Annotated in this window: 55 protein-coding genes and 1 tRNA gene (2 of these 56 only partly in view); 32 read left to right on the top strand and 24 right to left on the bottom strand. The window is 68.1% G+C overall.

Going from position 1 to position 56,838, the window contains the following annotated elements; genetic code table 11:
• Positions 1-292, top strand: partial view of an ABC transporter permease gene (locus tag BCM27_RS08050; protein WP_004022637.1) — the 3' portion only. Its footprint begins 473 nt before the window's first position; the window shows 292 of its 765 coding nt (coding positions 474-765); its start codon lies beyond the left edge, outside the window; the stop codon is at positions 290-292.
• On the opposite strand, the gene BCM27_RS08055 is transcribed toward BCM27_RS08050, so the two are convergent.
• From BCM27_RS08055 to BCM27_RS08065, 3 genes are all read right to left on the bottom strand, one after another.
• On the bottom strand, positions 289-1,314 hold the full coding sequence (locus tag BCM27_RS08055) for a beta-ketoacyl-ACP synthase 3 (RefSeq protein ID WP_051987138.1): 1,026 nt from the start codon (positions 1,312-1,314) through the stop codon (positions 289-291). The genes BCM27_RS08050 and BCM27_RS08055 overlap by 4 nt on opposite strands.
• 111 nt (positions 1,315-1,425) lie before the next feature.
• Positions 1,426-1,992, bottom strand: a complete 567-nt coding sequence (pth, locus tag BCM27_RS08060; RefSeq protein ID WP_004022639.1) for an aminoacyl-tRNA hydrolase — start codon at positions 1,990-1,992, stop codon at positions 1,426-1,428.
• A 37-nt stretch (positions 1,993-2,029) separates the two neighbouring features.
• Entirely contained in the window at positions 2,030-2,665 is a 636-nt protein-coding gene (locus BCM27_RS08065; RefSeq protein ID WP_033203784.1) for a 50S ribosomal protein L25/general stress protein Ctc, read from the bottom strand.
• Positions 2,666-2,900: 235 nt separating this feature from the next.
• Here BCM27_RS08065 and BCM27_RS08070 point away from each other — a divergent pair, with 235 nt between their 5' ends.
• Positions 2,901-3,362 (top strand): limonene-1,2-epoxide hydrolase family protein, encoded by a 462-nt coding sequence (locus tag BCM27_RS08070; protein WP_033203655.1) that lies wholly within the window; start codon positions 2,901-2,903, stop codon positions 3,360-3,362.
• Between the two features lie 18 nt (positions 3,363-3,380).
• Here the strand turns inward: BCM27_RS08070 and arsC are convergent, their stop codons facing one another.
• The 3 genes from arsC to glmU all read right to left on the bottom strand — a co-directional run bounded on the left by arsC (position 3,381) and on the right by glmU (position 6,498).
• Complete coding sequence (arsC, locus tag BCM27_RS08075) at positions 3,381-3,722, bottom strand: arsenate reductase (glutaredoxin) (protein ID WP_033203654.1); 342 nt, start codon at positions 3,720-3,722, stop codon at positions 3,381-3,383.
• A gap of 280 nt (positions 3,723-4,002) precedes the next feature.
• The gene (locus BCM27_RS08080; protein WP_004022643.1) at positions 4,003-4,980 is read right to left on the bottom strand and encodes a ribose-phosphate diphosphokinase; all 978 of its coding nucleotides are present in this window, start codon (positions 4,978-4,980) and stop codon (positions 4,003-4,005) included.
• A 57-nt stretch (positions 4,981-5,037) separates the two neighbouring features.
• Positions 5,038-6,498 (bottom strand): bifunctional UDP-N-acetylglucosamine diphosphorylase/glucosamine-1-phosphate N-acetyltransferase GlmU, encoded by a 1,461-nt coding sequence (glmU, locus tag BCM27_RS08085; RefSeq protein WP_033203653.1) that lies wholly within the window; start codon positions 6,496-6,498, stop codon positions 5,038-5,040.
• 328 nt (positions 6,499-6,826) lie between these two features.
• On the opposite strand from glmU, the gene fabG reads away from it, so the two are divergent.
• Both fabG and BCM27_RS08095 read left to right on the top strand, forming a co-directional pair.
• Entirely contained in the window at positions 6,827-7,582 is a 756-nt protein-coding gene (fabG, locus tag BCM27_RS08090) for a 3-oxoacyl-ACP reductase FabG (RefSeq protein WP_004022645.1), read from the top strand.
• A gap of 112 nt (positions 7,583-7,694) precedes the next feature.
• Positions 7,695-7,766 (top strand) — tRNA-Gln (locus tag BCM27_RS08095).
• Between the two features lie 66 nt (positions 7,767-7,832).
• On the opposite strand, the gene BCM27_RS08100 is transcribed toward BCM27_RS08095, so the two are convergent.
• Positions 7,833-9,173 carry an NtaA/DmoA family FMN-dependent monooxygenase gene (locus BCM27_RS08100; RefSeq protein ID WP_004022646.1) on the bottom strand — a complete coding sequence of 447 codons (1,341 nt, stop codon included), beginning with the start codon at positions 9,171-9,173 and terminating at the stop codon, positions 7,833-7,835.
• Positions 9,170-10,342: an LLM class flavin-dependent oxidoreductase gene (locus BCM27_RS08105; RefSeq protein WP_004022647.1), complete on the bottom strand. Its 1,173-nt coding sequence runs from the start codon at positions 10,340-10,342 to the stop codon at positions 9,170-9,172. The genes BCM27_RS08100 and BCM27_RS08105 overlap by 4 nt, the downstream gene beginning before the upstream one ends.
• A 185-nt stretch (positions 10,343-10,527) precedes the next feature.
• On the opposite strand from BCM27_RS08105, the gene BCM27_RS08110 reads away from it, so the two are divergent.
• From BCM27_RS08110 to BCM27_RS08120, 3 genes are all read left to right on the top strand, one after another.
• Entirely contained in the window at positions 10,528-11,661 is a 1,134-nt protein-coding gene (locus tag BCM27_RS08110) for an LLM class flavin-dependent oxidoreductase (protein ID WP_004022648.1), read from the top strand.
• A 10-nt stretch (positions 11,662-11,671) separates the two neighbouring features.
• Positions 11,672-11,866, top strand: a complete 195-nt coding sequence (locus BCM27_RS08115; protein WP_033203652.1) for a hypothetical protein — start codon at positions 11,672-11,674, stop codon at positions 11,864-11,866.
• 76 nt (positions 11,867-11,942) lie between these two features.
• Entirely contained in the window at positions 11,943-12,452 is a 510-nt protein-coding gene (locus tag BCM27_RS08120) for a pyridoxamine 5'-phosphate oxidase family protein (RefSeq protein ID WP_004022649.1), read from the top strand.
• 99 nt (positions 12,453-12,551) lie between these two features.
• Here the strand turns inward: BCM27_RS08120 and BCM27_RS08125 are convergent, their stop codons facing one another.
• The 4 genes from BCM27_RS08125 to BCM27_RS08140 all read right to left on the bottom strand — a co-directional run bounded on the left by BCM27_RS08125 (position 12,552) and on the right by BCM27_RS08140 (position 16,340).
• On the bottom strand, positions 12,552-13,487 hold the full coding sequence (locus BCM27_RS08125) for a glycine betaine ABC transporter substrate-binding protein (protein WP_373278302.1): 936 nt from the start codon (positions 13,485-13,487) through the stop codon (positions 12,552-12,554).
• Positions 13,488-13,552: 65 nt separating this feature from the next.
• Positions 13,553-14,371 carry an ABC transporter permease gene (locus BCM27_RS08130; RefSeq protein WP_004022651.1) on the bottom strand — a complete coding sequence of 273 codons (819 nt, stop codon included), beginning with the start codon at positions 14,369-14,371 and terminating at the stop codon, positions 13,553-13,555.
• Entirely contained in the window at positions 14,368-15,699 is a 1,332-nt protein-coding gene (locus BCM27_RS08135) for an ATP-binding cassette domain-containing protein (RefSeq protein ID WP_004022652.1), read from the bottom strand. Before BCM27_RS08135 ends, BCM27_RS08130 begins: the two co-directional genes overlap by 4 nt.
• On the bottom strand, positions 15,696-16,340 hold the full coding sequence (locus BCM27_RS08140; RefSeq protein ID WP_004022653.1) for an ABC transporter permease: 645 nt from the start codon (positions 16,338-16,340) through the stop codon (positions 15,696-15,698). Before BCM27_RS08140 ends, BCM27_RS08135 begins: the two co-directional genes overlap by 4 nt.
• A 135-nt stretch (positions 16,341-16,475) precedes the next feature.
• Here BCM27_RS08140 and BCM27_RS08145 point away from each other — a divergent pair, with 135 nt between their 5' ends.
• The 3 genes from BCM27_RS08145 (at position 16,476) to BCM27_RS08155 (ending at position 19,543) form a co-directional block, all read left to right on the top strand.
• The gene (locus BCM27_RS08145; protein ID WP_004022654.1) at positions 16,476-17,126 is read left to right on the top strand and encodes a vitamin K epoxide reductase family protein; all 651 of its coding nucleotides are present in this window, start codon (positions 16,476-16,478) and stop codon (positions 17,124-17,126) included.
• Positions 17,127-17,145: 19 nt separating this feature from the next.
• Positions 17,146-17,847: a TetR/AcrR family transcriptional regulator gene (locus BCM27_RS08150; RefSeq protein WP_033203643.1), complete on the top strand. Its 702-nt coding sequence runs from the start codon at positions 17,146-17,148 to the stop codon at positions 17,845-17,847.
• Between the two features lie 112 nt (positions 17,848-17,959).
• Entirely contained in the window at positions 17,960-19,543 is a 1,584-nt protein-coding gene (locus BCM27_RS08155) for a cation:proton antiporter family protein (RefSeq protein WP_004022656.1), read from the top strand.
• Positions 19,544-19,580: 37 nt separating this feature from the next.
• On the opposite strand, the gene BCM27_RS08160 is transcribed toward BCM27_RS08155, so the two are convergent.
• On the bottom strand, positions 19,581-20,153 hold the full coding sequence (locus BCM27_RS08160; RefSeq protein ID WP_004022657.1) for a GNAT family N-acetyltransferase: 573 nt from the start codon (positions 20,151-20,153) through the stop codon (positions 19,581-19,583).
• 90 nt (positions 20,154-20,243) lie between these two features.
• Between BCM27_RS08160 and mfd the strand changes: the two genes are divergently transcribed.
• Both mfd and BCM27_RS08170 read left to right on the top strand, forming a co-directional pair.
• The gene (gene mfd / locus BCM27_RS08165; protein ID WP_004022658.1) at positions 20,244-23,825 is read left to right on the top strand and encodes a transcription-repair coupling factor; all 3,582 of its coding nucleotides are present in this window, start codon (positions 20,244-20,246) and stop codon (positions 23,823-23,825) included.
• Positions 23,822-24,730 (top strand): nucleoside triphosphate pyrophosphohydrolase, encoded by a 909-nt coding sequence (locus tag BCM27_RS08170; RefSeq protein WP_004022659.1) that lies wholly within the window; start codon positions 23,822-23,824, stop codon positions 24,728-24,730. The genes mfd and BCM27_RS08170 overlap by 4 nt, the downstream gene beginning before the upstream one ends.
• 108 nt (positions 24,731-24,838) lie before the next feature.
• Here BCM27_RS08170 and BCM27_RS08175 read toward each other — a convergent pair whose 3' ends face one another.
• From BCM27_RS08175 to BCM27_RS08185, 3 genes are read right to left on the bottom strand one after another with little or no spacing between them, the layout of a single operon-like run.
• On the bottom strand, positions 24,839-26,170 hold the full coding sequence (locus BCM27_RS08175) for an amidohydrolase family protein (protein ID WP_004022660.1): 1,332 nt from the start codon (positions 26,168-26,170) through the stop codon (positions 24,839-24,841).
• Positions 26,170-27,174 carry an isopenicillin N synthase family dioxygenase gene (locus tag BCM27_RS08180; RefSeq protein ID WP_004022661.1) on the bottom strand — a complete coding sequence of 335 codons (1,005 nt, stop codon included), beginning with the start codon at positions 27,172-27,174 and terminating at the stop codon, positions 26,170-26,172. The genes BCM27_RS08175 and BCM27_RS08180 overlap by 1 nt, the downstream gene beginning before the upstream one ends.
• Before the next feature lie 46 nt (positions 27,175-27,220).
• Positions 27,221-28,399 carry a hypothetical protein gene (locus tag BCM27_RS08185; protein WP_004022662.1) on the bottom strand — a complete coding sequence of 393 codons (1,179 nt, stop codon included), beginning with the start codon at positions 28,397-28,399 and terminating at the stop codon, positions 27,221-27,223.
• 295 nt (positions 28,400-28,694) lie between these two features.
• Here BCM27_RS08185 and BCM27_RS08190 point away from each other — a divergent pair, with 295 nt between their 5' ends.
• The 4 genes from BCM27_RS08190 (at position 28,695) to BCM27_RS08205 (ending at position 32,145) form a co-directional block, all read left to right on the top strand.
• On the top strand, positions 28,695-29,474 hold the full coding sequence (locus BCM27_RS08190) for an ABC transporter ATP-binding protein (RefSeq protein ID WP_004022663.1): 780 nt from the start codon (positions 28,695-28,697) through the stop codon (positions 29,472-29,474).
• Positions 29,471-30,349 carry an ABC transporter permease gene (locus tag BCM27_RS08195; protein ID WP_004022664.1) on the top strand — a complete coding sequence of 293 codons (879 nt, stop codon included), beginning with the start codon at positions 29,471-29,473 and terminating at the stop codon, positions 30,347-30,349. Before BCM27_RS08190 ends, BCM27_RS08195 begins: the two co-directional genes overlap by 4 nt.
• A 61-nt stretch (positions 30,350-30,410) precedes the next feature.
• Positions 30,411-31,442: an isopenicillin N synthase family dioxygenase gene (locus BCM27_RS08200; RefSeq protein WP_004022665.1), complete on the top strand. Its 1,032-nt coding sequence runs from the start codon at positions 30,411-30,413 to the stop codon at positions 31,440-31,442.
• 52 nt (positions 31,443-31,494) lie between these two features.
• Entirely contained in the window at positions 31,495-32,145 is a 651-nt protein-coding gene (locus BCM27_RS08205; RefSeq protein ID WP_004022666.1) for a GntR family transcriptional regulator, read from the top strand.
• 22 nt (positions 32,146-32,167) lie between these two features.
• Here the strand turns inward: BCM27_RS08205 and efeB are convergent, their stop codons facing one another.
• The 3 genes from efeB to efeU are packed head-to-tail and all read right to left on the bottom strand — an operon-like array spanning position 32,168 to position 35,591.
• Positions 32,168-33,493 (bottom strand): iron uptake transporter deferrochelatase/peroxidase subunit, encoded by a 1,326-nt coding sequence (efeB, locus tag BCM27_RS08210; protein WP_004022667.1) that lies wholly within the window; start codon positions 33,491-33,493, stop codon positions 32,168-32,170.
• The gene (gene efeO / locus BCM27_RS08215) at positions 33,490-34,698 is read right to left on the bottom strand and encodes an iron uptake system protein EfeO (RefSeq protein WP_004022668.1); all 1,209 of its coding nucleotides are present in this window, start codon (positions 34,696-34,698) and stop codon (positions 33,490-33,492) included. Before efeO ends, efeB begins: the two co-directional genes overlap by 4 nt.
• Entirely contained in the window at positions 34,695-35,591 is an 897-nt protein-coding gene (efeU, locus tag BCM27_RS08220; protein ID WP_051987139.1) for an iron uptake transporter permease EfeU, read from the bottom strand. The genes efeO and efeU overlap by 4 nt, the downstream gene beginning before the upstream one ends.
• Positions 35,592-35,911: 320 nt before the next feature.
• Between efeU and BCM27_RS08225 the strand changes: the two genes are divergently transcribed.
• The 11 genes from BCM27_RS08225 (at position 35,912) to BCM27_RS25865 (ending at position 46,895) form a co-directional block, all read left to right on the top strand.
• On the top strand, positions 35,912-37,318 hold the full coding sequence (locus BCM27_RS08225) for a sulfatase family protein (protein ID WP_004022670.1): 1,407 nt from the start codon (positions 35,912-35,914) through the stop codon (positions 37,316-37,318).
• Positions 37,319-37,459: 141 nt separating this feature from the next.
• Positions 37,460-38,269, top strand: coding sequence for a trehalose 2-sulfotransferase (stf0, locus tag BCM27_RS08230; protein WP_033203641.1), 810 nt, complete (start codon positions 37,460-37,462; stop codon positions 38,267-38,269).
• Positions 38,266-39,249 (top strand): sulfate adenylyltransferase subunit CysD, encoded by a 984-nt coding sequence (cysD, locus tag BCM27_RS08235; RefSeq protein WP_004022672.1) that lies wholly within the window; start codon positions 38,266-38,268, stop codon positions 39,247-39,249. The genes stf0 and cysD overlap by 4 nt, the downstream gene beginning before the upstream one ends.
• On the top strand, positions 39,249-41,171 hold the full coding sequence (gene cysC / locus BCM27_RS08240; protein ID WP_004022673.1) for an adenylyl-sulfate kinase: 1,923 nt from the start codon (positions 39,249-39,251) through the stop codon (positions 41,169-41,171). Before cysD ends, cysC begins: the two co-directional genes overlap by 1 nt.
• On the top strand, positions 41,168-42,127 hold the full coding sequence (locus BCM27_RS08245) for a formylglycine-generating enzyme family protein (RefSeq protein WP_004022674.1): 960 nt from the start codon (positions 41,168-41,170) through the stop codon (positions 42,125-42,127). Before cysC ends, BCM27_RS08245 begins: the two co-directional genes overlap by 4 nt.
• A 112-nt stretch (positions 42,128-42,239) precedes the next feature.
• Entirely contained in the window at positions 42,240-43,028 is a 789-nt protein-coding gene (locus BCM27_RS08250; RefSeq protein ID WP_004022675.1) for a lytic transglycosylase domain-containing protein, read from the top strand.
• A gap of 183 nt (positions 43,029-43,211) precedes the next feature.
• Positions 43,212-44,495 (top strand): phosphopyruvate hydratase, encoded by a 1,284-nt coding sequence (gene eno, locus BCM27_RS08255; protein WP_004022676.1) that lies wholly within the window; start codon positions 43,212-43,214, stop codon positions 44,493-44,495.
• A 12-nt stretch (positions 44,496-44,507) separates the two neighbouring features.
• Positions 44,508-45,197, top strand: a complete 690-nt coding sequence (locus BCM27_RS08260) for a septum formation initiator family protein (protein WP_033203640.1) — start codon at positions 44,508-44,510, stop codon at positions 45,195-45,197.
• 10 nt (positions 45,198-45,207) lie between these two features.
• Positions 45,208-45,744: a DUF501 domain-containing protein gene (locus BCM27_RS08265; RefSeq protein ID WP_004022678.1), complete on the top strand. Its 537-nt coding sequence runs from the start codon at positions 45,208-45,210 to the stop codon at positions 45,742-45,744.
• Entirely contained in the window at positions 45,741-46,688 is a 948-nt protein-coding gene (locus tag BCM27_RS08270) for a Ppx/GppA phosphatase family protein (protein ID WP_004022679.1), read from the top strand. The genes BCM27_RS08265 and BCM27_RS08270 overlap by 4 nt, the downstream gene beginning before the upstream one ends.
• Before the next feature lie 30 nt (positions 46,689-46,718).
• On the top strand, positions 46,719-46,895 hold the full coding sequence (locus tag BCM27_RS25865; RefSeq protein WP_167550895.1) for a hypothetical protein: 177 nt from the start codon (positions 46,719-46,721) through the stop codon (positions 46,893-46,895).
• Between the two features lie 78 nt (positions 46,896-46,973).
• On the opposite strand, the gene BCM27_RS08275 is transcribed toward BCM27_RS25865, so the two are convergent.
• The 4 genes from BCM27_RS08275 to BCM27_RS08290 all read right to left on the bottom strand — a co-directional run bounded on the left by BCM27_RS08275 (position 46,974) and on the right by BCM27_RS08290 (position 50,565).
• Positions 46,974-47,471 carry a DUF4395 domain-containing protein gene (locus BCM27_RS08275; protein WP_004022681.1) on the bottom strand — a complete coding sequence of 166 codons (498 nt, stop codon included), beginning with the start codon at positions 47,469-47,471 and terminating at the stop codon, positions 46,974-46,976.
• 102 nt (positions 47,472-47,573) lie between these two features.
• Positions 47,574-48,062, bottom strand: coding sequence for a hypothetical protein (locus BCM27_RS08280; protein WP_004022682.1), 489 nt, complete (start codon positions 48,060-48,062; stop codon positions 47,574-47,576).
• Positions 48,063-48,156: 94 nt separating this feature from the next.
• Positions 48,157-49,371: a fatty acid desaturase family protein gene (locus tag BCM27_RS08285; RefSeq protein ID WP_004022683.1), complete on the bottom strand. Its 1,215-nt coding sequence runs from the start codon at positions 49,369-49,371 to the stop codon at positions 48,157-48,159.
• A 72-nt stretch (positions 49,372-49,443) separates the two neighbouring features.
• Positions 49,444-50,565: a ferredoxin reductase gene (locus tag BCM27_RS08290; protein ID WP_004022684.1), complete on the bottom strand. Its 1,122-nt coding sequence runs from the start codon at positions 50,563-50,565 to the stop codon at positions 49,444-49,446.
• A 160-nt stretch (positions 50,566-50,725) separates the two neighbouring features.
• Between BCM27_RS08290 and BCM27_RS08295 the strand changes: the two genes are divergently transcribed.
• The 4 genes from BCM27_RS08295 to BCM27_RS08310 all read left to right on the top strand — a co-directional run bounded on the left by BCM27_RS08295 (position 50,726) and on the right by BCM27_RS08310 (position 55,203).
• Positions 50,726-51,388 (top strand): TetR family transcriptional regulator, encoded by a 663-nt coding sequence (locus BCM27_RS08295; RefSeq protein ID WP_004022685.1) that lies wholly within the window; start codon positions 50,726-50,728, stop codon positions 51,386-51,388.
• Between the two features lie 193 nt (positions 51,389-51,581).
• On the top strand, positions 51,582-52,760 hold the full coding sequence (locus tag BCM27_RS08300; protein WP_004022686.1) for an LLM class flavin-dependent oxidoreductase: 1,179 nt from the start codon (positions 51,582-51,584) through the stop codon (positions 52,758-52,760).
• A 53-nt stretch (positions 52,761-52,813) separates the two neighbouring features.
• Positions 52,814-53,941 carry a dimethylsulfone monooxygenase SfnG gene (gene sfnG, locus BCM27_RS08305; protein ID WP_033203639.1) on the top strand — a complete coding sequence of 376 codons (1,128 nt, stop codon included), beginning with the start codon at positions 52,814-52,816 and terminating at the stop codon, positions 53,939-53,941.
• Positions 53,938-55,203: an SfnB family sulfur acquisition oxidoreductase gene (locus BCM27_RS08310; RefSeq protein WP_004020263.1), complete on the top strand. Its 1,266-nt coding sequence runs from the start codon at positions 53,938-53,940 to the stop codon at positions 55,201-55,203. Before sfnG ends, BCM27_RS08310 begins: the two co-directional genes overlap by 4 nt.
• Before the next feature lie 10 nt (positions 55,204-55,213).
• Here BCM27_RS08310 and BCM27_RS08315 read toward each other — a convergent pair whose 3' ends face one another.
• On the bottom strand, positions 55,214-56,434 hold the full coding sequence (locus BCM27_RS08315; protein ID WP_004020264.1) for a TerD family protein: 1,221 nt from the start codon (positions 56,432-56,434) through the stop codon (positions 55,214-55,216).
• Positions 56,435-56,666: 232 nt separating this feature from the next.
• Between BCM27_RS08315 and BCM27_RS08320 the strand changes: the two genes are divergently transcribed.
• A protein-coding gene (locus tag BCM27_RS08320; RefSeq protein ID WP_033203778.1) for a serine/threonine-protein kinase crosses the window boundary here: on the top strand, positions 56,667-56,838 show its 5' end (the start). It continues 1,472 nt past the right edge of the window; the window shows 172 of its 1,644 coding nt (coding positions 1-172); its start codon is at positions 56,667-56,669; its stop codon lies off the right edge, out of view.

The following is a 56,838-nucleotide window of genomic DNA, read 5'->3' on the forward strand; positions in this document are numbered from 1 at the left end:
TGCCCTGGCGCTGACCACCAAGAGCGAGGATGTGATGGCGCCCCTCATCAACATGGTGATGATGCCGGTCCTGTTGCTGTCGGGCATCCTGCTCCCGATGACCCTCGGGCCGTCGTGGCTGCAGAGCCTGAGCGACTTCATGCCGTTCCGGTGGATCGTCGACGCGGTGCGCGACACCTTCTCCGGCGACCTCGCCAGTGCTCAGGTCCTGTGGGGCGTCCTCGCGTCGCTAGTCCTCGCCGGACTCGGAACCCTGTGGGGCACTTCGGTGTTCCGTAAGGAAAACGCCTAGCGCCCGTCGAAACTGGTGATCGCCGGGGCCGGGGGCAGGGTCACGACCGCGCCCGCGTAGCTGAGGCCTGCGCCGAAGCCGAGGAGCAGCGCGGTCTGCCCGCCCCTGGCCTTGCCGGTCGCGAGCATCTCCTCCATGGCGAGGGGGATCGAGGCCGCCGAGGTGTTCCCGGTGTTCTCGATGTCGTTCGCCATCGGCAGGTCGTCGGGGAAGCCGAGGTTCTTCTTCATCAGGTCGTTGATGCGGGCATTGGCCTGGTGGGGCACGAAGACCTCGATGTCCTCGACACCGACTCCGGAGGTCTCCAGCACGGTGGCGAGGGCCCTGGGCAGGGTGATGGCTGCCCAGCGGAACACCTTGGGTCCGGCCATCGTCACCACCATGCGACCGACCGGGTCGGTCCCGGGGTCTTTGTCCTGATAGGCCTGCGCGCGGTCCATGTACTCGGGGATGTCCCAGTTCTGCCCGATCGCCTCGGCGTTCTCGCCGTCGCTGCCCCAGACGGTCGGGGAGATCCCGTTGTCCTCGCTCGGCCCGACGACGACCGCCCCGGCGCCGTCGCCGAAGATGAACGCGGTGTTGCGGTCGGTGGGGTCCATGACCACCGACATGGTCTCGACGCCGACGAGGAGGACGTACTCGGCGCTGCCGGCACGGATGGTGTCGGCGGCGACCCCGAGTCCGTAGCCGAAGCCGCCGCACCCGGCGGCGACGTCGTAGGCGGGGATCCCGTTCAGCCCGATGTCGGAGGCCACGATCGGCCCGCCGTGCGGGATCTTGGTCTTCCAGCTGTTGGTGGCGAGGATCAGCGCACCGATCTTCTCCTTCGCGATGCCGGAGTTCGCGATGGCCCGCTCGGCGGCCGCGGCGGCCATGGACCGCGCCGACTCGTCGCCGCTGATCCACCGGCGGTTGCGGATGCCGCTGCGCTCGAAGATCCACTCGTCGGAGGAGTCGAGGACCTCGCACACCTCGTCGTTGCTGACCAGGCGTCGCGGACGGTAGGCGCCGATGCCGAGCATCGAGACGTTCTGATGTCCGGTCTTCACCGAGAGGTTGACCACTGTTGCCGATCCCTTCGCATTGCCCGCCGCAGCGATTCTACGGCCGCGCGGCCGCCCGGTTGGCCGTCCTCACCAGGCGTGCACGGTGTTCTGCGCGGACTCCAGATCCTGTCCGAGCAGCAGTTCGACGGCGTCACAACCGTTCGCGATCAGGAGTTCGACCTCGTTGCGAGCCGAGGAGGGGAACGGCTTCAGCACGAAATCGGCGGGATCCTGACGGCCGGGCGGCCGGCCGATGCCGATGCGCACGCGCAGATAGTCGCGCGTGCCGAGTACCTGGCTGATCGACCGCAACCCGTTGTGGCCGCCCTCGCCGCCGCCCCGCTTCAGGCGGACGGCGCCGAAGTCGATGTCGAGTTCGTCGTGGACGACGATCAGATCGTCGACGGTCACGGAGTAGAACTTCGCGAGCGGGCCGATCTGGCGGCCGGACTCGTTCATATAGGTGCGAGGCTTGGCGACGAGAACCGACTGGCCGCCGAGGCGCACCTCGGCGACCTCGGCGCCGGACTTCTTGTGCACCTTCCAGCGCTCACCGGCCGAGGCGACGAGGCCGTCGGCGACCATCGCGCCGACGTTGTGCCTCGTCTTCTCGTACTTGGACCCGGGATTACCGAGTCCGACAATGATTTTCACTACTGCACTTCTCGAACCGAGTGGTCGAGGGTCGGGATCACTCCGACTCCGCGGCGGCTTCCTCGGTGGCCTCGGCTTCGCCCTCGGCGTCGGCCGAGCCGTCGGCCTCGGACTCGGTGGCGGCGAGCTGCGCCTCGGTGACCGACACGATGAGGGTCTCCGGATCGGCGGTGAGGGTCACGCCCTCCGGCAGGTCCAGATCGGCGGCGTGCACGGACAGGCCGACCTCGGCGTCCTCCACGCTGACGACGATCTGCTCGGGGATCGACAGGGCGTCGGCCTCGACCTCGACGACGCTCGCGTCCTGGACGACCAGGGTACCCGGAGCGGCATCGCCCTCGACGATGATCGCGATCTCGACGGTGACCTTCTCGCCGCGGCGGACGATCAGCAGGTCGGCGTGCTCGATGTAGTTGCGGATCGGGTGGACGTCGACCTGCTTGGTCAGCGCGAGCTGGCTGCTGCCCTCGATGTCGAGATCGATGACGGCGTTGAGGCCGCTGTTACGCAGGATCGCGGCGAACTCGCGAGCCGGGAGGTGCAGGTGCTGGGGATCGGTGCCGTGGCCGTACAGCACGGCGGGGACCTTGCCCTCGCGACGGGCGCGACGCGCCGCGCCCTTGCCCTTCTCGGTGCGGGTGCTGACGGACAGCTTGCTGGTCTGGGTGGCCATGATGGTCTCCTCGCGATCGGTGGGTGTGTTCGGTCGGCGTCGCGACGAGCGACACCGGGCACGAGGACCGACGCGGGCATCCATCCGCCCGTAGGGCGTGCAGAGTGCTGCGATGGCCGCGCCGATCACGGTGACTGGGTCACCCTCGCCGAGACAACGGCGACCAGAGTAGCCGATGACCAACCGGGATGTCACATCCCCCGCTGCCGACGCTGAGCTCGGGGATACTGCTGACATGACCTCACAGACGCCGATCGAGATCGTGACGACCCTGCTGACCGAGTTCGCGCGGGGCGACGTGCCCGCCGCACTGGAGACCATCGACGACGACATCGCCTACACGAACGTCTCGTTGCCGACGATCCGCGGGAAGCGGAAGGTGGCCGGCGTCCTGGGCGGGGTGGCGCGCAAGGACTCGGTGGGATTCAACTACCGGATGATCAACGTGAGTGCCGACGACACCGGTGTGGTGCTGACCGAGCGGGTCGACGAACTCCGATTCGGTCGGCTGCACCTGCAGTTCTGGGTGTGCGGTCGCTTCGAGGTGCGGGAGGGCCGGATCACGGTGTGGCGGGACTACTTCGACTACTTCGACATGACCAAGGCACTGGTGCGCGGGGTCGCGGCTCTGGCCGTGCCCACGGTGCAGCGTCCACTGCCCGTGCCGGCGGTCTCGGCCCGACCCGCACCCGCCTGACCCGGCCGCTGCCGGCGGTCAGAGGATCTCGTCGAGTTTGTCGATGGGCCGCGGGATGCGAGTGCCCTTGTCGGTCACGACGATCGGGCGTTCGACGAGGATGGGGTGCTCGACCATCGCGTCGAGGATCTGATCGTCGGTGGCCGAGGCGAGATCGAGTTCCTTGTAGAGCGCCTCGCGTGTCCGGACGGCCTGCTTGGGTGTGATCCCGGCGTCGGCGAACAGCTCGACGAGTTGCTCGCGGCTGTACGGCTCGTCGAGGTATTTGACGATGGTCGGCTCGATGCCGGCGTCGCGGAGCGCCTGGAGCGCCTTCCGCGAGGTCGAACACTTCGGGTTGTGATAGATCGTCGCGTCCACGGGTGACACGGTACCCGGCGGATCTCCGCCTGCTCCCCGAGGAGCGCCGATCCCTCTGCTCCCTGAGGTGCACCGATCCCTCTGCTCCCTGGGGAGCGCCGATCCCTCTGCTCCCTGAGGTGCACCAATCCCTCTGCTCCCTGAGGTGCGAGGAGCGCAAGCGACGAGCCTCGAAGGGCTGGCAACTCGTGCTACGGAGCCCTTCGAGGCTCGCTTCGCTCGCACCTCAGGGAGCGGGGAGGCTCGCTTCGCTCGCACCTCAAAGAGCGGGGGAGGGGGCTCAGGCGATGCCGTCGAACAGGCTTGTGACAGAGCCGTTCTCGAAGACCTCGCGGATCGTCTGCGCGAGCAGGGGAGCGATCGAGAGGACGGTGAGGTTCTCGAACCGCTTCTCCGCCGGGATCGGCAGGGTGTCGGTGGCGATGACTTCCTTGGCACCGCAGCTCGCGAGACGCTCGGCCGCGGGGTCGGAGAACACGCCGTGTGTGGTGGCGATGATGACGTCGCCGGCACCGGCGTCCTTGAGGACGCGCACCGCGCCGGCGATGGTGCCGCCGGTGTCGATCATGTCGTCGATCAGGATGCAGGTCCGGCCCTCCACCTCGCCGACGACGCGGTTCGACTTGACCTGGTTCGGTACGAGCGGATCACGGGTCTTGTGGATGAACGCGAGCGGGGCGCCACCGAGGGTGTCGGCCCACTTCTCGGCGACCCGCACGCGACCGGAGTCGGGGGACACCACGGCGATGTTGTCGGTGCCGTACTTGCCCCGGATGTACTCGGCGAGCTGGCCCTGCGCGTGCATGTGGTCGACGGGGCCGTCGAAGAATCCCTGGATCTGATCGGTGTGCAGGTCGACCGTGATGATCCGGTCGGCGCCCGCGGTCTTGAGCAGGTCGGCGATGAGGCGGGCCGAGATGGGCTCGCGACCGCGGTGCTTCTTGTCCTGGCGGGCGTACGGGTAGAAGGGGAGGATGACGCTGATGCGCTTCGCCGAACCGCGCTTGAGGGCGTCGATCATGATGAGCGCCTCCATGACCCACTGATTCAGCGGGTACGGGCAGCTCTGCAGGACGAACGCGTCCGAGCCGCGCACGGAGTCCTCGAAACGGACGAACAGCTCACCGTTGGCGAAGTCGCGGGCGGTCTGCGGCGTGACCTTGATGCCCAGTTCGTCGGCGACGGCTTCGGCGAGTTCGGGATGGGCACGACCAGAGAACAGCATCAGGTTCTTCTGGTTGTCAGTGGTCCAGGTCATGAAAACTCTTCTGTTCGTGTCGTTTCGGATCTGCAGGGTCGAGCACGGGTCGGGGTGTCAGGCCGTCCCGGAGTCGTTCTCGCGTGCGTCGAGGGCCGCCCGCGCCGCCGCGGTGTCGGGCCGCTTGCGCACGACCCAGTCCTCGATGACGCGTTGTTCTCCCGCCGAGACCGCGAGGGCCCCCGGCGGTACATCTTGCCGCACGACGGTTCCGGCGCCGGTGTACGCCCCGTCGCCGACGGTGACCGGGGCGACGAACATGTTGTCCGAGCCCGTGCGGCAGTGGTCGCCGATCACCGTGCGGTGCTTGGCGACTCCGTCGTAGTTGACGAAGACGCTCGACGCACCGATGTTGGAGTGCTCGCCGATGGTGGCGTCGCCGACGTAGGTGAGGTGCGGGATCTTCGATCCGTCGCCGATGGTCGCGTTCTTGGTCTCGACGAACGTGCCGATCTTGCCCGCGACCCCGAGAGCCGTCCCGGGACGAAGGTAGGCGAACGGACCGACGGTGGCGTCGGCACCGATGACCGCGTCGCTGCCGTGCGTCCGGATCACCTGCGCACCCGCTCCGACGGTGACGTCGGTGAGAGTCGTGTCGGGTCCGATCACGGTGTCGGCGGAGAGGTGTGTACGACCGTGCAGCTGTGTGCCGGGCCGGATCTGCGCATCGGGCTCGATGGTGACGTCGATGTCGATCCACGTGGTCGCCGGGTCGACCACGGTCACCCCGTCGAGCTGATGACGACGGATGATGCGTCGGTTCAGTTCGGCGCCGAGCGCGGAGAGTTGAGCGCGGTCGTTGCACCCGGCCACGAGTACCGGATCGGCGACCGTGTGTCCGCGGACCGCCCGCCCCTCGCCGCGGGCGATCTCGACGATGTCGGTCAGGTAGTACTCGCCCTGCACGTTGTCCGTCGAGAGCTTCGACAGACCGACGCGCAGCGCGGCGGCGTCGAAGGCGTACACGCCGGCGTTCACCTCGGTGATCGCCCGCTGGTCGGGGGTCGCGTCCTTGTGTTCGATGATTGCCGCGACGGCGTCCCCGTCGCGGATGATGCGTCCGTATCCGGTCGGGTCGTCGGCAACGAAGCTCGTCAGCGTGACGGCGGCCCCGCCGCCGTCGAGGTGGGTGTCCACGAGGGCGCGCAGGGTGTCGGCGTCGAGGAGTGGGACGTCGGCGGCGGTGACGATGACGGTGCCGTCGAAATCCTCGGGGAGCGCGCTGAGTCCGACCCGGGCGGCGTCGCCGGTTCCGCGCGGCGAGTCCTGCTCGGCGATGCCGACCTCGACACCCAGGAGCGCGGCGATCTCACCGATGGCCGCCGTCACCCGTTCGCGTTCGTGGCTGACGACCGCAACCAGGTGCTCGGGTCCGATTCCTGCCGCGCCGTGCAACGCGTGGCCGACGAGGGACCGTCCGGCGATGGTGTGGAGGATCTTCGGGGTCTTGGACTTCATGCGGGTACCGGCGCCCGCGGCCAGGACGATCACGGCCACGGATGGCGACGTTCCCGTCATCGAATGCCCACCCTCTTCCTGATCGGTTACTGCCACGATCATGTCTCCTCGACGGCGCCGACGGGGGTCGCTGACCCGGCCCGCGGTCGCACGTCGGGTGCGATCCTACGCATCGGTGCCCCACGGCCGAAATGCAGCGCGCTGTTTGTGCCCGATCCTCCCGACGGGGCCTGATAGAACACATAGGGACCGCGAACGCCGAGCGATCAATCGGTAGATCCTGCTGATGTCCCGTTGACTGTCACCGACGGATCAGGGTGGGTGCGGGAGCGAGAACCAAGCGCGCCGGAGTTGTCCGGTTCGTGAAACGACCACACGGAGGTAATGAATGAGCACGCAGAAGACGGCGATCGTCACCGGGGCGGCACGGGGGATCGGCGCGGCCGTGGCCAGGCGTCTGGCCGACGACGGACTGGCGGTGGCCGTCCTGGACCTCGACGCCGACGCCTGCGCCGACACCGTCAAGGCCATCACCGACGGCGGTGGCAAGGCCATCGCGGTGGGTGCCGACGTCGCCGACGAGGCCTCGGTGAACGCCGCGGTCGAGAAGGTCGTCGCCGAACTCGGCAAGCCGACGGTGGTCGTCAACAACGCGGGCATCACCCGTGACAACCTCCTGTTCAAGATGACTGTCGACGACTGGGACGCGGTCATGGCGGTTCACCTTCGCGGCGCGTTCAACGTCACCAAGGCTGCTCAGAAGTACATGGTCGAGGCGGAGTGGGGACGCATCGTGAACCTGTCGAGCACCTCGGCCCTGGGCAACCGCGGCCAGGTCAACTACTCGGCGGCGAAGGCGGGCATGCAGGGATTCACCAAGACCCTCGCGATCGAGCTCGGCCGGTTCGGCGTGACCGCCAACGCCATTGCACCCGGATTCATCGAGACCGAGATGACCGCGGCGACCGCCGAGCGCGTCGGTGTGCCCTTCGAGGACTTCAAGCGCGCCGCAGCGGGCCAGATTCCGGTCAACCGTGTCGGTGTGCCCGAGGACATCGCGCACACCGCGTCGTTCTTCATCAGTGAGGGTGCGGGCTTCGTGTCCGGCCAGGTCGTCTATGTGGCCGGCGGCCCCAAGGACTGATCGGTCTCAGGCCTCGTTTCGACGACGCGATCCCGACCGGAGGCGCGTCGTCGAAACGAGGTCGCGCCGACGTGAGTGCCGCGGTGCTGTGGCACAATCGTCAGCGCAGTGATCCGCCATGGTGTAATCGGCAACACTCCTGATTTTGGTTCAGGCATTCTAGGTTCGAGTCCTGGTGGCGGAGCTCATGAGTCGAGGCGCGCTGGAGCCGTCCTGAGGTGCCCGGCAAGCGACGGGGTCCTGACGAGGCTCAGCCCGCCGGATGCGCCAGCCCCAGATTGTCCCGCAGCGTGGTGCCCTCGTAGTCGATGCGATACACGCCGAGTTCTTGCAGGACCGGCACCACCTCGTCGACGAACCGGTCGAGCCCGCCGGGCACGATGTGGGGCACGAGGATGAAGCCGTCGGCGACGTCGGCCTGCACGAAGTCGTTGATCGTGTGCGCGACGGTCAGAGGCGAGCCGACGAATGACTGGCGGCCGGTGACCTCGATGATGAGTTCACGCGTCGTCAGGTTCTTCGCCTCGGCGAGGTCGCGCCACTCGCGGGCGACGGCGACCGGGTCGCGGTGCATACGCACGCTCGCTCGTCCCTTCGCGACCGTGTTCTCGCCCGGGACCGGATCCTCCTGCGGGAGCGGGCCGTCGGGGTCGTGGGCGGAGAGATCGCGGTTCCACAACTGCTCCAAGAACTTGATCGCCGTCTGCCCGCTGACCTGCTGCAGGCGCACCTCGTGGGCGAGTTCGGCGGCCTGCGCGTCGGTGTCGCCGACGACGAACGTGGCGGCGGGCAGCACCAGGAGTTCCTCGGGACGCCGGCCGTGGGAGGCGAGCCGCCGCTTGACATCGGTGTAGAAGTCTCGCCCCGCGTCGTAGGTGGCGTGCCGGGAGAAGATGGCGTCGGCGGTCGCGGCCGCGAACTCCCGTCCCTCATCGGAGTCCCCGGCCTGGAAGATGACCGGCCTACCCTGCGGCGGACGAGGGGTCGGAAAGTGCCCGTGGATGTCGAATTGCGAACTCGTGAAGTCGAATTTGCCGGCCTCCTCACGAGCCAGGAACCGGCCGCTCGAGGTGTCGGCAAGCACGTCATCGTCGCGCCACGAGTCCCACAGCGTCGCCGCGGCGGTGAGGAATTCCTTGGCGCGTGCATAGCGCTGGTCCTCGGGCAGATAGCCCCCGCGACGGAAGTTCTCGCCGGTGAACTCGTCCCACGAGGTCACCACATTCCAGGCCGCGCGTCCGGCGGACAGATGGTCGAGGGTGGCGAATTGCCGTGCGACGTCGACGGGTTCGTTGAAGGTCGAGTTGATGGTGCCGGTCAGGCCGAGGTGGGTGGTCACCGCGGCCAGGGCGGACAGGACGGTGAACGTGTCCGGTCGCCCGACCACGTCGAGGTCGTAGATCAGCCCGTTCTGCTCGCGGAGTCGCAGGCCTTCGGCGAGGAAGAAGAAGTCGAACTTCCCGCGCTCGGCGGTCTGGGCGAGATGGACGAATGAGTCGAACTCGATCTGGCTGCCCGACGCCGGGTCGCTCCACACCGTGGTGTTGTTGACCCCGGGGAAGTGTGCGGCGAGATGCACCTGCTTGGTCATGCGACACCGGCCTTTCCAGTGGCGAATCGGTTGGACGGGCGGTCGAGGCCGAGGTGTCCGCGCAGCGTCGACTCGGTGTATCCGGAACGAAAGAGGTTGCGGCGTTGCAGTTCCGGTACGAGCCCTTGCGTGATCGCGCGTAGGTCCTCGGACAAGGCGGCCGGGTGCAGCCGGATACCGCTGATTCCCGCCACCGCCGCCCAGCGTTCGATCTCGTCGGCGAGTCCGGTCGGTGTACCGGTGAACGCAGCACTGTCGGGTGTGAACGGTTCACCGGCCCAGTCGTCCAGTTGGGCCCGGCGCCCTTCCGCCTCCTCGTCCGATGCGGCCAGCACCACGGACAGGTCGACGAACAACAGCGCGGGATCGTCGATCTCGCGACCGGCGTCCGAATGGGCGGCACCCACGGCGTCCACCGCGCGCACGGCGTCGTCGACATCGCGGGGGCTGATGAACCCGACATCGGCACCCCGCCCGATCACCTGTAGGTCGGTGGGATGTGCGCCGGTCGCGGCGACGACCGGCCGCCCCTGCGGCGGGCGCGGGGTGATGGCGGGGCCCCGCACCGAGAAATGGTCCCCGGCGAAGTCGATGTAGTGCAGCTTGTCTCGGTCGACGAAGCGGCCGGTCGCGACGTCGCGGATCTCGGCGTCGTCCTCCCACGAATCCCAGAGCAGTCCGAGCACGGTCGCGAAATCCAGTGCCTCGGAGGCGAGGTCGGCGAGCACCGCCGGGTCGTCGGGGAAACTCCGCCTGCCGAACAGGGCGGCCTCGGCCGGGTCCGCGGTGGTGCGCAGGACGACTCCGGCACGGCCGTTGCTGACGTAGTCGAGGGTCGCGATCGCCTTGGAGACGTGGAACGGCTCGGTGTGGGTGACCGTCGCCGTCGGGATCAGCCCGATCGAGCGGGTCGTGGGTGCGAGACGGGAGGCGAGCAGTAGCGAGTCGAGTCCACCGGTTGCCCGGTCGGTACGCGGGCGCACGCGGTGCAGGGCAAACGAATCCGCGAAGGTGACGAAGTCGAGCAACCCGGTTTCGGCCTCTGAAATCAGTCGCTGCCAGTGTGCCGCCGTCGTCAGGGTGTGTGGCTGGGCCCCGGGCGCGCGCCACGCACCCGGATGCGACCCCGAACCGTCGAGCGCCACGGCAACATGCACGTGTTCGGCCATCGAGTCCTCCCTCAGTCGTGTCGTGGATGTCTGTCCCCGTCTCGAACGGTGGCGGGAAGCCGGGGATTCCGGGACCCGATCATCGGATCGTGGTGGGTCAAACCCTTCCGATCTGCCGCCGACCACGCTTCGGTGATCAGGATGAGGCGTGTTCGGCGGAGGACTCGAGACGGTCAGGGAGAGGCATGACAGACAAGGAACCGATACCGCTGTCGGTGCTCGACCTCGCGCCGGTCACCGAGGGGAGTGACGCCGCGACGGCAGTGCGTCGCAGCGTTGCGCTGGCCCAGCACGCCGAACGCCTGGGATACCGGCGGTTCTGGCTCGCCGAGCATCACTTCGTCGCGGTCGCCAGTTCGTCGACGACCACCCTCATCGGGCTGATCGCCGGCGCGACCGAGTCCATCCGGGTGGGGTCGGCGGCGGTACAGAGCGGACTGCACACCCCGGTGTCGATCGTGGAGGCATTCGGGACGATCGACGCGCTGTACCCCGGCCGGCTGGACCTCGGCCTCGGCCGGTCCGCTCAACGTCGCACCGAGTTGTCGACCGCTGACCCGCAACCGGCACCCCGCGAGCCGGCACCCCGACAGCCCGACGAGATCATCGACGGCCTGCTCATCCCGACGCCGTTCCCCGTCGAGTCGGTCCTGAACGCACCGCGGGTCGTCGCCGCGTTCGAGGCGTCGCAGTTCGACGGTGCGTCACCGCCGGACTTCGACGACGCCGTCGGCGACGTCCTCGCACTCTTGTCCGGCGACTTCGTTCACCACGACGTTGCACTGACCGCTGTGCCCGGACGCGGTGCGGACGTGGCGATCTGGATCTTCGGGAGCAGCAAGGGGCAGAGTGCCCAGACCGCGGGGGCGCGTGGCCTGCCGTTCGTGGCCAACTATCACGTCAGCCCGAGCACGGTTCTCGAGGCCGTCGAGGCGTATCGCAGCGCCTTCCGCCCGTCGTCGGTCCTGGCCGAACCCTATGTCGTCGTATCCGCGGATGTCGTTGTCGCCGAGGATGAGCCGACCGCACGTCACCGCGCGTCCACCTACGGACACTGGGTGCACGGCATCCGGAGCGGGGCAGGCGCGCAACCGTATCCGGACCCGGATACGGCACGTCCCCTCGACGACGGTGCGCGCGTTCTCGTCGACGATCGGGTGCGAACCCAGTTCGTCGGTGATCCCCAGACCGTGGTGGACGGTCTGCGGACACTGGCCCGGGTGACCGGCGCCGACGAGTTGTTGGTCACCAGCGTCACGCACGACTTCGACCATCGCTTGATCTCGCACGAATTGCTCGCCACCGCGTGGGGATTGTGAGGGCAGTGACGTGACCGGTTTCGCGACAGCGGGTTTCGGGAGGCGCGCGGGCGTGCTGGCGTCGTTGAACGCCGTATGTGCGGGCATCGGACGCCGTGTCGACGTCGACCTCCTCGCCGCCGGCGCGGCTCTGCATCCCGAGGCGCCGCCACTGGGTCTGCCGCTCCAGACAGCAAGAACGGTCGGCCGCGAACAGCCCTCGTAGCCGGCTTCCGGTGGCACCATGGGGTTCCTCGGTGACGACGGTCGTCGCCGGTGAACGGCCACGAGGAACTATCACCATGTACGAGACCCCGGACGAACTCCGCGACCTCCAGACGCTTCTCGACGCGTCCCTTTCCCGATCGACCGACCACCTCCGGTCCATCATCAATACCGAGAACACCGTCGACGCAACCCAATTGACCGAGATCCTGACCGGCATGCGAGTGCTTGCGCTCTCGACGGTGACCGCATCGGGTGAACCGCGGATCAGTGCCGTCGACGGTCATTTCCTCCACGGCAAGTGGGTCTTCGGGACCGCGCGCACCGCCGCGAAGGCCCAGCACCTCCAGACACGTCCGGCCGCCAGCGCCGCGCACATCCAGGGCGAAGAACTCGGCGTGTTCACGCACGGGACGGTCGAGATCCTCAATCCGCTGGACGGTCCTCGCGCCGATGACTGGCCCGAGCTGGTGGCGCACTTCAAGAAGATCTACGGCGACGACGCCTTCGACTGGGACGTCGAAGTCATCTACTTCCGATTGCACCCGCACTGGATGACGGTGTACGCCCCGAACCCGTCTCGTTGACTGTGGTCGAAAATCGTTGACTGTGCGTCGGTCGAACGTGGGACGCACAGTCGACGGATATAGACGCACAGTCGACGGATGTAGACGCACAGTCGACGGTCAGTCCACCGGGACGATGAACCCCTCGTCCTTGAGCCAGTTGTACGCGACGTCGGACGGGTCGGCCCCGTCGATGTCGATGAGCCCGTTCAGTTCCTGCATGAGCGGATCGGTCAGCTTGGCCGATACCGGCGCCATGAGTTCGGCGATCTCCGGATTGGCCTCGTTGAGGCCGGTGTTGACGACGACGCACCCGCTGTAGGGGAGGAAGAATTTGCGGTCGTCCTCCAGGACGACGAGATCGAGGTTCTTGATGCGGCCGTCGGTGGAGTACACCATGCCGAAGTTGCAGGGTTCGCTGCGTGCGGTCGAGGTGTAGACGACACCGGAATCCATGGTGGTCACGTTGCCCTTGGGCACGCCGCCCGGGGCGCCGAGCGGGATGTCGTAGGCCTCCAGCATCGGGATGAAACCGTCGGCGCGCGAGAGGAACTCGTCGTTGATGCAGAACGTCCGCTCGGACTCGGGCAGCTTGGCGATGTCGGACATCGTGCGGACGTTCAGTCTCTTGGCGGTGGGCGAGGAAGCCGCGAACGCGTAGGTGTTGTTGAAGTTCGACGGCGGCAGCCACTCGACGCCGTTGGCGCGTTCGGCGTCCCGGACGCGTTCGTAGAGCTGTTGCGGGTCGGAGATCGTCTCGGTCTCGCCGAGGTAGGTCTGCCACGCCGTGCCGGTGTACTCCCAGACGATGTCGGCGTCGCCGTTGAGGACCGCCTGTCGCGACGACATCGAACCAGGCGCGTTGGTCAGGTCGTCGACGTCGGCCCCGGCTGCAGCCAGGTAGGTCGCGGTGATCTTGCCGAGCAGGACCTGTTCGGTGAAGTTCTTCGACGTCACCGCGATCGACGTCCCTTCGAGCGGACGTTCGCCGCCGGGAAGGGAGGCGGGACGGAAGGTTCCGGACGAACTGACCAGCCCGCACGCCGACAGTGTCATCACCAGGGCGGCGGACGCGGCCAGGAGAGTGAGTGCGCGCGAGCGGGACAGGCGTGACCGAGCCATCATGCGATCCCCCGTGGTGTGGCGGCGAGTTCGACGAGGCGACCGAGCCAGTCGATCGTCATGGCGAGCAGGGCGACCAGGATCGCGCCCGACACCAGCAGCTTGGGCAGGAACAGCGTGATGCCGGTGGTGATGAGCGTGCCCAGGCTGTTCGCGCCGATGAACGTGCTGAGGGTGGCGGTACCGACGAGGATGACCAGCGCGGTCCGCACCCCGTTCAGGATGACGGGTACGGCGAGGGGGAGTTCGACCTGGACGAGGGTCCGGACGGCCGACAGGCCGATGCCCCGGGAGGCCTCGACCGTCCGCTGGTCGACCTGCCGCAGTCCGACGATGGTGTTCTGCAGGATCGGGAGCACCGCGTAGACGACCAGACCGACGATGGCGGTGGTGAAACCGGTGCCGAGCCAGAACGTGAAGAGCACCAGGAGCCCGATCGCCGGCGCCGCCTGCCCGATGTTGGCGATGTTGACGGCGATGGGGTTCAGCCACCGGAGGGACGGCCGGGTGAGCGCGATGCCCAGCGGAATGGCGATCAGGACGACGATGATCGTCGCGACGAGTGTCAGCTGGATGTGATCGAGGATGGTGGCGCGCAGCGCGGGCCACGACATCGACGCGCTCTCCGTGGTGGTGAACGTCGTGTTCGCGTACCAGATGACGAAACCGACGCCGACGACCACGATCACCAGCGGCTCGAACCAGACGTCGATCGGGATGCGGGCGAGACGGCGTCGAAATCCCTTCGGGACGGATTCCGGCGCAGGCGGTTTCGCGGTCTCGGTGATCCTCGCCTCTTCGGCGATGAAACCCGTCACCGGTCGGCGCTCGTCTCGGGAGCGCCGACCGCGGCGGTTCCGGTGCCGGGATTGGTGTCCTCGAAGCCGGGTTCGTCGTCGGCGGCGACGACCGGGGTCTCGACGGGTGCCGATCCCTCGGCGTGGTCGAGGTAGCCGCCGTGATCGTCGTCGTCGCGAACGGTCGCGAGCTGTCCGCGGATCGCTTCCATCACCGACGCGATGTTCAGGGCACCGACGACCGCGCCGCGCCCGTCGGTCACGAGCACGCCACCCTGACTGGTCGCGAGCATCGAGTCGAGGGCGTCGTTCAGCGTCGAGGACTTGGCGACGACGGGCAGCCGGTGATCGAGGTAGTCCGAGACCTCCGGCTTGGCGCGGATCTCCTCGACCGACGGCCAGGCGCGTGGGCGGCCGTGCTGATCGACCACGGCGACCCAGTCCTCGCCGGCCGCCTTCGCGCGCGACACGACGGCGCCGGACGCTTCTCCGACCTGGGCGGTGACGACCTCGCGGAAGTCGACGTCGCGGACGCGGGTCAGGGTCAGGTGGGCGAGGGTCGCGCCCGAACCCACGAACTCCTCGACGAAGGGGCTCGCCGGATTGGCGAGGATCTCCTCCGGGGGAGCGAACTGCTCGATGTGGCCGCCCTCGGAGAGAATCAGCACCTTGTCGCCGAGTTTGGTCGCCTCCTCGAAATCGTGGGTGACGATGACGATGGTCTTGGCCAGCTCGTGCTGGATCGCGATCAGCTTGTCCTGCAGACGAGCCCGGGTGATCGGGTCGACGGCGCCGAACGGCTCGTCCATCAGGAGGACCGGCGGGTCGGCGGCGAGGGCGCGGGCGACGCCCACGCGCTGTTGCTGGCCGCCGGACATGTCCTTGGGGAGCCGGTCGGCGAAAGTGGCGGATTCGAGACCGACGAGGTCGAGCAGGTACTCGGTGCGTTCGGCGATGCGCTTCTTGTCCCAGTTGAGGATTCGGGGGATGGCGCCGACGTTCTTGCTCACCGACCAGTGCGGGAAGAGTCCCCCGGACTGGATGACGTAGCCGATGGACTGACGAAGCTTGTCCGGATTCTCCGCGGTGACGTCGCGCCCGCCGATGTAGATGCGACCCTCGGTGGGTTCGATGAGCCGGTTGATCATCTTCAGGGTCGTCGTCTTGCCGCATCCGGACGGGCCGACGAAGGCGACGATGTCGCCGGCGTCGATCTCGAGGTCGAGGCGTGCGACGGCCGGGGTCGTGGTGCCGCGGTAGCGCTTCACCACACCGTCGAGCCGGATGGACTCGCCGGTGACGCTGCGGTTGTCGCCGTTCGGCGCGGACGAGGTGGCGGAGTCGGTCATGAGAGTCCCTTGGAGATGGTGAGTCGGCCGAGCAAGACCAGCAGAGCGTCGAAGACGAGGGCGATGATGACGATCAGAATCGTTCCGGCAAGGGCCATTTCGAGAGCATTGGCGCCGCCCAGGCGGGAAAGCCCGTTGAAGATGAGCGATCCCAGGCCGGGGCCGAGAACGTAGGCGACGATCGCCGCCACACCGACGATCATCTGCGTCGACACCCGGATACCGGTCAGGATCACCGGCCAGGCGATCGGCAGCTCTACGGTGAGCAGGATCCGCCACCTCGAAAGCCCGATCCCGCGGGCGGATTCGACGACGGACGGCGGCACGGAGCGTAGTCCGACCACCGCGTTGCCGATGACCGGCAGCGTGGCGAAGAACGCGAGCATCAGAAACGACGGCGTCACACCGAGTCCGAAGGGCACGATCAGCAGTGCGAGCAGTGCCAGCGACGGAATGGTCAGCGCCACACGGCTCGACGTCAGCGTCAGCGCGCTCGCCAGGGGGAGCCGGTAGACGACGGCGGCGATGAGGATGGCCACGGCCGTACCCACGAGCACTGTCTGGAACGACAGCGACGCGTGCTGATAGGTCAGAAAAGTGAGTGATCGCGCGTTCTCGCTGAGGTAATCCCACAATTGCACTGTCGGTGTCCCATCCCCGGTGTCTGGCTCGACATTACGCACGGAACAACGAGACTGCCGACATTTGGACCGATCCAGTGTGACTTTCGCGCGTCCGGGGTCGAAGTCCGCCCGAAGCGGTGCCATCCTGGACGGGTGAGTGACAGTGCGCTGACCAGTTCGGAGGCCGGGCCCGACGACGACCGGGCCCACCTGGCCGAGGCCGTGCGTTCGTGGACGCGAATCGTCGCCTGGCTGCTGAGTGTCGGCGGGGCCATCGGGTTCGTCGCCGCGTTCGTGCTGACCGTGGAACGGTTCGAACTGGCCGCCGACCCCGACTACGTGCCGTCCTGCAACTTCAATCCCGTGCTGAGCTGCGGTTCGGTGATGGCCGAGCCGCAGGCGGCGCTCTTCGGCTTCCCGAACCCGTTGCTCGGCATCGCCGGTTTCGCGGTCGCGGTCACGACCGGGATGGCGCTGCTGGCCGGGGCCCGCCTCGCGGGGTGGTACTGGGCGGGGCTGCAGGTCGGGGTCACCGCCGCCATGGTGTTCATCGGGTGGCTCATCTACTCGAGCCTGTACTCGATCGGGGCGTTGTGCCCCTACTGCATGGTGGTGTGGGCGGTCACCCTGCCGATCTTCGTCTTCGTCAGTGTGCGCAACGCGCATGCGAGTGGTCTCACCTCGCGTTCGCGCCTCGCGCTGGTCCTCGCGCGCAATCACGCCCCGATCCTCGTCGTGGGCGTCGGCCTCGTGATCGTGCTGATCGCGGTCCGGTTCTGGTCGTACTGGTCGAGCCTGTACTGATCCCCACTACGCTGGGCCCATGGCTATCGGGCGTCCAGCGGAGGGTTCGGCCGAGGTGCAGCGCGCGCCCCGGGCGAGGATGACGGGCGCGCAGCGGCGATTGCAGCTCATCGAAGTCGCTCGGGGTCTGTTCGCCGAGCGCGGTTTCGAGGGCACGTCGATCGAGGAGATCGCGCAGCGGGCCGGCGTCTCGAAGCCGATCGTGTACGAGCACTTCGGCGGCAAGGAGGGGCTGTATGCGGTCGTCGTGGACCGCGAGATGGAGACCCTGCTCGAGATGGTCACCTCGTCGCTCTCGAAGAACCGGTCGCTCTACCGCATCCAGCAGGTGGCTCTCGCGCTGCTGACGTACATGGAGGAGCGCACGGACGGCTTCCGCATCCTGGTCCGCGGCGACAGCACCGCCAGCACCGACGAGACGGCCACGTATTCGAGTCTCCTGAACGATGCGATCAGCCAGGTCGAGCACATCCTCGCCAACGACTTCGAACGACGCGGTTTCGATCCCACACTCGCCCCGCTCTACGCCCAGGCGCTCGTCGGGATGGTGTCGGTCACCGCGCAGTGGTGGCTCGATGTCCGCGAGCCGCCGAAGGAGGTCGTGGCCGCTCACCTGGTCAACCTGTGCTGGAACGGGCTGACGCGGCTCGACCCGGATCCCACCCTGGTCGGGCCTGACTACGTGGAATCGCTGAAGCGGACGAGGGTCGACGACGCCTGACCGACGCGCAACTATGGTTGATTCACTCTGCGTCCCCCGGCCGGAAGGATCACCCTGATGTCGACCCCCGGTGCCGACCGGCCGAACCCCGCCCTCCGCTGAGACTCCGAAGATGGAGACCGTCGGGATCTACCTGGTCGTCATCTTCGGATGCGGATTCCTCGCGCGCGCGGCACGTCTCCCGACGCTGGTCGGCTACCTCGCCGCCGGATTCATCTTGCACGCACCGGGAATCGACGAACTGCCGATCGTCGACAGGATGGCGGAACTGGGCGTCACCATCTTGCTGTTCACGATCGGACTCAAGCTCGACGTACGGATGCTGCTCCGGCGGGAGGTGGTCGTCACCACCGGGGTTAACCTCCTCGTCATCGTCGGTCTGACGACGGGCTTCCTCGGCATCCTGGGTGCGGTCGGGGTGCCGATGCTCGCCGGCGAGGGCTGGGAGACGCTCGCGCTGTTGGGGTTTGCGCTGTCCTTCTCGAGTACGGTGTTCGTCGTCCAGGTGCTCGACGAGCGCTCGGAGTCGCATTCCCTCTACGGCCGGATCGCCATCGGTGTCCTGGTCCTCCAGGACATCGTCGCCGTCGTCTATCTGACCGCGATGCAGGGCGAACCGCCCAGCCCCTGGGCGCTGGCCCTCGTGCTGCTGATACCCGGCGCGTGGATCGTCCGCAGGTTGTGGAACACCCTCGGCCACGGCGAGTTGCAGACCCTGTTCGGGATCGTGATGGCCCTCGTGCCCGGTTACTGGCTCTTCGAATCAGTCGGGGTGAAGGGCGATTTCGGTGCGATGGTCGTCGGTGTCCTGCTGGCGTCGCATCCTCGCGCGGGTGAGTTGTCGCGCACGTTGTTCGGGCTCCGCGAACTGCTCCTGGTCGGCTTCTTCGTGTCGATCGGGCTGCACGTCACCCCCACGACCGAAACGGTTCTGCTCGGCCTGCTCCTGATGGTCCTCCTGCCGTTCGAGGGTGCGGTGTACACACTCGTCCTCGCCCTGTTCGGCCTGCGTCGCCGGACGTCGATCCTGACCGGACTCGCGTTGGCCAACTTCTCGGAGTTCGGGCTGATAGTGATCGCGACCGGGGTGGGAGCGGGGATCATCGGCGAGGACTGGCTGGTCGTGACGTCGGTGGCGGTGGCGGGGAGCTTCGTGTTCTCCTCCCTGCTCAATCGCCGCGGCTCCGGCCTGGTGAACCGGTTGTCGGCGTTCGTCCCGACCACGGCCGCGGCCCGGCGACACCCCGACGACGCGCCGATCGTGCTGGCGCCGGCGCGGGTGCTCGTCCTCGGCATGGGCCGCGTCGGGCACTCGGTGTACGAGCGGCTCGTCGACGAGTACGGCCTTCCGGTGATCGGTGTGGAGAACGATCCGCTGAAGGCGAGCGAACTCGCCGGACGCGGCGTCCGGGTGCTCGACGCCGACGCCACCGAGACCGACTTCTGGGACCGTGCGGTGGGCGTCCACGAGCTCGAACTGCTTGTCCTGGCGATGCCCTTCCACGGCTCGAATCTGGTGGCGCTGGAACGGATCGAGGAACTCGGCGTCACCGGGACGATCGCCGTCGTCGCGCAATACGACGACGAACGCGACGAACTGCTCCTGCGCGGCGCCGACGTGGCGTTCCACATCTACGAGGGCACCGGCGTCGGGCTCGCCGACGCGGCGGCCGAGGCCGCGGGTCTGGAACGGTGACACCGGCGGTGCATCTGCGAGCCGGCGTCGCGCGTGGTCAGCCGTCGGCGCCGGTGGTGTCGTCGCGCTGCCACAGGTCCTTCTGCATGTAGACACAGTCGATCCACTGCTCGGCCTTGTGACCGATGGCCCGCAGACGGCCGACTTCGGTGAATCCGAACCGCCGGTGCAGAGCGATGGATCCCTCGCCACCCGTCGCGGCGATCACCGCGACGATCTGGCGGACGTTGTCCGGATTCGCGCGATCGAGCAGCGCCGCCATGAGGGCTGTGCCGATCCCGCGTCCGCCCTGACCGGGCCGCACGTAGATCGAGTCCTCGGTCGACAGGTCGTAGGCGGGCATCGTCCGGAACGTCCCGAGGTAGGCGTAACCGACCACTCGCTCGACACCGTCGTCGACGCCGCGGGCCACCACGAAGGGCCGCCCCGCGGCCGTGATCGCGGCGTGCTTGGCATGCCACTGGGACACCGACGGGACCAGATAGTCGAAGGTCGCGACGGTGTTCTGGACGTAGTGGGCGTAGATCTCCGCGACTGCCCCGCAGTCGTCGATCGTCGCGTCGGTCACCCGGATCGGGGTCGTGGGTGCCTCGGCTGCGCGCTCGCTCATGCCGACGAGGGTAGGACAGGGGCGACGGCCGCGAGAACTCCCGCTGACCGGGCGGGGACCGGCGGATCGTCGCCCCATAGAATCGGCGGAGTGTCGACGCAGTCTGCTCTGTCCGGTCTGGCCGCGCTCGCGTGTGCGGACAAGTCCTTCCGCGAGGTGCACGCGCACCGGAACGAGGGTCGGCTGGACATCACCGCGCCCGACGCGGCGCGACCCTTCCTCGTGTCGTGCCTGGTCGCCGGTGCCGAGGCCCCGCTCCTCGTCGTGTCGGCCAACGGCCGGGAGGCCGACGATCTGACCGCCGAACTCGCCGAGCTCCTCGACGACGCCGACGCCGTCGCGCAGTTCCCGTCGTGGGAGACCCTGCCGCATGAGCGGTTGTCCCCGAGCGCGGATACCGTGGGCCAGCGGCTCGCGGTGTTGCATCGCCTCGCCAACCCGGGTGACACCCCGTTGCGGGTCGTCGTGACGACCGTTCGCTCTCTGGTCCAGCCGATGGCCCCCGGGCTCGGCGACGTCGCGACGGTGACCTTGCGCGAGGGCATCGAGGTCGACTTCGACGCGCTGCTGTCCCAGCTCGTCGAGATGGCCTACGAGCGCGTCGACATGGTCGGGCGCCGCGGCGAATTCGCGGTGCGCGGCGGCATTCTCGACGTGTTCCCGACCACCGCCGACCATCCGGTGCGCGTGGAGTTCTGGGGCGACGAGATCACCGAGATGCGCGCGTTCTCGGTCGCCGACCAACGTTCCCAGCCCGAGGTCGAGACCCGCGAGGTGCGGATTCACCCGGGCCGTGAGCTGCTCCTGACCGAGAAGGTCCGTACGCGCGCAGCCGATCTGGCGGCGAGCAACGCCGGCGACCCGACCCTCACCGAGATGCTCGGCAAACTCACCGAGGGCATTCCGGTCGAGGGGATGGAGGCGCTGATCCCCGCGCTCGTCGACGGTGGCATGCAATTGCTGACCGAGGTGGTCCCGGACGGCACACGGGTGCTCATCCTCGACCCGGAGAAGGTGCGGACCCGGGCGTCGGATTTGTCGAAGACGGGTGCGGAGTTCCTCGAGGCGTCGTGGACCGCGGCCGCCATGGGTGCGGGCGCACCGATCGACGGCCGGTCCTCGGCGAGCCTCGGCATCGATCTGCAGGCCAGCGCGTACCGCCCGCTCGACGAGGTCCGGAAGGCGACGCTCGACGCCGGCCGTCCCTGGTGGACGCTGAGTCCGCTCGCGACCGGCAGCGGTGACGAACTCGAACTCGATCTCGCGCCCGGTCCCGCGCCGCGCGGTGACGAGCAGGAGATCGCGGCGACGTTCGCGCAGTTGCGCGCACACGTGTCCGACGGCAAGACCGCGGCGATCGTGGTGGCGGGCAAGGGCACTGCCCAGCGTGTCGGCGAGCGGTTGTCCGACGCCGAGGTGCCGCATGTGATCGTCGACCCCGGGCATCGTCCGCAGCCCGGTGAGGTCACCGTGTTCTGCGCGCCGCTGCGCGCCGGGATCGTCTGTCCCGATGCGGGACTCGTGGTGGTGGCCGAGGCCGACCTCACCGGTACGCGGGTCGCCAACGTCCGGGACGGTCGACGCCTCCCGGCCAAGCGGCGCAACCAGGTCGATCCGCTCGCCCTGGCCGCGGGTGACCTCGTGGTGCACGACCAGCACGGCATCGGCAAGTTCGTCGAGATGATCGAGCGGACCGTCTCCGGTGCCCGGCGCGAGTACCTGGTGCTGGAGTACGCCTCGAGCAAGCGCGGTCAGCCGGCCGATCGGCTGTATGTCCCGATGGACGCACTCGACCAGCTCTCCCGCTATGTCGGCGGCGAACAGCCGTCGCTGTCGAAGCTCGGCGGGTCGGACTGGCAGAACACGAAGCGCAAGGCGCGCAAGGCCGTTCGTGAGATCGCCGGCGAACTCGTCCAGCTCTACGCCGCCCGCCACGCCGCGCCCGGACATGCGTTCGGTCCCGACACGCCGTGGCAGCAGGAGATGGAAGACGCCTTCGACTTCACCGAGACCGTTGATCAGCTCACGGTCATCGCCGAGGTCAAGGCCGACATGGAGCGCGCGGTCCCGATGGACCGCGTCGTGGTCGGCGACGTCGGCTACGGCAAGACCGAGATCGCGGTCCGCGCCGCCTTCAAGGCCGTGCAGGACGGCAAGCAGGTCGCCGTCCTCGTTCCGACGACCATTCTGGCGCAACAACATCTGCAGACCTTCACCGAGCGGATGAGCGGGTTCCCGGTGCGGGTGCGCGGACTGTCGCGGTTCACCGACGCCAAGGAGTCCCGCGAGATCACCCAGGCGATGTCGAAGGGCGAGGTGGATGTGGTCATCGGTACCCACCGCCTCCTGCAGACCGGGATCGTCTGGAAGGACCTCGGACTCGTCATCGTCGACGAGGAGCAGCGCTTCGGTGTGGAGCACAAGGAGCACATCAAGTCGCTGCGTACCCACGTCGACGTGCTGACGATGTCGGCGACCCCGATCCCGCGCACGCTCGAGATGTCGATGGCCGGCATCCGGGAGATGTCGACCATCCTCACCCCGCCCGAGGAGCGGCATCCGGTCCTCACCTACGTCGGCGCCTACGCGCCGAAACAGGTCGCCGCTGCGATCCGCCGCGAACTGCTGCGCGACGGCCAGGTGTTCTACGTGCACAACCGCGTCTCCACCATCGACAAGACGGCCAGGGACATCGCCGCGATGGTTCCGGAAGCGAGAGTCGTTGTCGCACACGGGCAGATGGGTGAGGACCAGCTCGAACGCACGGTGGCGGGATTCTGGAACCGCGAGTACGACGTGCTGGTCTGTACGACGATCATCGAGACGGGCCTGGACATCTCGAACGCCAACACCCTGATCGTCGACCGGGCCGAGAACCTCGGACTCTCTCAGCTGCACCAATTGCGCGGTCGCGTCGGTCGTAGTCGCGAACGCGGTTACGCCTACCTGCTCTACAGCCCCGACCGGCCGCTGACGGAGACCGCGTACGACCGGCTCGCGACGATCGCGCAGAACAACGAGTTGGGCGCGGGCATGGCGGTGGCACTGAAGGATCTCGAATTGCGCGGCGCCGGAAACGTGCTGGGCGCCGAGCAGTCCGGGCACGTGGCCGGTGTCGGCTTCGATCTCTACGTCCGCCTGGTCGGCGAGGCGGTGGAGGCTTATCGCGCTGCCGCAGACGGGAAGCCGGTCGAATCCCGTGAGACGGGTGAGGTTCGCATCGATCTTCCCGTCGATGCGCACATCCCGGTCGAGTACGTGGACTCCGACCGCCTGCGTCTCGAGGCGTACCGCAAACTCGCGTCGGCAACCGACGACGCCGCAGTCGATTCGGTCCTCGTCGAACTCAACGACCGGTATGGTCCGCCGCCGGTCGAGACCACGCGCCTCGCGTCGATCGCCCGGCTGCGGTTGCGGTGCCGGGAGCGGGGGATCGCCGAGATCGGTCTCGCCGGTCAGGGCGTCAAGATCTCGCCGCTCTCGCTCCTCGACAGCGAGCAGGTGCGCCTGCGTCGTCTCTACTCGTCGGCCACGTACCGCGCGACGACATCCGTGGTCAACCTGCCGATCCCGCGCACCGGTGGCGTCGGGTCGGCGCGTCTGCGCGACGACGAACTGATCGAGTACCTGACGACGTTCCTCACGCAGCTCCGGCCGGAGCCGGTCGCGTGACGGTGGTGCTGCTGGACCCGGCACGGCCAGACCTGATCCCCATCCGGGCGCGTAAGAGTCTCGCCGGACCGGTGCGGGTCACCGAGGACGTGCCCGCGGCGATGCTGTGGGAGTTCGACCATGTCGAGCCGGTCTTCGACGACTCGCCGGACGAATCGGAGTCGGTACTCGTCAGCACCGACCCCGACCATCCACTGGTGCGGTCCCGGATCGCTCGTGGTGAGGAGATCATCGCCGCGCAGACGGTCGCCGGCATGGCACTGCTCGAGTCCGTGGCGCTGATGGACACCCTGAGGCGGAACGGGCCATGGGAGAGCACACAGACGCACCACTCGCTGCGCCGCTACCTGCTCGAAGAGGTCTACGAACTCCTCGACGCCATCGAAGCCGGCGATCCCGTCGAGCTCCGCGAAGAACTCGGAGACCTGTTGCTGCAGGTGCTGTTCCACGCGCGGATCGCCGCCGACGACCCCGACGCCCCGTTCGACATCGACGACGTCGCCCGCAGTTTCACCGCCAAGGTCTCGGGCCGCACCCCCGGCGTGCTGTCCGGGGCGCACTCGGATCTCGAGACGCAGATCCGGGAGTGGGAAGAACGCAAGGCCGCCGAGAAGCGGCGCGGATCGGTGCTCGACGGGGTGGCGACCACCCAACCCGCGCTCGCGCTGCTGCAGAAGGTGCTCGAACGTCTCACCGCGGCGCACTATCCCGTCGACACCATCCCGGCGGAGACCCTCACCGTGACGGTGACCGCAGGCGACGACAGCGTCGAGGCCCAGGCGCGAGATCGCGCGCTCGCGTTGATGTCCGACGTACGGGCAGCCGAGAAGCGCGCAGCCGAGCGGGGCATGACTCTCGACTCGCCGGAGGCGTGGGCGGCCGTGCTCGACGAGAACCCGGCCTGAGCGGGGGCCGAGACGCTGCGGGCGAGGAACGGTGAGCGCACAGTCGACGAAATCTGGTGCTCAGTCGACGGAATTCGCTGCACAGTCGACGTCGGGTCAGCTCTCGCTTCAGATGGCGAGCGCGGCCAGCTGCTCGGTGAACCCGGCCTCGTCGATCCGGGTGTTGCGTCCGTCCTCGACGAGGATCTCGCCGCGGACCATCACCGTGTCGACGATGGACCGCGAGCCGGTGGTGAGCAGCGATGCGCCGGGATCCCGGACGGGCAGTGTGGCGTAATCGCGGTCGAAGCGCAGCAGCGTGAGGTCCGCGGGGGCCCCGACCGTCACGCCACCGGCAACCGGCGGCAGGCCGAGTGCGGAGTTCGCACCGCCGCAGGCGATGTCGAGCATCTCGGCGTACCCGAGGAGGTCGGCGCGCCGATGGACGGCCCGCTGGAGGTAGGCGGCGATACGCAGGGTCGCGAGCATGTCCTGGGTGTCGTTGCTCGCGGCGCCGTCGACACCCAGCCCGACGGCCAGTCCGCGCTCCAGCATCGCCGGTATCGGGGCCACCCCGCTTCCCAGCCGCATGTTCGACAACGGGTTGTGCGACACCGCCACGCCTCGGGCCGCGAGGGTCCGCCGGCCGGCGTCGTCGAGCTCGACGCAGTGGACGGCGAGGACCCGATCCCACAGGAAGCCGTTCTGGTCGAGGTGATCGACGGCTCCGAATCCGGTGTGCTGCAGACACATCTGCTCGTCGGTGAGTGTCTCGAGAAGATGGATGGACACCGGCAGGCCGCGGTCTCCGGCGAATTCGCGGATCGTCCCCATCCCGGCCTCGGTGACCGAGCGTGGATTGGGTACCGCCAGGGCCATCGAGATCCGGGACCCGGCGACCTCGTTGCGGAGGTGGTCGACGTGCTCGAGAACGTCGCCGAGCGGTTGCATCAGCCGCGGCTCGAATCCCCACTTGCGAGTCGGATCGGCCCGGTCCGCGACTCCGCGGCCGAGGATCGCGCGGATTCCGGTGTCGCGCAGTGCTCGAACGACGGCGTCGTGGACCTCGCCCGAGGGGTGGGGCCACATGTGTTCGACGACGGTCGTCGTGCCCGACCGCAACAGTTCGAGGCACCCCGACACGGCAGCCAGGTACGCGCGTTCGGGGGTGATCGCGACCGATTCCTCGCCGACCGCAAGCAACCATTCGAGCAGGGGCGTGCATTCGGCGACGCCACGCATGAGGGTCTGTTGGAGGTGGGTGTGGGTGTTGACGAAGCCGGGAATCACGAATCCGCCGGTGCCCCCGGCTCCCCGGGTGGTCGACTCGATCGAGGTGACGACCCCCTCGGTGACGTGGATGTCGCAATGGGGTTGCCATCGACCCGCGGTGTACACGGTGACGTCGCGGAAGGCCGGGGCCGCCGTCGGATCGGCGGCCCCGGGGAGGTGTGCGTCCATCACTTCGCGAAGTTCGCGGCGATGCGCTGGGCGAGATAGTCGGCAGCGGTGATCGGCGGGTAGGTGCCGCCGGCGCTCTCGATCAGCACGTCGGAGTTCGCCTGTGCGAAGTACGCGAGCGTGTAGCGCGGACCGGTGTACTCGCCTCGTCGTGGGGCCCGGACCCGGTGGAAGTTCGACGGCAACCGGTCGTCGGACCAGCGCATGAGCATGTCGCCGATGTTGCAGGTGATGGCGTCGTCGGATGGCTCGACCGACGTCCAGGCCTGGCCGTCGGCCTCCGCTCCGGGAAGCACCTGGAGGCCGCCCTGGCCGGACCGCTGGAAGAGTAGGGTCAGGGCGTCGAAATCGGTGTGTGCGCCTGCGCGCCAGCTGTTCTCGGAATCGATCAACTCGTCCGGGAAGGCATAGTAGTGCAGTAGCCGCAGCGTGCTCTGATAGGTGTCCGCCGACGGGTCGTGCGCCCGGGTGAAGAAGTCGTGGTCAAGTCCGAGGCGCTCGGCGAAGAAGCTGAGCAGGGTCATGGCCAGCGACCAGCACCGGTGCTCGAACTCCTCGATGGTGGCGCGGAATCCGGCCAGCTCGTCCTCACTCGGCCACAGACCCTCCATGCGCGGGCGGGTGAACTGGTAGGACTCCTTCTGGTCCGGGGTTCCGATCGACGGGCGGACCTGGGTGCGGTACTCCCAGCCGGCGTTCTGACCCTTCTTGAGCGGGTACTGCTCCTTCACCTCACGGGGGAGTGCGAAGAACCGCGCGGACATGTCGAACGCGTGGTCCACCGCGGCCAGGTCGATGCCGTGGTCGACGACCTGGAAAAAGCCGATGTCGGTTGCAGCCGACCAGAGTTGATCGGCGATCTCGTCGCGGCGGTTGTCGAGGTCGGCAAGGCTGATCCGGCGGATCTCGCGGGCGGTGGTCTCGGTGCCCAGCCCGCCCATCCGGCGTTCGCGGTCGAGCTCGGCCATGTCGGCCGGTGAGTGCAGTGGGGTGGTCTCGGTCATCGTGAATCTCTTCTGTGGTCGGAGACGGTGGAACGGACGTGTCGGGTCAGCGGATCTGTTCGCTGATGAACTCGGTCGTGAACAACTGGTCGGCGGGCAGCGACGGTGGGAGGTCGGCGCCGCCGGCGTTCAGGATCGGGACGAGATCGTTGATCACGTTCTGTGCCTTGACCATGTCGTAACTGCCGTACACACCGTCGGTGCCCGGGGCGATGACCGCGCGATCCTTGAGCAGCCCCGCCGAGTACGCCGCCTCGCCGGCCGAATAGGGGGTGAAAGAGACGTCCTGGGACACCCAGTCGACGATGGTCGCGTTGATCGATTCCGGCGCGGCCACATAGTCCTTACCGGTCTGCTGGATCATCGGGACCAGCTTCGCCAGGCACGGCGACATCTCCGCGACGTCATCCGCGCGTACCGAGACGTTCGACGCATACACGTCGTACCCGGCGTCTTTCACCATCGCGTAGGCGACCGGCTTGTTCCACGACGGGGTCTCGTTCTCGTAGGTGTAGGGCTCGGAGTTGGCGAATCCCTGCTGGGTGATGGACGGGTCGCCGACGAAGCGGGCCGGTGCACCGTCGTAGCTGGTGTCGAGCTGACTCTGATCGAGCAGTCCCTTCGCCACCAGCCACTGCGGGAAGATCTGATCCTTCGAGACCACCACGCTGGCGTCGGATCTGCCGATGTCGGCGATCGTCGTGACGTCCGGGTGGGATGCGGGGTCCCACATGATGATCGACGGGTTGTACTGCAGCAACGGCGTCACTCCGACGACACGTTGATCTCTGGCCGCGGAAATCATCTGGTCGCCGTGGACGAGGCCGAGGTGGATGGAGTCGTCGGAGTACATCGCGGAGGGGACCGACTGGAATCCGATCGCGGGACCGCCTGCGCGCAAGGTGATGTCGACACCGGTGTCTAGGCCATCGAAGGCGAGCGGCCCGGAGACCGACTTGTTGTCGGTGTCGACGGTGTACCCCGGGCCGAGGAGTCCGATGACCCCGGCCATGTCGGACTGCGGTTGCCACTGCAGTTGGATCACGACGTTGTCGGGACAGGTTCCGGCAAGGGAGTATTCGGCGGGCGCCGGCGGCAGGCTCGACGCCGCGGTGTCGTCGGACCCCGAGCTCGAGCATCCGGCCACAACGGCCGCGCAGAGGGTCGCCGCCGTGGCCACGGCCAGACGCGAGGCGTTGGTACGGGACGGTGGGTGAGAAGTCATGGGATCTCCTGGACTCAGGCCGGACGTTCGCGACACATTCGCGATCTACATGTGAAGCTAGGCGGCCGATTCGGATTCCGCCAGCCGGGACGAGGCGCGGTCTCATCGACATGAATCCGTCGGTAAATGCTTCTGAACTGCACTTATGTTGTTGGAGAGATTCGGTGATGGGGTTGGTTCCCCGTTGCCGGTGACGCAGTGTTTACACCATGTCATCGGGTTGAAATACATGTAACCAATCATGAACAGGCAGACATTGGCTGTTGCCTACATGTAGCGAAGACGGGAAGGCCGCATGAAACTCTACGACACGGTGAACGACGTGGATGCGCGTCATCTCACCAAGAATGTCGTCGCCTCCGTCTCCGGGGTGACGAAGCGATTCGACTCCGGGACCCGTGCGCTGGACCGGGTGGACCTCGACGTGCGCACCGGCGACTTCGTGGCGGTCGTGGGACCGTCGGGATGCGGCAAGTCCACCCTGCTCCGGATGGTCGCGGGACTCGAGAAGCCTACGGACGGAAGCGTGGCGCTCGCCACGGAGTCGGTCGGGTTCATCTTCCAGGAGCCCACCCTCCTGGCCTGGCGCAGCGTGCGGGGCAATGTCGAACTCTGCGCCGAGATCGCACGACTGCCGCGGGGCGAACGCCGGCGCCGGGCGCAGGCGGCGATCGACGCTGTCGGTCTGACCGGATTCGAGTCCCAGTTGCCCCGCATGCTGTCCGGTGGCATGAAGATGCGTGCGTCGCTTGCCCGCTCGCTGACCTCCGAACCCGAATTGCTGCTTCTCGACGAACCTTTCGGTGCTCTCGACGAGATGACCCGGCTCGACATGCAATCGGAGTTGCAGCGGCTCTACGCCGAGCGACGGTTCACCGCGATGTTCATCACGCACTCGGTGTCGGAAGCGGTCTTCCTCGCCAACCGGGTGGTCGTCATGTCGGCGCGCCCCGGGCGGATCGTCGCGGACATCGGCATCGACTTCGCCCACCCCCGACATCCCGACCTGCGCTACGACGCCCGCTTCACCGATCGCGTCGCCGAGATCTCCGAAACCCTCCGAGGTGCACGATGACCACTGCCGCCCGATCCCGCCCCGTCACCGGCGTGCAACCCGATCAGACGCCGGCGTCCGCAGGGGGACCGTCGGGGTCATCGCGGCGCGGTACCGCGCGCCGCGCGGCGCTGGGCGTGCTCCGATACGGGGCCCCACCGGTACTGTCCCTCGCCGTCGCGATCGGCGCCTGGTATGCGGTCAGCTATCTGATCCTCGCTCCCGCACGGCGTTTTCTGCTCCCACCCCCGCACGCCGTGCTGTTCGACTCGCTGCTCGAACCGGATCACGTGGGCCCCATGCTCGACGCGCTCTGGGTCACCGCCAAGGTGTGCCTCGTCGGCTTCGTCGTCGCCGCGCTCATCGGGGTGTCCATCGGGGTCCTGATGAGCCGAGGGTCCTTTCTCGAACGCGCGATCTACCCCTGGGCCGTTGTGCTCCAGGTGATCCCGGTGCTGGCGATCGTGCCGTTGATCGGTCTGTGGTTCGGTTACGGGATGGTCGCCCGCACCATCGTGTGCGTGATCATCGCCATCTTCCCGATCATCGCCAACACACACTTCGGTCTCGTCTCGGTCGACAAGTCCTCACAGGAGCTGTTCACGCTGTCCAAGGCGACGCCGGTGCAACGCCTGCTGATGCTCGAGTTCCCGTCGGCGCTGCCGTCGATGATGACGGGTTTCCGGACCGCCTCGGGGCTCGTCGTGGTCGGCGCCATCATCGGAGACATGTTCTTCGCCAAGGGCGAACCGGGAATCGGCACGCTGCTCGACATCTACCGGGCCCGCCTGCAGTCCGACGACCTGATCGCCGCGATCGTCCTGGCATCGGTCTTCGGCATCCTCGTCTTCGGCATCTTCGGCATCCTCAACGCCGCCGTCAACCGCCGACGCTGACGACACGTCGCATCCACGCTCGCACCACTCCACTTTCGTCTCGACTCCACCCGGAGGACACATGTTCACCGTTCCGACGATCGACATCTCGGCCTACCGCGACCCGCACGGCACGCCCGCGGAGCGGAGCCGAGTGGCGCGCGCCCTCGACGACGCCTGCAGCGGAGTCGGTTTCGTCCAGATCGTCGGTCACGGCATCGCACCGGCCGTCATCGATGCCCTGACCGCGGCGCTCGACGAGTTCTACGCGCTACCGCTCGAGGAGAAGAAGCGATATGCCCGGCCGGGTCAGAACCGTGGCTACAGCCCCCCGAAGAGCGAATCGCTGAGCATGAGTCTCGGTGTCGCGGCGGCCAACCAGATGAACGACTTCTACGAGGCGTTCACCGTCGGCTCGGAGGGTGCCTGGTTCCCGGACCTGGACCTACCGGAGTCCAGCTACCCGACGAACACGTGGCCGGACGCGGCCCCGGGCTTCCGCGGTGCCGTAGAGGACTGGTTCGGCGCCGCGCGCGATCTCTCCCGAGTTCTGCTCACCGCGTTCACCGATGCGCTCGGTGTGCCTGCGGGCTACTTCGACTCGATGACCGACCACTCCATCGATGCGCTGAAGTTGAACAACTACACCCTCCCCGAAGGGGAGATCGAACTCGCCGGGGACTTGACCGGGATGGGTGCGCACACCGACTTCGGCATCCTCACCGTGCTGTGGGCCGACCAGGTACCCGGGCTCCAGGTGCTCGATCACGAGGGCCGATGGCACGACGTGGCGCCCGCCGACGGCGCATTGCTGGTCAACCTCGGGGATGCCATGGCGCGGTGGACGAATGACCGGTGGCGTTCGACCGTGCACCGCGTCGACCCGCCGGTCGTCGACGGCCGGATCCTCCGTCGCCGGTCGGCGGCGTTCTTCTTCGACGGCAACGCCGACGCCCTCATCGAGACGCTGCCCGGGTGCGCCCGCACCGATCACCCCGGATATCCACCGATCACCGTCGCCGAGAACATCAACGCGAAACTGGCCGGGATGAAGAACGGCGTCGCACCCGCCGGAGCCGATCGCGAGGCGCAGCGCGTGATGGCCGCGGGATGATGCCGTCGGCGATGATGCCGTCTGGGCCGCGGCCTTCTACGCTGGGACGGTCATGACTGGAAACGGAGACGACGGCGCCCTGCTCACGCAGTCGGTCCTGCGCCGCATACGCGACGAGATCTTCGACGGCACCCTCGAACCCGGTGCGTCGCTCTCGGTTCCGGGGTTGGCCGCTCGACTGGACGTCTCGCGCAGTCCGGTTCGGGAGGCGGTCCAGCAACTCGTCATGGACGGGCTGGCCGTCTACACCCCGCGAGTCGGGGCGAAGGTCGCGGTGCTCGACGACGCGATGCTGCGGCACGTCTTCGAGGTCCGCGAGGTGCTCGACGGTCTCGCCGCCCGCCAGGCCACGGTGCGGGTGACGCGCGCGGAGCTGGCGGGCCTGTGGGAGCGGGTCCGAGAACAGGAGCGGTTGCTGGACACCGATCCCGATCACCGACGCGACGCCGAACTCGACCTCGACTTCCACACCGCGGTCCGGTCGTTGTCGGGCAATGCGCCGCTGTGCGATGCCCTGCTGAAGCTCGACACCCAGTCACACCTGTACCGGTCCGACATGTGGTCGCACGAGGACAACCGCCGGCATGCCGTGACCGAACACCGCCGGATCGTCGCGGCGCTGGAGGCCGGCGACGCCGACGGGGCCGACCGGGCCGCACGGGCGCACGCCGCCGGCGTCCTCGTGCGCCTGCTCCGGACCTGAGGCCCTCTCGTCGGGGCGCGACTCAGGCGAAGAGGTGTTGTCCCCACCACTCGCCGGGAGCGAGCCCGGGGGGTACGGCGAAGACGGACGACCCGTTGGGGATGAGGTATTCGGTCATCGCGTCTCTGCGGGAGAGCGCGTGTTGCATCGGGACGAACTGCCGTCCGGTGTCTCGGTTGAACGCGATGAAGAACAGGCCTGCGTCCAGGTGGCCGAAGCCGTCCGAGCCGTCGGTGAAGTTATACCCGCGCCGCAGGATTCGGACGCCGCCGAGGTTGTCGGGATGCGCGAGCCGGATGTGGGCGTCGCGGGGGATGACCGGCGTGCGGCCGGAGGTGACCGCGAAGTCGGGTGTGTCGAATTCGTCGGTCTGTCCCAGCGGTGCGCCGGCCGCCTTCGTGCGACCGACGATCTGTTCCTGTTCGAGCAGGTGGGCGCGGTCCCACGGCTCGATGTCCATGCGGATGCGTCGGGCGACGAGGTAGGTGCCGCCGGTCATCCAGCGGGCGGCCGGCGGGTTGTCCTCGGCGCCGACCCACACCCAGCGGTCGAGCAGCTTGGTGTCCTCCGCCCGGAGGTTGTTGGTCCCGTCCTTGAACCCGAACAGGTTTCGTGGTGTCGACTGCGACTGGGTGGTCGACGAGGTGCGGCCGAAGCCGAGCTGGGACCAGCGCACCGCGGCCACGCCGAAGGCCATGCGGGCCAGGTTGCGGATCGCGTGGACCGCGACCTGCGGATCGTCGGCACATGCCTGGATGCAGATGTCGCCGTAGGACCGTGCGGGTTCGATCTTCTCCGCCGCGAAACCGGGAAGGTCCTGCAGGGCAGCGGGTTTGCGGTCACCGATGCCGAACCGGTCGGGGCGGGTGGGGTCGGCGGCGCAGGGACCGAACAGTCCCGGGCCGAAACCGATGGTGAGAGTGAGGTTCGCGGCGCCGAGTCCGAGCGCTTCGCCGGTGTCGGCCGGTGGTGTGTAGTCACCGAGTCCGGTCGCACCGTCGTCGACGGTCTCCTCGCCGCGAGTCATCCGTTCGGCCGCCGCGGTCCAGCGTTGCAGCATGGCGATGAGTTCGGCGCGGGAGTCGGTCACGACGTCGAAGCTGGCGAAGTGGAGCCGGTCCTGCGCCGCGGTGGTGATGCCCGCCTGGTGCTCGCCGCGGAACTCGACGATCTGGCCGGGTGGCGACTGCGACGACGCCGAGGCCCGCCCGAGGGCGACCCCGCCCGCGGCGACGACGAGTCCGGCGCCGGCGCCGCCGATCACCGCGCGACGGGAGAACCCGCGCCGTGGGGACCGGGGTGCGGCATCGGGTTCGCCGTCGCGCGGGTCGGGGGTCGGATCACTCACTGGGCCAGCACGATCCCGGGAACCTGCGACAGTGTCGCCGACAGCGCGTCGATCTGGTTGGACATCTCCTTGCGCTGGTCCGCGGAGACCTCGGTGTAGGACACGTACCCGTCACCGGAGCGATAGGTGTTCACCGAGTCGCGCACCGTGGCGAACTGGGCGGTGATGGTGTCCATCAGCTTCGGGTCCTTCGCCGAGATGATCGGCTGCAGTGTCGCGATCGCGGTCTCCGAGCCGTCGAGATTGCCGGCGAAGTCCCACAGGTCGGTGTGCGAGTACCGGTCTTCCTCGCCGTCGATCTTGGTGGCGGCGACCTCGTCGATGAGCGCCTGGGGGCCCTTCACGAACGACCCGGTCTCGAACTCGAACCCGGGTGCGTTGACCTCGTCGCGGAGCTTGGTCACGTCGGCGAGGAGCTGATCGGCGACCGGCGCGATGGTCTGCGGGTTGTCGGTGGCGGCCGCGTTCTGCGCGTCGGCCGGGGTGATCTGGCCGGGTGCGTCGCCGATCTCGGCCGGCTGCGGCGGCCACAGGAAACGTTCGATGCGGTGGAAGCCGGTGAACGGCTGGGCGCCGTCCTCGGTGTCGTCCCACCGCATGTCGATGGCGGGGTCGAGGTCGGGGAAGGATTCGGCGACGGGCTCGATGCGTTCATACGGTGTGCGTGCGAGTCCGAACTGGGCGCGAGCAGCGTCGAGGTCGCCTGCCTTGACGCTGCCGACGAAGGCGGTCACCTGTGCGTGCAGGGTGTTGAGTTGGTTGCGGACGTACTCGAGGTACTGGCCCTTGGCGGCGGTCACGTCCGCGGGCACGTCGGCCTTTTCCTTGCGCTCGCCGCCGACGGTGAGTTCGGTGCGGATGCCGGTTCCGACCATGCCCGGTTTGCAGGCCACCGTGTAGGTGCCGGGTTCGACGATCTCCACGCTGAGGTTGCCCGACAGTCCGGGACCGATGTTCTCGACCTCGCCGAGTACGCGGTTGTTGGTGCCGTACACGTAGAACTCGGTGACCTTGTCGCCGGAGTTGGTGACGGCGAAATCGACGTTGCCCGTGGTCGCCTCCGTGCTCGCTAGGTCGCATGCATCGTTGGTGGACGTGACCGTGATCGCACCGTCCGAGGTGGCCTTCTGGGTGCAGCCGGCCAGCAGCACGGGTGACACGAGTGCCACGGCCGCGCCGGCGGCCATCACGGTTCTGCGATTCACTGAGGGTTCCTTTCGGTTGCGGCTTCCGCGGATGCGGGGTTCTGCGTGGTCGTCGAGCCCGGAGCGGAGGCGGCGGGGGAGACCTGGGGAGCCGGGCTCAGTTGCCGCCGGCAGAAGATCGTCAGTACGACGGCCACGTAGGTGATCCACGCGACGACCTGCAGGACGGTGGGGTCGGGCCGGAAGTTGAAGATGCCGCCGAGCACGGTGCCGTACCAGGACGACGCGTCGTATCCCCCGGAGACGTCGAAGGCCACCGCCCCGTGCCCGGGTAGCCACCCGACGGTCTGCAGGGCGCCGACGCCGTAGGTGAGGATCCCGGCCGCTACGAAGATCAGGAAGATGCCGGTGTAGATGAAGAACAACCGCAGATCCAGTCGGATCGCGCCGAGGTAGATCAGCACGGTCAGCGCGACCGCGGCCACGACCCCGAGCAGCAGCCCGACCAACGGCCACAATCCGCCGGAAACGCTCTCGGCATAACCGACCATCAGCAACGCGGTCTCGAACCCCTCGCGCCCGACGGCGAGGAACGCCAGTCCCATCACCGAGGCCCGACCGGCGACGAGCGCCCGCGACATCCCGCTCTTGAGATCGGCGGAGATGTGCCGGGCGGCCTTGCTCATCCACAGCACCATGAACGTCACGATCCCGACCGCGACCAGCGAGGCGATCCCCGCGATGGTCTCGGCCGCGAGCGGGGTCATGGTGGACGTGCCGAAGTGGATCACCAGGAACACCACGACGACCATCGCGACCGCGGCGGCCACACCCGACCAGATCCACTTGAGCGCGTCTCGTCGTCCGGTCTTCACCACGTAGGCGACGAGAACCATGACCACGATGCCGGTTTCGAGCCCTTCGCGTAATCCGATCATGCCGCTGCCGAACATCTGCGTGAACGTCGAGGGCGCGTCGCTCGCTGCTGCGAAGAGGCCGCCGTCCGATACGACCAGTGTCACGAAGCCTTCCCTCCCGGTTCGGTGGCGCCCCAGGTTCGCTGAGGCTAACCACACCGAAGGTTAGACCCCGAAAGGGTCTCCGGCATAGGGCATATCGGCTCACACGGCCGCCCGCACACCCGGATTCGGTCCCGGCCAGGACTTTTGCGCACGGTGATTTGATGTCGTCTGGCTGTGCGGTGGGCGGATTGTCGGAATCGGCCCGCGTGGGTGGGGCCCGGGACGGGAATCGTCTGCGTCATCATGGGTGGATGCTCTCCTCATCCGATGCCGCGCGCCGCGACAACGTGATCCTCGTGCACTGGCACGATCTCGGTCGCCATCTGCGGTGTTACGGCGCCGACGGCGTCGAGAGTCCCGTGCTCGACGACCTCGCCGCGTCCGGTATCCGGTTCGCCGACGCGCACGCGACGGCGCCCCTCTGCTCGCCCGCCCGTGGTTCCTTGTTCACCGGGCGCTATCCGCACGGCAACGGTCTCGTCGGCCTCGCACACCACGGCTTCGAGTACTTCCCGGACGTGCAGACCCTCCCGGCGCTCCTCGGCGGCGCCGGGTATCGATCGGCGCTCTTCGGGATGCAGCACGAGAGTGCCGACCCGGGCCGGCTCGGCTTCGACTCGGTGGACGTGTCGGATTCGCGATGCGACTACGTGGTCGACCGCTCCCAGGACTGGTTGCGGCGTCATGCCCACGACGATCGGCCGTTCTTCCTGACCGCGGGCTTCTTCGAGACGCATCGGCCCTACCCGGCCGACGAGTACAAACCTGCCGACACCAGCACCATCGCGGTACCCGGCTTCCTGCCGGACACCGACGACGTCCGCGATGACCTGGCGGGTCTGCACGGGTCGATTACCAAGGCCGACGCCGCCGTGGGCCGGCTTCTCGACACCGTGGCCGAACTGGGCCTCGATGACTCCACCTGGATCGTGTTCGTCACCGACCACGGCCTGGCCTTTCCGCGCGCCAAGTCGACGCTGTACGCCGAGGGCACCGGGGTGGCGCTGATCATGCGGCCGCCCGCGCGGCTCGGCATCGCACCGACGGTCTATGACGATCTGTTCTCCGGAGTGGACCTCACCCCGACACTGCTGGAGTTGGTGGGTCTGGACATCCCGGAGGCCGTCGACGGCGACTCGCACGCCGCGGCGCTCGCGGGCGCGGCAGACGCCGCGGTCCGGACCGAGGTGTTCACCGAGAAGACCTACCACGATGCCTTCGATCCGATCCGGGCCGTGCGCACCAAGGAGTTCAGCTACATCGAGAACTACGCGGCGCGACCGGCACTGCTGCTCCCACTCGACATCGCCGACAGCCTGTCCGCGCGATCGCTGGATCAACAAGAAGTGCAACGGGATCGGCCCCGCGCCGAACTCTACGACCTGCGTTCCGATCCCCATGAGCGCAACAATGTCGCCGACGACCCGTCCTACGCCCGGATCCGGTCCGATCTCGCGCGAGCACTGGTGGACTGGCGGGCGCGCACCGGTGACGAGCTACCCGACGACGCCACCGGAACGGCGATCGCACAGGCCTTCATGGACGCATTCCACGCCAAGGCGGCGCAGGTCGCGAGTGAGGAGGAGGCGTTGCCGTCGCGGCGTCCGCTGGGCGCGCGGCGCGAGCTGGCCGGCGACATCACGTCGGGCGAGGGCTGAGCGGCGCGCCGCGAGAACTCCTCGACTCGGACACCGCGGTCCTGACCCTGCACAGCGACGTTCCGGTGTCAATGGTTTCACCCCTCTTGCGCGTAAAAGGCCAGCTTGCGGTGGGTTTCCGGCTCGCTAGACTCATCGTTCATGTCACTGACGTCCTCAGCGGGACCGGCGAACTATCTGGTGTGCGCGAGCCAGCGCAGCGGCAGCACGCTGCTGGTGGAGTCGCTCGCCGCTACCGGTGTGGCCGGTCGGCCGGAGGAGTTCTTCCAGTACTTTCCCGACTCGTCGCTGGCGCCGCAGCCGCGGGAATGGTTCGCCGGGGTCGGGGATTCGACCATCCTCGACCTGCTCGATCCACTCGATCCCGGTGTCGTCGACACCCGCGGTTCGTCGACCTGGCGGTCCGATGTCGGGGTGGCGGGACGCACCCCGAACGGTGTCTGGGGCGGCAAACTCATGTGGAACCAGACACCGCTGCTCATCGCGCGCAGCCGCATCGCGTCGGGTTCGCTACGCGGAGCGGTCCGCTGGCTCTTCGACGGGGTCGACCCGCTCTACGTGCACGTCTATCGTGATGATGTTGTGCCGCAGGCGGTGTCGATGTGGCGCGCCGTGCAGACCCGCGTGTGGCGGCACGACGGTTCCGACGCCGACGAGCACGACGACGCGGTGTATCACGCAGGCGGTATCGCGCACCTTGCCGGCATCCTCGTCGACCAGGAACGACAGTGGCGCAACTGGTTTGCCGCCGAAGGGATCGAACCGCTGGAGATCGAGTTCCGCGACCTGGTCAACGATCCCACGAAGGCGACCGCGCGGGTGCTGGAGAAGATCGGGCAGGACCCGGAGCTGGCGCCCCCGCCGCCGCTGAAGCCACAGTCCAATTCGCGGTCCAAGGAGTGGGCCCGACGCTATCGAGACGACGCTGAACGGAACGGATACCCACTGTGACCGCTGTAGACGAGGGCTCGCTTCATCGGGCGACCGCCGGCCGGGACCGTCCCGGCGACGACTTCGACCATGTGACCGCTATCCGGGTGCTGGAGGCCGAGGCGGTCCACATCATCCGCGAGGTCGTCGCCGAACTGGAACGGCCGGTGCTGCTGTTCTCCGGCGGCAAGGATTCCATCGTCCTGCTCCGGCTGGCCGAGAAGGCTTTTCGGCCCGCGCCGTTGCCCTTCCCGATCATGCACGTCGACACCGGGCACAATTTCGACGAGGTGATCGAGTTCCGTGACCGTCGGGTCGCGCCGACCGCGGAGAACCCCGAGGGCATCGACCTCATCGTGGCCTCGGTCCAGGAGTCCATCGACTCGGGACGAGTCGCCGAGTCCACCGACCCGTCGGGTTCGCGGAACCGCCTGCAGACGCGCACCCTGCTCGACGCGCTCGAGAAGGGCGGATTCGACGCCGCCTTCGGCGGTGCCCGTCGCGACGAGGAGCGCGCCCGCGCGAAAGAGCGCATCTTCAGCTTCCGCGACGAGTTCGGCCAATGGGATCCCCGCGCGCAGCGCCCCGAGCCGTGGTCGTTGTACAACGGGCGGATCCGTCGCGGAGAATCGGTCCGAGTGTTCCCGCTCTCGAACTGGACCGAGACCGACATCTGGCGCTACATCGAACTCGAGGGCCTCGAACTCCCGTCGATCTACTTCGCCGCCGAGCGCGAGGTGTTCGACCGGGACGGCATCCTGCTCTCGGTCTCGGAGCATTCTCGCCCCCGCGAGGGCGACGAGGTACGGACCGAGTGGGTGCGGTACCGCACGGTCGGCGATCTCACGATCACCGGCGCCGTCCGGTCCACCGCGACCACCATCTCCGAGATCATCGCCGAGATCAGTGAATCCACAGTCTCCGAGCGCGGCGAGACCCGTGCCGACGACCGCACGTCCAGTGCCGCCATGGAAGACCGTAAGCGCGAAGGGTATTTCTGATGACTCTCACCTCTCCGCAGCCGGTCGTATCCGGTGGCGACCAGACCGGCACGGCCGCACGGCAATTCCTGCGCATCGCCACCGCGGGCAGCGTCGATGACGGCAAGTCGACACTGATCGGCCGGATCCTGCACGACACCGGAAGTCTGCCGACCGACCACCTCGCCGCGGTCACCGACGGCGACGGTGACATCGACCTGGCCGCCCTCTCCGACGGCCTGCGTGCCGAACGCGAGCAGGGCATCACGATCGACGTGGCTTACCGCTTCTTCTCCACGCCCACACGCAGTTACGTCCTCGCCGACACACCCGGACACGAGCGGTACACCCGCAACATGTTCACCGGGGCGTCCAATGCGCATGTCGCGATCCTGCTCGTCGACGCGCGGCACGGGTTGCTCCGGCAGACCCGCAGGCACGCGCGGATCGCGACGCTCGTCGGTGTGCCCCACGTGATCGCGGCGGTCAACAAGATCGACCTCGTCGACTACTCCGAGCACCGTTTCGACGAGATCCGCGCCGATCTCGCCGAACTCGCGGTGCAACTCGGGATCGGGGAGATCCCGGCGATCCCGGTGGCCGCCAAGCACGGGGACAACGTCGTGCACCGCTCGTCGAACACCCCGTGGTACCCCGGGGCAACTCTGTTGGAGTACCTCGAGGACGTCGAACTGCACGCGCCCGCGCCGGTGACCGAGGAACTGCGCCTCCCGATCCAGTGGGTGTCGCGTCCCAGCGAGTCGAACCGGCGCACCTACACCGGCCGGCTCGCCTCCGGAACACTGCGCGTCGGTGACGAGATCGTCGTGCTGCCGTCGGGCAGTCGGTCGACCGTGACCGCACTGGACACCCTGGATCCCACGAGAGACGTTGCGGTGGCACCGCTCTCGGTCGGAATCCAGATCGACGACGACATCGACATCGGCCGCGGCGACATCATCGTCAGCGGCGCACCGGGAGCGCACGTGCCGGTCCTCGCGCGAGAGATCGACGCACACGTGTGCTGGCTGTCGAACTCGCCGCTGCGCGCCGGTGACCGCGTCGCGCTCAAACACGGTCCGTCGACGGTGCGTGCGACCGTCCAGTCGCTCGAGCGGCGCCTCGACCCGGACACCCTCATCGAACATGTCGCCCCGGGTGAACTCGTGCTCAACGACATCGGCACCGTCACGCTGCGGACGTCGTCGGTGGTGCCGGCGGATCCCTATGCGAGCAACCGGGACACGGGCGCGTTCATCCTCATCGACGAGGCGTCCAACGACACGGTCGGCGCGGGGACGATCCTCGAACCGCGCGAGGTCGTCCCCGGCAAGGCGACCCGCAACGACATCAAGTGGCATCCGAGTTCGCTGGCCCGGGCCGAACGATGGGCGCACACCGAACAGCGCGGCGCCACGGTATGGCTCACCGGTCTGCCGGCGTCGGGCAAGTCCACGGTCGCCGTGGCACTCGAACGGGCCGTCGTCAGCCGCGGTCGCGTCGCCTATCTGCTCGACGGCGACAACATCCGGCACGGGATCTCCGACGACCTCGGCTTCTCGGCCGGTGACCGCGCGGAGAACATCCGGCGCGTCGGACACGTCGCCCGACTCTTCGCCGACGCGGGGGTCATCGCCATCGCGTCGATGGTCTCGCCGTTGCGCTCGGATCGTGAGATCGCCCGCGAACTCCACCGTGCCGCCGACCTCGACTTCATCGAGGTCCACGTGTCCACACCGGTCACCGAGTGCGAACGCCGCGACCCCAAGGGGCTCTACGAGCGTGCCCGTCGCGGCGAACTGCGCGGGCTCACCGGCATCGACGCGCCCTACGAGAGTCCCGAGAACCCCGATCTGCGATTCGACACCACCGGCGCGGACATCGACCGGCTGGCGTCGCTGATCCTCGGCGCCCTGATGGATCGCGGCATCATGGCGGGGTGAGTTGCTGTCATCCCGGAGGACCCGCGCGCGACGGCGCGGATGAGTCACCGACGGTCGAGCAGAACGGGATCCTCGGGTCCGGTCTGCACCTCGTCGAGACCGTGAGTGTCCCGGCCGGGGTCTTCGACATGGGCGATGCCTTCGGCGAGGGTTACCGCACCGACGGCGAGACGCCGGTCCACGAGGTCGAGCTCAACGCCTTCTCGATCGACACCACCGCGGTGACCAACGCCGCGTTCGCGTCCTTCGTGGCGGCGACCGGTCACCGGACCGACGCCGAGACCTTCGGCGGATCCGCGGTCTTCCACACCTACGCGACCGCCCCGGGACGGCCGGTGCCGGGCACCCCGTGGTGGCTGGCGGTCGACGGAGCATCGTGGCGACACCCGGCCGGTCCGGGCAGCACCCTCGACGGCCTGGCGGATCACCCCGTCGTCCACGTCAGCCACCGCGATGCCCAGGCCTACTGCGACTGGGCCGGACGTGCCCTGCCCACCGAGGCGCAGTGGGAGTACGCGGCCCGGGGCGGACGGCGCGGGGCGCGGTACCCCTGGGGCGACGAGCCGCCCACCGCGGACGATCCGCGCTGCACCATCTTCCGCGGCGACTTCCCGAACGAGCCGACCGGCCCGGTCGGCACCACACCCGTCCGGACCTTCGAGCCCAACGGTCACGGCCTGTACCAATGCGCCGGCAACGTGTGGGAATGGTGCGCCGACAGGTTCAGCGCCCGGTACTACCGGGTGTCCGACCGCACCGATCCGTCGGGGCCGGCCCGGGGGAGCGCACGGGTTCTCCGCGGCGGCAGCCACCTGTGCCACGACTCGTACTGTCACCGCTACCGCGTCGCCGCGCGATCGCACAACACGCCGGAGTCGACGGCGAGCAACATCGGGTTCCGAACCGTGGGTCCCCGGGACACCCGACGGGAACCGATCTCCACCGCGGTCAGTTGAGTCACCAGACTGTGTGTTGATCTTCGGGCGACCCGATCGGTTGTGCGATCGTGGTCCACCGGGCGGTTCCGCCCGGGAAAGCACCCCCGACCGGGACAGGAGTAGGGCAGGAATGCGTGTGGTGGGCCGGGATGCGTCGCGTCGGGAATCGAGGCGGCGGCTCTCGTGGAAGAACGGCCTCGTGGCCTCGACCGTGGCGGTCGCGTCGTCGGTGTTGCTGGCCGGGTGCATCGATCTGCCGTCGCTGAGCAGACCGGACATCCCGGAGGGCATCCCGCCGGGCGCGGGCGTTCCGCAGCCGTACATCGACATCAACGCGCCCGGACGGACCGCGAACAAGATGCACGACTGGGCGGTGCCGATCTCGGAGTCCACCGGCATCCCGATCATCTCGTTGCAGGCATACGGCAACGCCGCCGAGATCCAACGGCAGCAGCACCCCGAATGCGGCATCGCCTGGACGACGCTGGCCGGTATCGCCGGCGTGGAGAGCAAGCACGGCCAGTACCGGGGGTCGGAGGTGGCCGAGAACGGGGACGTCAGCCCACCCATCCGCGGCGCGAAACTCGACGGCACCCGCGGGAACATGGAGATCCGCGACACCGACGGCGGCGAGCTCGACGGGGACCCCACCCACGATCGCGCGATGGGGCCGTTCCAGTTCATCCCCGAGACATGGAAGCGATACGGAGTCGACGCCAGTGGCGACGGCGTCCCCGACCCGGACAACATCGACGACGCCGCCTTGTCGGCGGCCCGCTATCTCTGTGTCTCCTCCGGCAACGACATGACGAATCCGGAGGGGTGGGAGAAGGCCGTCCGGACCTACAACAACTCGATGGCCTACGTCCTCGACGTGCGCGATCACGCGAACGCCTACTCGATCAACGTCCGCTTCTGACCGCCGTCGGCGACGGCCGCGCCGGTTGCGCCGACCTTGTCACGTGCGGCTTCGGCGCAGCCACTAGGCTCTTGCGTATCGGCCGGCACCAGAACCGGCCGTCGTCGGCGTAGGCGGCCCCGCGGAGGCCTCGCCCCCTGGGATATCGCCGACGAACTCGTCCACCGAGATTGGGGTGCAACCGTGGCAATCATCGAGCAGGTAGGTGCGCGTGAGATTCTCGATTCGCGGGGCAACCCGACGGTCGAGGTCGAGGTCGTCCTGGACGACGGCACCTTCACCCGTGCCGCAGTGCCGTCCGGTGCGTCGACCGGCGAACACGAGGCCGTCGAGCTGCGCGACGGTGGCGAACGGTACCTGGGCAAGGGCGTCACCAAGGCCGTCGAAGGTGTCCTCGGCGACCTGGCCCCGGCCGTGATCGGTATCGAGGCCGAGGAACAGCGCCTCGTCGATCAGGCGCTGCTCGACTGCGATGGCACCCCCGACAAGAGCCGCATCGGCGCCAACGCGCTGCTCGGTGTCTCTCTCGCGGTCGCCAAGGGCGCCGCCGAATCGGCCGGGCTGCCGCTGTTCCGCTACATCGGCGGACCGAACGCCCACATCCTGCCGGTGCCGATGATGAACATCATCAACGGCGGTGAGCACGCCGACAACGGCATCGACTTCCAGGAATTCATGATCGCCCCGGTCGGCGCGCCGACCTTCAAGGAAGCACTCCGTTGCGGCGCCGAGGTGTACCACGCTCTCAAGGGTGTCCTGGGCAAGCAGGGCATGAGCACCGCCCTCGGTGACGAGGGCGGCTTCGCCCCCGACCTGCCGAACACCGAGGCGGCCATCGCGGTCATCGGCGAGGCGGTCGGCAAGGCCGGCTACAACTTCGGCCGTGACGTCGTCATCGCGCTCGACGCCGCGGCGACCGAGTTCTTCTCCAACGGTGCCTACAAGCTCGAGGGCAAGGAACTGGGCGCCAATGAGATGGTCTCGTTCTACGAGAAACTGATCAGCGACTTCCCGATCGTCTCGATCGAGGACGGACTGTCCGAGGACGACTGGGACGGCTGGGCCAAGCTGACCGAGTCGATCGGCGATCGCGTGCAGCTCGTCGGCGACGACCTGTTCGTGACCAACCCCGAGCGTCTCGAGGAGGGCATCTCCAAGGGCATCGCGAACGCGCTGCTGGTGAAGGTCAATCAGATCGGCACGCTGACCGAGACCCTCGACGCCGTCGCGCTTGCGCACAACAACGGCTACAAGACGATGATGAGCCACCGGTCGGGCGAGACCGAGGACACCACCATCGCCGACCTCGCGGTCGCCTGCAGCTGCGGTCAGATCAAGACCGGTGCGCCCGCTCGTTCCGAGCGGGTCGCCAAGTACAACCAGCTGCTGCGCATCGAGGAAGGACTGGGTGACGCGGCACGGTACGCGGGCGACCTCGCCTTCCCGCGTTTCTCGTTTGGTTCGTGATTAGCTGTCTGCATGGCTTCGCAGCGACGTCACCGCGGTGACGGGCGTCAGCGTGGGCGCGATCGTCGGGTAGACGCGCGCTCACGCGAACGCGCCCGTCGCACGCGGCGGCACGCTCGCCCGACCCAGCCCGTGTCGTCCGACGACATGGTCGAGGCCGTCGAGCAGGAGGTCCACGCCGACCCTGCCCCGCCGACTGCCGACGACGCCTTGGATGCCGACACCTCGGACGCCGGCACCCCTCGTGTCGCGCGGGAGCGTTCGCCGCGGAACCGGCGCCGCCCCGCCCGCAACGGACTCGGTGCTCGCCTGCGGGAAATCGCGATGACCCCCGCGAGCCTCGCGACACTCGTGATCACCGTCGTCGTGGTGTGCGTCGTGGCGTTGACCCTGGCGATGCCGCTGCGGACGTACTTCAGCCAGCGGTCGGAGTTCCGTCAGCTGACCGCGTCGAACGAACAGTTGCGACGCGAGGTCGCGGACTACCAGCAGAAGGTCAACGAGCAGAACGATCCCGCCTACATCGAGGCCCAGGCGCGGACACGTCTGCAGTTCGTCAAACCAGGAGAGATCCCGCTCGTGATGTTGTTCCCCGCCGACGAGGCGCGGCGCGAGGCCGCCGAACGTGCCGAGGAGCGTGCTCGCGCACCGTGGTACGGAAATCTCTGGGACACCTTGTCGACCCCACCCGGCGTGCAGTGAGCATCTCCGCGTGACCAATCCTCACCCCGACGTCTCCGCGGAGGACCTCGCGACGGTGGCCGCCCAGCTCGGGCGCGAGCCGCGGGGGGTCCTCGAGATCAGCTATCGCACACCCGACGGCAGGCCCGCCGTGGTGAAGACCGCGCCCCGGCTGCCCGACGGCACGCCGTTCCCGACCCTGTACTACCTGACCGATCCGCGTCTGACCGCCGAGGCCAGCCGCCAGGAGTCGGCCGGTGTGATGAAGGAGATGACCGCGCGCCTGCACGACGACGCGGAGCTCGCCGCCGCATACCGGAGTGCGCACGAGGACTACCTCGCCGAACGCGACGCGATCGAGCCGCTCGGGACCGACTTCACCGGCGGGGGCATGCCGGATCGGGTGAAGTGCCTCCACGTCCTGATCGCGCACTCACTGGCCAAGGGCCCGGGGCTGAACCCGTTCGGCGACGAGGCGGTGGCGCTCGCAGCCGCGAACGGGTTGCGCGGCACCGCGATCCCGGCCGACTGGCCCGAGCCGGCCGACCCCGCAGGGGACGGCGGGTGAGCGTCGTCGGCGCCGTGGACTGCGGCACCAACTCGATCCGATTGCTGGTGGCGAAGCCGGGACCGGACGGGACTCTGATCGATCTCCATCGTGAGATGCGGGTCGTCCGACTGGGTTACGGCGTGGACGCGACCGGGATGTTCGCCGCCGAGTCGATCGAACGGACGCGGGTCGCACTGAGTGACTACGTCGACACGATGGAATCGCTCGGCGTCGAGCGGGTACGGATGGTCGCGACGTCGGCGACCCGCGATGCGTCGAACCGCGACGAGTTCTTCGCGATGACCGCCGATCTGCTCGGCTGCGTGTCCACGGGCGCCATCGCCGAGGTCATCACCGGTGACGAGGAAGCGCGGCTGTCGTTCCGCGGCGCCGTCGGCGAATTGGATTCGGCAGCTGGGCCTTTCGTGGTCACCGATCTCGGTGGCGGCTCGACGGAGGTGGTGCTCGGCGATGCCGACGGAGTGACCGCGGCGCACTCGGCCGACATCGGATGTGTCCGTCTGACCGAGCGGGCGCTGCCCTCCGATCCGCCGACTCCCGAGGAGTTGGCGGAGGCGACCGAATTCGCGCGCACACGTCTGGCCGAGGCCTTCGCCGCGGTACCGGTGGAGTCGGCGCGCACGTGGGTCGGCGTCGCCGGAACGATGACGACGCTGGCCGCGCTCGGCGCCGGCCTCCCCGAATACGACTCCGACAAGATCCACCTGTCGAGGATCTCGCTGCCCGAACTCGATCGGGTCTGCCGGAACCTGATCGGGATGACACGCGCCGACCGCGCAGCGTTGGGGCCGATGCACCCCGGCCGCGTCGACGTGATCGGCGGGGGTGCTCTGGTGACCCTCGAGCTCGCGAGAGTGCTGTCCGCGCGGGCCGGCATCACCGAACTGGTCGTGAGCGAGCACGACATCCTCGACGGGATCGCGATGGGAATCCTCGACTGAGTACCCGGCAACCCGGTTACCATGCGACACATGGCATATAACCTGCGTTGCCCCTGTGGCGAGTCCATCACGGCTCTCGAGACCGACTTCGTGCCGGCTGTCCAGGCCCACCTCGCGGCCGAACACCCCGGTCGCGACTACAGCGAGACCGAGATCATGATGATGGCCATGACGGTTCCGGACCGCTCGGTGAAGTCGGACGGCTGAACAGGCCACCTGAAACGACGAACGGCCGTGCCCACCACCTCGCGGGTGGTGGGCACGGCCATTGGTGATGAATGGGCGCTAGACGGCGGCCGGATTGCGGAGCGAGATGTTGTTGCACGCCTCGCAGACGGACTCGGGGATGACGCCGCGGCGCTGCAGGAATCCGAAGATGGTGCATCCCAGGCAGAAGCCGAAGACGGCCTCGAGGGTCGCGGCTGCGATCAGGACGCCCGTGGTGATCTGAGCGGCCAACCCGTAGCCGAGCAGGCTCAGCACGAATGCGGTGGCGCTGACGACGAGTCCGATGGTCTGTGCGAACCGTTTGGGCGGCCCCGGTACCAGTTTCTCCTTACGGATGACCTTGGGCACGAGCACGCGCACCGAGAGCTGTCCGAATGGCGAGAGGGTGGGCCCCGACGCCACGCGCAGGACGAATCCGAGGGCCAGGATTCCGTACAGCACGGGGGTGTCAACCGCGACCGCGACGATGGCGAGGACGACGACGAGACCCGCGGTGGACCGCGCGGCATAGTCGTTGACCGGGTTCGGGAACGTGAGTACAGAGCGCACCGACATCGGGCGACAACCTCCGGAAGAGCAGGGACAACCGCCGACCAAGGTACGTGCGGTCGTCGCTGCGGGCAACGATTGTGCCCAGGGTGATCCGATCAGCCGGGGTCAGGACCCCGCGGTCGGATCCATCCGCGGCTCCGAGGCCGCGACATCGCGCGGATCGTCGACGTCCGGTTCGTCCTTGTCGGTCTCACCGCCGTCGGAGGCGAGTTCGGCCTCCCGTGAGATTTCACCCTCCTGATCGATCCCGGCCTGCTCGCCGACGTCGATGCGGTCGGGGAGTTCGTCCATGTCCACTCCGGTCACCTCTCTCGCCTGTTCGGATTCGGCATACGGATCCGTCGGGTCGACCTCGGTCGATGCGTCCGCGAACTCGGCATCGATGATGCCGAAGGTCTCGTCCGACCGCTCGTCGGCCTTGGCCTTGCGGGCGGCCTCGCGCATCTCGAACCCGTCGGTCACGATCTCACCGATCTCGCGGGTCACGCCTGCTACGGCGCCGGTGATGATCGTTGCGATCCGGCCGACGTGCGTGGCCGTGGACTCGATCAATTCCTGGAACAGATCCTTGTTGCGTTCGATGCTGTCGACCATCGCTGTGGGAATCCCCCTGGAGGAGTTGGTTGCGGCACAAAGCCTCGATCGGTGTGTCCCGAGGCTACCCCCGGGACACACCGATCAAACAGCCTCAGGCGACCGACGCGGGCTTCTCGCGCTCGACGATCACCGTCAGATCATCGTCGTCGCGGGTCATCCAGTTGGGCAGCGACAGCTTGGCGATCTTCTTCCAGGTCGACGCGAGCTGGTGGCTCAGGGACCCGGTGTTGTAGGGCAGCCCGTAGCGCTCGCAGATCTCCTGGACCTCTGCGGACATCTCGGGGTAGCGGCTGGCCGGGATGTCGGGGAACAGGTGGTGCTCGATCTGGTGGGACAGGTTGCCGCTCATGATGTGGAACAGCGGACTCCCGGTGATGTTCGCCGAACCGAGCATCTGCCGCAGGTACCACTGGCCGCGCGTCTCGTTCTGGCATTCCTCGGACGTGAATGTCTGGGCGCCGGTCGGGAAGTGGCCGCAGAAGATGATCGAGTAGGTCCAGACGTTGCGCACGAGGTTCGCGGTCGCGTTACCGATGAGGGTCGGGACGAACAACGGGCCGGTGAGCGCCGGGAACACCACGTAGTCCTTCAGGACCTGGCGACCGGCCTTGCGCCACATGCCTTTCACGAGGCCCTTGATGTCGCTCCACTTGCGCTTGCCGGTGATGACGTTCTCGGCTTCGAGGTCGTGCAGCATGACGCCCCACTCGAACAGCAGCATCAGTGCGGTCGCGTACCCGAGGTTCCCCAGGTAGTAGGGGTTCCACTTCTGATCGCGGGCCATGCGCAGGATGCCGTAGCCGATGTCGCGGTCCTCACCGAGGATGTTGGTGAAGGTGTGGTGCAGGTAGTTGTGACTGTGCTTCCACTGGTCGGCCGGACAGACGGTGTCCCACTCGAATTCGCGGGAGTTGTAGGTGTCCTCGCGCATCCAGTCGTACTGGCCGTGCATGACGTTGTGGCCGATCTCCATGTTGTCGAGGATCTTCGACACGGAGAGCGCGCCGACCGCGGCGATCCAGGCCGGCGGGAAGAACCCGAGATACATGAGTGCGCGCCCGCCGATCTCGAAGCCGCGCTGGGCGCGGATCACCGAGTACAGGTAGTCGCGGTCTTTCTGGCCGAGGTCGGCGACGATGCGGGCACGCAGGGCGTCGAGGTCCTTCCCGAGCGCTTCGACCTGCTCGTAGGACAGCACGACGGTGTTCGGGTCGTTCGCGACGGTGTCGTCGGCGCCGACTCGGTGCAGCGCGGGCAGGTTGTCGCCGATGGTGGTCTCGAGGTCACGGCTGATGTCGATGGTCATGGCAATGCCTCCTTCTGGGAGAGGAGATGTGGCTGGGGAGGGTGGATCTGTGGGGGTGTCAGCTCGCGGACATCAGATCTCGATGTCGACGGAGCCGACCGGGGCGCTGATGCACAGCTGGATCTGGGTGTCGGATTCGTCGTCGACCTCGCCGGTCAGGACGTTGCGGGTGCATCCGAACTTCTTCGTCGCGACACAGGAGAAGCAGATGCCCATCCGGCACCCGGACTCGGGCGTGAGTCCGGCGGACTCGGCCTGGTCGAGGATCGGACGGCCGTCGTTGGCCGCCGATGTCCCCGATGTGGAGAACGTGACCTCGCCCTCGACGGAGTCCGGGTCGACGGCCGGGACGACCGGAGCGAAAGCCTCGCTGTGCAGCGGCTGCGAGATCTCGAGTTCCGCGTGTGCCCGGGCGACCTCGTCCATCAGCGTGGCCGGGCCGCAGACGAAGACGTCGGCGTCGGACAGTCCGGGGATTCCGTCGAGGTGCGCGGCGGTGAAGTGTCCGTCGGCCTCGTCGCGGGTGTGGTGCAGGCGCAGATCGAACCGGGGATGCGCGGCGGCGAGCTCACGGAGTTCCGTGCGGTAGGCGACGTCGGACGGGGTGCGCGCGTAGTGCACGAACGTGATCGGTCCGGCGTACTGTCGGGCGACGAGTGTTCTCGCCATTGAGAGTACAGGTGTAATCCCACTGCCGCCGCTGACGAAGACCGCCGAGGTCGGATCGGTCTCCGGCAACATGAAGTCACCGCTCGCGGCGGACAGGCCGACGACGTCGCCGGCGCGGGCGTGCTCGCGCAGGTGAGTGGACACGAAGCCGTCGTCGTGGGCGGTGATCGTCAGTTCGATGTCGCCGTCCGGGCCCGCGGCGGCATTGGCCGGCGAGAAACAGCGCGTGTGGCGGACGCCGTCGATGACGACCTTGAGCTGCACGAACTGGCCCGCTTCATGGCCTTGCCACTGCCGGGTGGGACGAATGGTGAGTCGGACGGTGCGCGACGTGGGCCGCTCGACACGGGTGATCTCGCCGCGCAGGTCGCGCCAGGTGATCATCGGGTCGAGAAGTTCGAGATAGCGGTCGACCGGATGCGGCGAGAGTGCGGCTTCGACGATCGAACCGACCAGACGGCTCCACCGGCCGGGCGTGGCGTCGGCGTCGGCGCGGGTCTGGTCCTGGGGTGTGCGGATGCTCATGGGCTGGGCTCCGTTCGGTTCATTTCGGTGTACATGTGTACACCGGAAAGTGTGGCATGCGGTGGTCGGTGATCGTCAAGGGTTCACCGTTGTGACTGCCGTCACCCCGGCTCTCGGCCGGTTCGCGGCGGGCCTCGGCAGGACGCATAGACTCGGGTGCGTGACACGCACGCGAGAGCCGGGCCGACGCGATGCTCAGACGCGTGCGGACCGCAAGAACCAGACGCGCCAGGCGCTGCTGGACACCACGCGGTCACTGGTCGGTGAGCGCAGCTTCGGCAGCATCAGCCTCCGCGAGGTCGCCCGCGGCGCCGGGATCGTGCCGACTGCCTTCTATCGCCACTTCGCGTCGATGGAAGATCTCGGGGTCACCGTCGTCGAGGACTCGATGCGCGTCCTACGCCGGGCGCTGCGTGACGGTCGACGCGACCTGGCGGCGCGCGAGGCCCTGCCGACCGCGCAGAACTCGCTCGCGATCCTGCTGCGACATGTGCGCGAGAACGAATCGCAGTTCCGGTTCCTGGTGCGGGAACAGCACGGCGGCATCGCCGAGATCCGGCGCGCGATCGACACCGAACTCCGGCTGTTCTCCAAAGAGCTCGCGATCGATCTCGCGCGTATCCCCGACCTGTCGCGCTGGCAGCCCGACGACCTCGAACTCGCGGCGGAACTGATCGTCGTCATCATGCTCACCGCCGTGGCCGATCTGCTCGACGGGGAGTACCGCGGCCGTGGCGCGGAGCAGGAGATCGTCGAACGCACCGAGCGGCAGCTCGTGATGGTCTTCCTCGGCATGGGCCAGTGGCGCCCGTCGACCGACTGACCTGCGGGAACACATCGTCTAGCTGGCCGGACCCGCGGTTGTCGATTTGCCCTCAGGGCGATTTCAACTGTGGTCCGTCGTCGTGATGGTGCCCGACACTGGGCCGAGACACCGTGGCGGCCCTCTCTGAGAACGAGACTCGTGGCGGTGTCGTGCTCGCTCTCTGCCGTCTCGACCGAAAGGTGCCCTCGCGGTGTCTCTGCATTTTCACTGGTTTCTGCCCACCTACGGCGACTCGCGCAACCTGATCGCCGGCGGACACGGCAGCCAGATGACGGGGGACCGCCCGGCCGATCTGCGATACCTCAAGCAACTCGCCGGTGCCGCCGAGGCCAACGGCTTCGAGGCGGTCCTGACCCCGGCCGGGCTGTGGTGTGAGGACGCCTGGCTGACCACGGCCGCACTCATCGACGCCACCGAGAGCCTCAAGTTCCTGGTGGCGTTCCGGCCCGGACTCATCTCGCCGACACTGGCAGCGCAGATGGCCGCCACGTTCCAATGGCATTCGCAGGGCCGTCTGCTGGTCAACGTCGTGACCGGTGGCGAGTCGAGTGAGCAGCGCGCCTTCGGCGACTTCCTGGCGAAGAACGCGCGGTACGAGCGCTGCGACGAGTACCTGGAGATCATCCGGCGGCTCTGGACCGAGGACGCGCCCGTCGACGTGGTGGGGAAGTACCTCCGCGTCGAAGGTGCGCAGCTCGGCCGCCGCCCCGATCCGACGCCGGAGATCTTCTTCGGCGGGTCCTCCCCGGCCGCCGGCGACGTCGCGGCCAAACACGCCGACACCTACCTCACCTGGGGTGAGCGTCCGGACGCGGTCGCCGAGAAGATCGCCTGGGTCAACGGCCTCGCCGCCGCGCAGGGCCGCGAGCTCTCCCACGGCATCCGGTTCCACGTGATCGCCCGCGAGACGTCCGAGCAGGCCTGGGCCGAGGCGGCTCGTCTGCTCGGTGCGCTCGACCCCGCGCAGGTCGCCACCGCTCAGCAGAATCTGGCGCGCTCGGAGTCCGAGGGGCAGCGGCGTATGTCCGAACTCCACGGTCGTGGAACCGGTTTCGCCGACCACAACGACCCGCACTCGCTGGAGATCCACCCCGGCGTGTGGGCCGGGGTCGGGCTGGTCCGTGGTGGTGCCGGTACCGCTCTGGTCGGTTCGTACGACGAGGTGGCCGCACTCATCGCCGAATACGCCGCGCTCGGACTCGACCATTTCATCTTGTCCGGCTATCCGCACCTCGAAGAGGCATACCACTTCGGCGACGGGGTCCGGCCCGCTCTCGCCCGGCTGGGCCTGCTCGACCCGGCGTCGGCCGGCCTGTCCGAGGCCGTGCGGACCGCGTTCCTTCCGCGCCTGCAGGCTGCATCGTCCTGAACCACAACCCTTCTTTTCCCTAGTCACGTCACCGACACCTCGCGGAGGTAGTTATGTCCACCGAGTCCATCGCGGACCAGATCAAGTTCGCCTACTGGGTGCCCAACGTCAGCGGCGGTCTGGTCACCAGCACCATCGAGCAGCGCACCGGCTGGGACTACGACTACAACGTCAAACTCGCACAGACCGCCGAGAACAACGGTTTCGAGTACGCGCTGTCGCAGGTGCGGTACGAGGCGAGCTACGGAGCCGAATATCAGCACGAATCCACGAGTTTCAGCCTTGCGCTCCTGCTCGCCACGCAGCGGCTGAAGGTGATCGCCGCGGTGCATCCGGGTCTCTGGCATCCGGCCGTCCTGGCCAAGCTCGGCGCGACCGCCGACCATCTGTCCAAGGGCCGCTTCGCGATCAACGTCGTCAGCGGTTGGTTCAAGGACGAGTTCACCCACCTCGGCGAGCCGTGGCTCGAGCACGACGAACGGTACCGGCGCAGCGGTGAGTTCCTCGAGGTCATCCGCAAGATCTGGACCGAGGACGAGGTCGACTACCGCGGCGACTTCTACCGGATCCACGACTTCACGTTGAAGCCCAAGCCGCTCAACACACCTGAGCGTCCGAACCCGGAGTTGTTCCAAGGTGGGAACTCGTCGGCCGCCCGCAACAACGGCGGACGCTACGCGGACTGGTATTTCTCCAACGGCAAGGACTTCGACGGCGTCACCGAACAACTCGATGACCTCCGCGCCGTCGCACGCGCTCACCAGCGCGAGGTGAAGTTCGGGCTCAACGGCTTCATCATCGCGCGTGACACCGAGAAAGAGGCCCGCGACACCCTGCGCGAGATCGTCGAGAAGGCGAATCGTCCGGCGGTCGAGGGTTTCCGGGACGCCGTCCAGCAGGCGGGCAACTCCACCGGCGACAAGAAGGGCATGTGGGCCGACTCGTCGTTCGAGGACCTCGTGCAGTACAACGACGGCTTCCGCACCCAGCTGATCGGTACCCCGGAACAGGTGGCCGAGCGCATCGTCGCCTACAAACGTCTGGGCGTCGACCTCATCCTGGGTGGCTTCCTGCACTTCCAGGAGGAGATCGAGTACTTCGGCGAGAAGGTCCTTCCCCTGGTCCGTGAGATCGAGGGTGCCCAGAGCAGCACTGCCCAGGCCGCTGCGGGAGTGGCGTGACCGCAGTGAGCCAGGCACGGTCCCGGGCCGCCACACGAATCGGGACCGACGCCGAGGCGTTGTCCGTCGCGCGGGAACTGGCCGCCGAATTCGCGGTGGGGGCCGCCGAACGGGACCGCGAGCGGCGGTTGCCCCGTGCCGAGATCGACCGGCTCTCGGAGTCGGGTCTGCTGGCGCTCACCGTCCCCGCGCGATTCGGCGGTCTCGACGTGCGGCCCAGCGTGCTTGCCGAGGTGGTCGCGATCCTGGCCGCCGCGGACGCGAGCATCGCGCAGATCCCGCACAGCCACTTCGTCTATCTCAACCTCGTCCGGCTGTCGGCAGGACATGCGTTGCAGGAGCGGATCTTCACCGACGTGCTCGCCGGTGGCCGGGTGGCCAATGCCCAGTCCGAGCGGGGCGGCAAGACCGTCGCCGACATCTCGACGCGGCTGAGTCCGACCGACGGCGGGGATGGGCGATTCGTCCTCGACGGTGAGAAGTTCTACTGCACCGGCTCGCTGTTCGCGGACACCCTCGCCGTGCTCGCCAGGCTGGACGTCGCCGCCGGCGACCTCGTGCCCGGGGAGTACGTCGCGTTCATCCCGGCCGACGCCGCCGGCGTGGAGATCGTCGATGACTGGGATGCGGTGGGGCAGCGCACGACAGGTTCGGGGACCGTCCGCTTCACCGGGGTGACAGTGGGGGTCGAGGATCTCGTGACGCGCGCACCGGCCACGTCCACACCCACCGGGTACGGCGCGTTCGCCCAGTTGCTGCATGTGGCGATCGACGTCGGGATCGCGCGGGGTGCGCTGCGGGAGGCGGCCGAGTTCGTGCGCACCAAGTCACGGCCGTGGTTCGAGGCCGAGGTCGATCGCGCCGTCGACGATCCGCTCGTGGTCCAGCGATTCGGCGAGCTGGAGGTCGATGTGGCGACCGCCGAGGCGACTCTTGCGGCCGCCGGCCGTCGGGTCGACACGGCCGTGGGTGCGGCGTCGGGGGAGTCGGGTCGCGCCGGCGTCGACGCGTCGCTTGCCGTCGCCGAGGCGTCGATCGCCGTCGCCACGGCCAAGGCGGTCGCCGATCGGGTTGCCACGCCGGTGGCCTCGGCGCTGTTCGAGGTGAGCGGAACCCGCAGTGCCGCAGCCGGGAGCGGTCTCGACCGCTACTGGCGTGACGCCCGCACTCACACGCTCCACGATCCGGTCCGCTGGAAGTACCAGCACATCGGCCGTTGGGTGCTGCGCGGCGAGGAGCCGCCCCTGCACGGCGTGATCTGATCGATCGGTCTCAGAGGTATGTGCCGACGTGCGATATGGCCTTCTTCGGTGTCTTCGCGTTGAAACCGTCGCCGATCGCCCGGAGCTTCCATTCGCCGCCGTCGCGGGAGATGACAGCCATCGCGACGGCGGTGAACGGCATACCGCCCTTGAGGGTGTAGCGGGCCAGCTCGGCCGAGGTCGTCTCGTCGACGAGACGGCAGTAGGCGTTCTCGATCTTCTCGAATGTGTGGCCCCGGTAGGACGTGACGATGAACATCAACGCGTCGATCTGGGGTGGGACCGATTGCAGCGCAACGCGGATGACCTCGTCGTCGCCCTCGCCCTCGCCGGTGAGGTTGTCCCCGGAATGCAGGATCGAACGGTTCTTGCTGTTGAGATGGCCGTAGTAGACGGTCTCCACGCACTTCCCACCTGAGAACATGAGCACCGAGGCGTCGAGATCGATCGAGCCGCCCCGGCCGAATCCGCCGCGTACCGGGTCCCATCCCAACCCCATCTGGATGTCGGTGAGCGCCACGCCGCCTTCTTTGCGGAGGGTCACCCGCTGCCCTTTGGTCAGGCTGACGGGCGCGCCCTTGCGGAGACTGATCTCCGGGGACGACGGCGGGGCCGGGGGTCGCGGCGCCGCGGCAGGCTGCGGCGGGGTGGCCGGGGGTGCCGGGGGCGGCGTGGGCGCAGCCGGACGTGAGTAGCTGACCGGCGCCGGCGGGGCGGGTGCAGCGTGCGGTTCGTCGTCGACGCTCACGCCGTGGTCACGGACGAGGTCGGCGAAACCACCGGCGTATCCCTGCCCGACCGCACGAACCTTCCAGTCGTCGTGTCGGCGGTACACCTCGAGCGCGACGACAACGGACTCACTGGTGAGACCGGTGATGGTGAAGTCATACAGAGGGCGGCCGGCGGCGTCGGTGACCCGCGCAACCGGCGGTGCGAACCGGCCGAAGGTCGACGACGCGTCGTCGAGGGTGATCACCGCGCGCACCGCATCGATGTCCGCTGGAATCCCGGTCGTCGAGACGTGCAGTTGCGCACCACCTCCCGGAGCCTGCTGCAACCGGACGCCCGGTCCCGAGGGCTGGTTGTAGAAGACGAAGTCGTCGTCGGTGCGTACGACGCCACGGTCGGTCACCAGCAGCGCCGACAGGTCGGCGGCGGTCGCGAGATCCACGGAGACGATGACATCGGTGGTCGGCAACGGGCCGTTCTGGCCTTTGGTCAGAGCAGACATGTACGGGCGGTTCCTCACATGAGTCGGGGCGCACTGGCGCCGGGAGCGGAGCGAGCGGGCCGGTTCCGCCTGGCGCCGGGAGCGGAGCGAGTGGGCCGAATACGGACAGCGTAGTCATGTGAGGCGGTCATGCGAGGCCACGCCTTCGGGCGCCCGACGCGATGTCCCGGCGGGGAAGTTGCAATCGAGCGGCCGACAGACGGTGTCCGATTGGGGGCATATGCTCCTGCGTATGGCTGGGAGTCGGGTCAACACACAGTTCGGGCCGTACCGCCTCGACGAGTTGCTGGGCCGCGGTGGGATGGGCGAGGTCTACCGCGCATACGACACGACCAAGGATCGGGTCGTCGCGCTCAAGCTGCTCAATCCCGGACTGGCCCACGATCCGATGTACCAGGAGCGGT

Source organism: Gordonia terrae, from assembly GCF_001698225.1.
Lineage (GTDB): Bacteria > Actinomycetota > Actinomycetes > Mycobacteriales > Mycobacteriaceae > Gordonia > Gordonia terrae.

Bases quoted from the DNA above. Each gene is read 5' to 3' on its own strand.
- BCM27_RS08055 (WP_051987138.1), bottom strand. From the start codon at position 1,314: ATGCTCGGCATCGGCGCCTACCGTCCGCGACGCCTGGTCAGCAACGAC.
- BCM27_RS08065 (WP_033203784.1), bottom strand. From the start codon at position 2,665: ATGGCCACCCAGACCAGCAAGCTGTCCGTCAGCACCCGCACCGAGAAG.
- BCM27_RS08070 (WP_033203655.1), top strand. From the start codon at position 2,901: ATGACCTCACAGACGCCGATCGAGATCGTGACGACCCTGCTGACCGAG.
- BCM27_RS08080 (WP_004022643.1), bottom strand. From the start codon at position 4,980: ATGACCTGGACCACTGACAACCAGAAGAACCTGATGCTGTTCTCTGGT.
- glmU (WP_033203653.1), bottom strand. From the start codon at position 6,498: ATGACGGGAACGTCGCCATCCGTGGCCGTGATCGTCCTGGCCGCGGGC.
- fabG (WP_004022645.1), top strand. From the start codon at position 6,827: ATGAGCACGCAGAAGACGGCGATCGTCACCGGGGCGGCACGGGGGATC.
- BCM27_RS08100 (WP_004022646.1), bottom strand. From the start codon at position 9,173: ATGACCAAGCAGGTGCATCTCGCCGCACACTTCCCCGGGGTCAACAAC.
- BCM27_RS08105 (WP_004022647.1), bottom strand. From the start codon at position 10,342: ATGGCCGAACACGTGCATGTTGCCGTGGCGCTCGACGGTTCGGGGTCG.
- BCM27_RS08110 (WP_004022648.1), top strand. From the start codon at position 10,528: ATGACAGACAAGGAACCGATACCGCTGTCGGTGCTCGACCTCGCGCCG.
- BCM27_RS08120 (WP_004022649.1), top strand. From the start codon at position 11,943: ATGTACGAGACCCCGGACGAACTCCGCGACCTCCAGACGCTTCTCGAC.
- BCM27_RS08125 (WP_373278302.1), bottom strand. From the start codon at position 13,487: ATGACACTGTCGGCGTGCGGGCTGGTCAGTTCGTCCGGAACCTTCCGT.
- BCM27_RS08135 (WP_004022652.1), bottom strand. From the start codon at position 15,699: ATGACCGACTCCGCCACCTCGTCCGCGCCGAACGGCGACAACCGCAGC.
- BCM27_RS08150 (WP_033203643.1), top strand. From the start codon at position 17,146: ATGGCTATCGGGCGTCCAGCGGAGGGTTCGGCCGAGGTGCAGCGCGCG.
- BCM27_RS08155 (WP_004022656.1), top strand. From the start codon at position 17,960: ATGGAGACCGTCGGGATCTACCTGGTCGTCATCTTCGGATGCGGATTC.
- BCM27_RS08160 (WP_004022657.1), bottom strand. From the start codon at position 20,153: ATGAGCGAGCGCGCAGCCGAGGCACCCACGACCCCGATCCGGGTGACC.
- BCM27_RS08175 (WP_004022660.1), bottom strand. From the start codon at position 26,170: ATGGACGCACACCTCCCCGGGGCCGCCGATCCGACGGCGGCCCCGGCC.
- BCM27_RS08180 (WP_004022661.1), bottom strand. From the start codon at position 27,174: ATGACCGAGACCACCCCACTGCACTCACCGGCCGACATGGCCGAGCTC.
- BCM27_RS08185 (WP_004022662.1), bottom strand. From the start codon at position 28,399: ATGACTTCTCACCCACCGTCCCGTACCAACGCCTCGCGTCTGGCCGTG.
- BCM27_RS08190 (WP_004022663.1), top strand. From the start codon at position 28,695: ATGAAACTCTACGACACGGTGAACGACGTGGATGCGCGTCATCTCACC.
- BCM27_RS08195 (WP_004022664.1), top strand. From the start codon at position 29,471: ATGACCACTGCCGCCCGATCCCGCCCCGTCACCGGCGTGCAACCCGAT.
- BCM27_RS08200 (WP_004022665.1), top strand. From the start codon at position 30,411: ATGTTCACCGTTCCGACGATCGACATCTCGGCCTACCGCGACCCGCAC.
- BCM27_RS08205 (WP_004022666.1), top strand. From the start codon at position 31,495: ATGACTGGAAACGGAGACGACGGCGCCCTGCTCACGCAGTCGGTCCTG.
- efeU (WP_051987139.1), bottom strand. From the start codon at position 35,591: ATGTTCGGCAGCGGCATGATCGGATTACGCGAAGGGCTCGAAACCGGC.
- BCM27_RS08225 (WP_004022670.1), top strand. From the start codon at position 35,912: ATGCTCTCCTCATCCGATGCCGCGCGCCGCGACAACGTGATCCTCGTG.
- stf0 (WP_033203641.1), top strand. From the start codon at position 37,460: ATGTCACTGACGTCCTCAGCGGGACCGGCGAACTATCTGGTGTGCGCG.
- cysC (WP_004022673.1), top strand. From the start codon at position 39,249: ATGACTCTCACCTCTCCGCAGCCGGTCGTATCCGGTGGCGACCAGACC.
- BCM27_RS08250 (WP_004022675.1), top strand. From the start codon at position 42,240: ATGCGTGTGGTGGGCCGGGATGCGTCGCGTCGGGAATCGAGGCGGCGG.
- BCM27_RS08260 (WP_033203640.1), top strand. From the start codon at position 44,508: ATGGCTTCGCAGCGACGTCACCGCGGTGACGGGCGTCAGCGTGGGCGC.
- BCM27_RS25865 (WP_167550895.1), top strand. From the start codon at position 46,719: ATGGCATATAACCTGCGTTGCCCCTGTGGCGAGTCCATCACGGCTCTC.
- BCM27_RS08275 (WP_004022681.1), bottom strand. From the start codon at position 47,471: ATGTCGGTGCGCTCTGTACTCACGTTCCCGAACCCGGTCAACGACTAT.
- BCM27_RS08280 (WP_004022682.1), bottom strand. From the start codon at position 48,062: ATGGTCGACAGCATCGAACGCAACAAGGATCTGTTCCAGGAATTGATC.
- BCM27_RS08285 (WP_004022683.1), bottom strand. From the start codon at position 49,371: ATGACCATCGACATCAGCCGTGACCTCGAGACCACCATCGGCGACAAC.
- BCM27_RS08290 (WP_004022684.1), bottom strand. From the start codon at position 50,565: ATGAGCATCCGCACACCCCAGGACCAGACCCGCGCCGACGCCGACGCC.
- sfnG (WP_033203639.1), top strand. From the start codon at position 52,814: ATGTCCACCGAGTCCATCGCGGACCAGATCAAGTTCGCCTACTGGGTG.
- BCM27_RS08315 (WP_004020264.1), bottom strand. From the start codon at position 56,434: ATGTCTGCTCTGACCAAAGGCCAGAACGGCCCGTTGCCGACCACCGAT.